Genomic DNA, 57,671 nt, shown 5'->3' with positions numbered 1-57,671 from the left:
GTAAATTCCCGGTGAGTCCTCCGCATTATCAAAAGCCCATCCCTGCTCACGAATATGCGCAAATTCCTGCATCAGATCAGACTTACAGGTGATAGTGGTATCCGTATAGCGCGGCAAGGTTTCATCCGGTAACAGCGTATCAATGGTCTCCTGCGGTAACCACGCACACAGAGCCTTACCTACCCCAGAACTGTGGAGTGGCAGTTTCTTGCCCACCCATGTCTTTATCCCTATTGGCTGGGCGCTTTCAAGCTTCAGGATATAAATGGGCGCAACTTCATCAAGGATCCCCAGGTGGCAGATAAGGTCTGTACTGTCCCTCAGCTTTTCCAGCACCGGCCTGGCCACCTTACTGATGTCGAACTGTTCCAGGGAGCGGTTTCCCCATTCATACAGCTTCAGTCCCAGAAAAAAACGGCCTCTTTCCTGGCGTAAAAAGTGATGTTCAACCAGTGCATTCAGTAAAGATGAAGTACTGCTTTTGGGCAGTCCCAGATCCTGCTGGATCTGACTGAAGGTGGCACCAGGGCATTTAAAAAGATAATTGCAAATCCTGGCCGTTTTATCGAGTGCAGGTACGGATGTTTTACTGGTTTGATTATTCATAGAGGAAAATGTTCTTCAATTCATAGCCACTTGGAGTATACCCCGGTCAGTTCCGGAGCCCAGAACCGCCTTCTTCTGGTGTTATACATCATTTCCGGTTACGGGTATCCCGCTATAAATCTGACATAACTCACAGTTATCAGCTTGCGTTGTAAAACCCTTTGACTCCCGGAACCGAATTCTGCTGTACTAAATTCAATGAGCGGAACTATAGTTCCATATATTGAACTAAATGAGGCTGGTATGTCAACGAAATTCAGGGGTATTTTCCCTCCCGTTCCTTCCATTGTCGATGAACAGGGGGAGCTGGATAAAACAGGCATGGCCCGGATGCTTGATCATGTTATTGAAAGTCGGGCTGACGGGATGCTAATCCTGGGCAGTGGAGGCGAGTTCTCACAGTTTTCGTCCCGGCAGCGAAAAGAGATAGCGGCATTTTGCCTGCGTCATGTGGACGGCAGAGTACCGGTTCTGGTGGGTATCGCCTGTGCAGGGACTGCAGAGACCATTGATCTGGGCCGCCATGCGCAGGAGCACGGTGCTGATGGCGTGCTGGTTGTAAACCCGTACTATGCAAAACTCAGCGATGACGCCCGGTTCATGCATTACAAACATATTGCTGACGCGCTCGACACGCCGGTATTTCTCTATAACTTCCCGGACCTGACCGGCCAGGATATTGGTCTCGATGTTATTACCCGGCTGGCCAGAGAAGTGCCGAACATCGTGGGTATCAAGGACACAATTGATAACATCAGCCATACCCGGGAAATCATCAACCGTGTGCATGCCTTTCGCCCGGATTTCATTGTCTTCAGCGGATATGACGAATATATGCTGGATACCCTGCTGCTGGGTGGCCACGGCGGCATTCCGGCCACATTCAACTTTGCGCCGGGTATCACCCGGGGTATTTATCAGGCTTTTCAGGATAACGATCTGGAGAAGGCCCGTTATTTTCAGCAGCAACTGGCAAAACTTTCTCCGCTGTACGCGCTGGAGCAGCCTTTCTTTGGTGTGATAAAAACCGCCATCAGGCTGAGTGGGCTGGATATATCTACCGCCGTTGTGGCACCGGCATTGCCGCTCAGCGATGAAAAAACTGCTCAGGTGAAAGCCATTCTGGCACACATTCACCAGTGATCATGAGGGTCGTAAGATGAATAACAGTCCGGTACTCAGATTAAACGCCGCAGATGATGTTGTGATTGCCCGACAGGAACTTCCGGCAGGAAGCTGGCTGGAAGCTGAAGGTCTGGAAACACGCGACCACATTCCGGCCGGCCACAAAATTGCCCTTCGGGATATTACAGCCGGCAGTGTGGTTAAGCGCTATGGACAGATTATCGGTTTTGCCACCCGTGACATCCGGCAGGGTGAACATATTCATGTGCACAATCTCGGTATGGGCAATTTTGAGCGGGACTATGCCTGGGGAGTGGACAGTCACCCTCCGGAACGCGATGCACATCAGGATACCTTTATGGGGATCCGCAGAGCGGACGGGCGGGTGGCAACCCGCAATTTTATCGGGGTACTGAGTTCAGTGAACTGCAGTGCAACCGTTGTCAGGGCTATTGAAGATCATTTCCGTTCCCGCGGCCTCAGTGATTTCCCGAATGTGGATGGCATTGTGGCCCTACCACAAAGTTTTGGCTGTGCCTTTGGGTCTGACAGTGAAATGATGACGATCATGCGGCGGACGATTGCGGGCTATGCCACCCATGTGAACTTTGCCGGGATTGTGATCGTGGGCCTGGGGTGCGAATCCTTCCAGATTAAGGACATGATGAATGCCCATAAACTGCACGAAGGCGCGATGTTCCATACCCTGACCATTCAGGAGAGCGGCGGGACACGTAATGCTATTGAGAAAGGCATTTCCCTCATTCTCGACATGCTGCCGGAAGCCAACCGGGTTAAACGTGAGCCGGTGCCGGTATCGGAAATCATTCTTGCCCTCGAATGTGGTGGCTCTGACAGCTATTCCGGCATCTCCGCTAATCCGGCTCTCGGATACGCTGTGGACCGGCTGGTTCGCCAGGGGGGAACCGCAATACTGTCAGAGACCTCTGAAATTTATGGTGCTGAACATCTCCTGACGCGCCGGGCCATCAGCCGCGAAGTAGGTGAAAAACTGATCCGCCGGATTAAGTGGTGGGAGGACTACTGTGAGCGTACAGGGAGTGAAATGAATAATAACCCGTCAGCCGGAAACAAAGCGGGCGGTCTGACCACGGTACTGGAAAAATCGCTGGGAGGTATTGCCAAAGCCGGTACGACCAGCCTGATGGAAGTGTACGAGTACGCCGAACCGGTCACCGCAAAAGGTTTTGTCTTTATGGACACCCCCGGATATGACCCGATGGCCGTCACCGGGCAAATCGCCGGCGGGGCAAATCTGGTGTGTTTTACCACCGGCCGGGGATCAGCCTTCGGCTCTAAACCGACACCCTGCCTGAAAATTGCGACCAACAATACTCTGTGGCGCCGTCAGCAGGATGATATGGATGTGAACTGCGGCACCATTGTGGAAGGCGAGGAAACAATTGAACAGGCCGGAGAGCGAATTTATCAGAGAATTATCGAGATGGCCTCGGGTGCCCGGACGCGAAGTGAAGAACTCGGTTATGGCAGCCAGGAATTTGTCCCCTGGATAATGAATGCAATTATGTAATAACCGTTGACCTGGCATGTCAGGAAACGCAACACGAAATTTTGGAAAACACAGAGGTGAATAATGGAACGTAAACCTGTTCTGGGGATATTTCTGGGTGAAGCAGCCGGAATTGGTCCTGAGCTGATTGCTAAAGTGGTGGCAGATGGCACCGTTTATAAGTACTGCCGACCGGTCCTGATTGGTGACGCCCGGGTTATGGCGCTTGGTCAAAAAATTGCCGGCGTGGATTTTCAGTGGGATGTCATCAGCGACCCGTCCGATGCGGACTGGAATACCGGGAATATTCCGCTGCTGGATTTGAAAAACTTTGATCCTGAATATCTGAAAATGGGCACCATTGATACCCGCTCCGGCCACGCGACGGGCGAGTCACTGGTGACCTGCATGTCATTACTTAAATCCGGAAAGATTGACGGTTTTGTCTTCGCCCCACTGAATAAAGAAGCGTTCAAGAAAGGCGGCTGGGATATCGAGGATGAACATTATCTCTTTGCTGAACAGCTGGGATGCCTGGACAGACCGCGTGGGTTGCTGAACGTGCTCGATGACCTCTGGGTATTTCGTGTGACCGGGCACATCCCATTTAAAGATATTGCCAGCCATATTACACCTGAAAATGTCAGCCGCTCGGTCCAGTTATGCTACGACACATTACGCATGGCGGCCATTGAAAATCCACGAATCGCGGTTGCAGCCCTGAATCCTCATGCCGGCGATGGCGGCACCTGCGGTAAGGAAGAAATTGACGTTCTTATCCCGGTCATTGAAAGCTTTCGTGAAAAAGGGATGGATATGTACGGCCCGGTACCGGGTGATACCGTTTTTATTCATGCGTTTAATCATGAATACGATGCGGTTGTAACCCTGTTCCATGACCAGGGGCAGATAGCCACCAAACTGCATGCTTTTGACGTGGGGATCACCGTGGCAGCAGGATTACCGTTTGCTATCACAACGCCGGAACACGGTACTGCATTTGATATTGCAGGCAAGGGCGTGGCAAAAACGCTGGCAACAGAACGCGCTATTGCTGTTGCGGCCAGAATGGCTTCCACTACACATAAATAAGGAATTAAAACACTCCTGTCAGGCGTGCTGGAAAAACGGGTGTCATCTGCATTGTTATAATCCTTTATAAAGATGCACCCGATAAAATAATTATATAAGTATATTAACTTTTTTATCAAAAAAACGGCATACCTCTCTCTGAGGCTATCGATAATAAATAAGGGGCGCAAAATAAGAGATTAATAAAGTTTTTAATATATTGCACTCATCATCAGAATAAACCTCATACATCCGATGATGGCTGAAATTAATAACGTACCAACATAAAATTATTGTATCAACCAGACAACAAAAATACAGACAAGGCCGGTTTATATCTGCATATATTCCGGTGTAGTCACTCACAGTTGAGGAGAACCTCCGTGCATTCAACTTCATTTGTGGTAATAAGCGGACTCATTGCGATTGTCCTTCTTATTATCTTAATCACCCGATTAAAGATTCACCCTTTTTTTTCCCTGCTCATATCATCCATCTTTTTAGGTATAGTGAATGATATTGGTGTAACAAAAAGCGTGACAACCTTTACGCATGGCTTCGGCAGTCAGTTGTCTGTCACTGGCGTAGTCATTGGCCTGGGCGCGATGCTGGGCGGACTGCTGGTACAGTCAGGCGGTGGGGACAAAATTGCTGATATCATTATAGGATCACGAAAACTCGTCTGGATGCCTTTGAGTGTCGGTCTGGTTTCGCTGATCATTGGTTTACCTAATCTGTTTGAAGTCACCTTTGTGCTGATGGTCCCCCTCGTTTTTTCTATCACCAAACGACTGAATGTGCCTGTTCTCACCGTGGCGATACCAATGTCTGCTGGATTGATGACTGCTCACGCATTGCTGCCACCGGGTCCGGCTACGATTATTGCCGCAACAGCCTACAACGCCAGTATCGGTGAAACAACACTCTACGGGGTGATCATCAGCGTGCCTGTGCTACTTTCAGGGGCCTATCTTTTCCCGAAACTTATGCGTCGCCATCTTGACGTGGGTAAACCTCTGGAGCTTAACGGTCCTGATCACGGGCATGAGGTAAACGGAAAACCGGTTCGTCAGCCATCACTGGCTGTCGCACTGACAACAGTAATGATTGCGCCGTTTCTGATGATTATTGGTACTATCGGTCTTGATTTCCTGCCGAAAACAGGCGTAGTAACAGAAATATTCCAGGCCATTGGTAACCCGGTGATTACTCTTGGTCTTGCGCTGATTTATGCCATGATTTTTCTGGGCCGTGCTGCCGGCTTCAGCAATGAAGGCATTCTGGCTATCAGCAAGAAAAGCATCGTACCGATTGTAGGTCTGTTGCTGATTATCGGTGGCGGTGGTGGTCTCAAGAATGTGCTTACTGCAATCGGTCTGAGTGACATCATCAGCAGTCTGGCTAATGACTGGTCTATCCCCCCTCTGTTATTTGCATGGCTTGTGGCTGCTGTTTTTCGTATTGCGCTGGGTTCCGGGACTGTTGCGGTATCCGCATCAGGCGGAATTGTGGCAGCCCTACTGGCAGCACATCCAGACACGAATGCAGCCCTGCTTGTGCTATCCACCACAACGGGTGCAATGATTTTTTCGCATGTAAGCGACGGAGCATTCTGGCTGTTCAAAGAGTATTTTGGGCTGACCGTTCCACAAACTATCCGTACCTGGAGCTATCTGGTCACCGTACAGTCAGTTGTTGGGCTTATCGGGGTTCTCATCCTCGGGGCCATTATTGGTTCGTAATACAGGAACAGCATCCAGTTTAAATTAAAAAAGTACATTATTAATTTGAAGGGGCCAGCCATGTCATCCAGTAATAAACTAATAAACTCTGTTTCAGAGTGCAAGATTCAAAAGCCAACCAATATAAGATGGCGGATATTTTTCGTTCTCTTCCTTCTTGTTGTTGTCAGTATGATTGACAGGGCCTCGATATCGATAGCGATGCCCACTATTGCTAAAGACCTGGGCTTAAGTGATACCATGCAGGGGCTGATCCTGAGTGGTTTTTTCTGGACTTATGCCTGCATGCAGATCCCTGGGGGATTCCTGGCGGATAAGTTTGGCGCAAGGGTTATACTGACTTTATCTGCAGTCCTCTGGGGTATTGCAGAAGCACTGCTAGGACTCTGTCCAACAGGCTTTGCTTTACTTGCTGCCAATCTGTTACTCGGTGCAAGTGAAGCACCAGTATTTCCGTCCGGAGCCAGACTCAATGCTATCTGGTTAAACAAAAATGAAAGAGCGCGAGGGGCCACACTAATGGATGCCGGTGGTCCATTTGGTGCCGCTATTGGTGGAATATTAGTCGCCGAAATGATTCTGTATTTTTCATCATGGCGGATTACTTTCATTATCTGTGGTGTTGCTGCAGTTGTTCTTGGACTGATAGCCTACTGGATTATTCGTGACAAACCAGAAGACTCACCTAAAGTAAATGACGGTGAACTGGAAATCATTAATCTTGATCGTACTGAAAATGAGGTTGTTGAAGAAAATAAGGAGCCACTGCTAAAAATTATTCCGCTGCGTTCCTTCACAGGTATGTTGCTGGGTCGTTGTTCCTGGGCCATGTGCTTCTTTGGTTTATTAACATGGGGGCCGGGATATCTGACACGAGCATTAAATCTGGATTTAAAGTCCGTTGGATTTGCCACGATGATAATTTTCTGTGCAGGGGGATGTGGCAGCCTTTGTGGTGGCTGGCTTGCGGACAAATTATCAAGCAAAGGTTTAGGTCGGGGTCGGTCGTGCAAGCTATTGCTGACAATTTCAGGCGTTTGTACACTTTTAGCATTTGCGGTATTGCCGAGCATCCCGGATGTCAAAACATCCATTATTCTTCTGTCCTGCGCTGCATTTGTATTAATGTGGGGAAGCATGTACTGGACATTTCCTCCATTGCTGGCTCCACGCTCCCGGGTTGCAACGGTGGGCGGTATGATGAATATGGCTGGAAGTGTTGGAGGGATCTGTATTCCATTAATAGTTGGACTTATTTTAGACCTGACAGGTTCATTTGATCCGGTACTCTACTTTTTCGCAGGTTGTGCTGTAATATTCATTATTATGACAAATATTATTGACTTACGTCATGTACGCTAGGAGGTAAATATGAATACTGAAAAAATGAAATTATATGATGGTCCGGTCATTGACGCTCATCATCATTTCTGGGACCCGATTAAAAATGACCATCCGTGGCTGAAGCCCGATGTGTTGATCCCTTTTCGATATGGTGACTATACCGCCATTAAGAAAAAGTATTACCCGGAAGATTATTTCCTGGATGTCGGAAATATTAATGTTGTGGAAACCTGCTATATGGAAACAGAATGGGACCCAACAGACCCGTGTGGTGAAAGTGATTTTATTACCTCGGTGGCAAAAAAGACGGGGTATCCTAATGCTGTTGTCGGCCAGGCCTGGTTACACCATGATGACACTGAGTCTGTATTGAAAATGCAGAGCGAATACGAACTCATGCGCAGTATCCGGCATAAACCGGAAGGTCCTGACAAACCTGAAGATGTAGGGCAGTACACCACTCTGATGAGTAATGAAAAATGGCGATATGGTTATTCATTACTTGCAAAATATAATCTGATGTTTGATCTACAGACTCCGTGGTGGAATTTACATGAAGCGGTTAAACTGGCCAATGATTTCCCAGATACGATGATAATCCTGAACCATACGGGACTACCCGCCCAGCGTTCTGTTGAAGGTCTTGCCGGATGGCATTCAGCAATGGCCGCTTTAGCCGAGTGCGAAAATGTTGTGGTGAAAGTATCAGGCATTGGTTTAAAGGGTATCCCCTGGTCGGTGGAAAATAATCTGTGGATTATCTCTGAAGTTTTATCAATGTTTGGCCCTGACAGAATCATGTTTGCAAGTAATTTTCCTGTGGATAGTCTTTGTGGTAGTTTCAGTGACATATTTCATGGGTTTATGACGGTGTGTGAAATGAAGGGATATTCTCATGCGGCACAACGGAAAATGTTTCATGATAACTGTAAACGTATTTACAGGACCATCCCGCCACATGAGATAAAAGAAAATAATAGTTAACTACAATATAATTGTACGACACATCAAATAAAGAGTGTTAACAATTTAAATAGATAACTCATAAATACTGAGACAGTATATCACTGGTCAGTGATGTCTTTTTCTGGATTTCGGTTATTATCAGGAACAAAGAGTACCTGAAAGCAGCTTTATGCCAGTATTTGTTGGCGACAGATCAATTACAGGGCATATGGATGTGAATAATTCTATACAGCCACAGATAAAATCTGTGGCTTTTTTATATATCTTCCTTCTGAAGGACTAAAACAGATAGAAACTTTTTGGCAATGTTTCGGGTATCTCTTTACTGATGTGATGATTGCAATCTGCTCATACGACAGGAGTCCTGATGCCCCCATTGGGGAATGATAAAAGATGCTACTGCAGGGTATCACCGCATGACCGTCATGCTGTGCCAGTCACATGGCGACCAGCTGGCACCAGGCCAGCTATGCCAGGTCATCCACAGGGCATTTGTTATAAGAAACAGTTAACCTCATCACTCCTTTGTCAACGAGTCATCAACGCTACGGCCAGCAGGACCATCAGGGTACCCGTCCAGTCAGCGGGACCAAAGGCAATATGTAGCAACAGAACCGACAGTACGGCGCTGACCAGTGGTTCAATACAGCAGATGGCGCTGGCGCGGGCGCTGCCAATTTTTCGTGCCCCGGACAGATACAGGCAGAAGGTCACGGCGGTACCCACCACAATCAGATACCCGGCGGACAGGATAGCCGGTAGCCCCCAGGAGTGGTATACCAGGGGTTCTGGTGTCAGGATGAAGAGCAGCACGCCACCAATAAACAGGCTCCAGCCCACTACCGGAATAGCCCCGTAGCGTCGGATAAGCGGTACCGGCCAGGTGACATAGAAGGCGGCAGCCAGGGAGGATATCAGTCCCCAGGTGAGGGCGGTCCGGGAAATTCGCAGTGACGTAAGGCTGCCGTGGGTCACCAGCAAAAAGGCCCCGGCGATAGCCAGACAGACGGCCAGAACCGTCCGCCATCCGGGCATCTGCCGGGTGAGCAGGCAGGAGGTCACCATTACGATGGCTGGGGAGGTGAACTGCAGGACTGTAGCGGTGGCGGCATCGGACGCGGCCACCGTCACCAGGAAGGTCAGTTGTACGGCCATGGCACCGGCCAGGGTAAAAAAAAGCAGAGAGAGAACATCACGCAGAGAGGTGAATATCCTCAGTAACTTTCTGCGTTCACGAAGGCCCCCGAAAATCAGCAACAGGCTGCCAGCCAGGCCCATACGCAGCATCGTCACCGTGGCCGGTGAACTGTGGGTCGTTTCCAGCAGGTACTGAGCACTGACGCCTGTGCTGCCCCACAAAGTAGCGGCAATGACAACGGACAGCGTCCCGACCCGCTGTAAACGGGCTTCTGACATAAAGAGTGTTTCCTGTGATTCAGCCATTGTGATTAAAACCGGAGTAAAAAAAGCGTTCCCTGGTCAGACAATTAACGCCTGTACACGTCCCCGTGTTTAACATTCTGCACGTCTGGTGTCTGAGGACCGGGTGGCAGAAACAGTGCTCAGTGAACAGCACACAGATCACTTTTTGTGTGGCGTTGTTTTTGAGGAATCTATCACATTTTATGTGGTTAATGTCGGATAATGATAAAAGAAAACCTTGAGGGGTATTTCCTTCAGGCCGACGGAGTACAGAAAAGTGAATAAGGATGACGATATCCCTCCTGGACCCCCGGTGATGGCGGTCCGCGAAGATAACATGAAGGTTCTTTCCCGACGCCAGCGGGCGCGCCGACATACCCTTTTTCGCCATCGTCTCTGCTGTGCGAATATTCTGCTGTTGATGTTGTTACTTATGGCGGCGTTGCTTGTTTTTAGCGGCTGGTTATCTCCGTTACTGTGAGACCAGGAAATGCGTCCCTGCATGACGGACACTTACGTATCGCCCAGGGGAAAAGGTTTCTGGCCCGGGCATTTCTTCTGGCTCAGACGGCGCGGGACAGCAGCTCTGCCAGAATATCCAGCGCCCGTGCGGCTTCACTTTTTCAGTGTCAGTTCGACGGTAATAGTATTGTCGGGTGAAAAAAGCGAATTAAGATCGATGAAATCTGTAATCATTTTGTCTCGTGGCATATCTGTGCTGGGTTCAACGGATAGTGACGGATTTTACCCCTTCAATGTTCAGCAAGGGCGGGGCAATCTCACTGACGGAGCGCCCGGGACGCAGCGTCAGCACCAGAAACAGCGTCCACGCGTTGTCCTCAGAGGTATTCTCTTTCAGGGAACGAAACGCAAAGCCGACAGGCATAGACTGAAGGGCGGTAAACACTCGGCAAACGCTTTCTGGCCTGAGTTTCACCTGTAATCCACAGTGCCGGCTCATCAGCCTGTTACTGAGCTGGCGGAAAACTTCCAGTACAATAAGCGTCAGAAAGGCTCCGTAGATCCCAATCTCATACAGGCCGCTACCAATGACCAGACCGATGGCGGCGGTGACCCACATTCCGGCTGCTGTTGTCAGGCCCTTGACGATTTGTTTCTGAATAATGATAGTTCCGGCGCCCAGAAATCCCATACCGCTGACCACCTGAGCGGCGATCCGGCTCGGATCCAGGGCCACATGATTTTCCCGGAGAATGTCTTCGAATCCGTATTTGGAGACGATCATGAACATGGCGCTGCCCATACCGACCAGGATGTGCGTCCTCAGGCCAGCTTCCTTGGCGCGTAACTGGCGCTCGATGCCAATCAGCCCCCCGAGAAAACCGGCGAGGGCAATTCTGATTAACAGATCCGTGATGATGGAAGAATCCATATTATGCGGCTCCTCAGGCAGACCGTGAGTGAATATGAAGAAACAGGCTAAAACTGAAGAGATATGATAAATGTGATTTAACTCGCGGAAAGCGGCAGTGTAGTTACATTTGTTGCTATTCCCCGGACTCAACTGGTCAACGAGTTATATTATTATTTGAACAGTCTCAGATATTCTTCTTCAACATGGCCACTGCATTAGCCTCCGGCATCTGGAACTGCACCCTGTATCGTGCCACCACATCGAGCGCAAACACCTTCGTGTACACTTCCGTCGAGCTGACCGACTTGTGTCCCATCAGATTCTGCACAAGAAAAGAATATCTGATAATACCGCTGAGTTTCTGTGGAAAAATTCCACTTAATATGATTTAGATCAAGTTTGTGTTCCGTAAATTAAATGGTTACAAACATTACTAATCAGCAATAGTTCTGTGCTGTCTGCTCTTTGCTGAATTAACTAATTGTTTTTCTTAGTTGCTTTAGTTTCTTTCAGAATTATTCGTTTATAACGATGAATTTTATCGATCGTTCCGATCGATAAAAAGATCTTTAATTATTGAAACTGAAAACATCAATATTTCATTCAGATTGTCCTGACTGGAAAATAAAAGGAGTGTCCAGACCAGAAAGCATCCCTATTACGATTTAACCTGAATGAGACTGAGAATCATCATTGTAGCGAAACATGACACTATTCATTCCGGTGAGTAGAGGATTTTTATTATTTGTTTTACTAATAAGTGGAGCGTCCTATGAAAGCAATAAACTTGCGGGAAATCAGAAAACGTTTTATGGCACAGCCAGAAAAATACCTTAATCTAAAAAAACAACGTGGTATGACATTGCTGGAAATTATTATCGTATTGGGGATTATCGGTACGATTGCGGCTGGTGTAGTTGTTCTTGCACAGCGTGCTTATGACAGTAAAGCAATGACGGATCTGACAACGAATATCAATACTATTCGTACAGCAATGAAAGATGCCTATGGCTCGACGGGGATTTATCCGCTTCCTGCAGGGACAGCCACAGCACAGTTAAACGATCAGACTATAAATGAGGCTGCGGGTCAGGCAACGCCTATTGGTAAACTGATTGCACTGGGTAAATTATCGCGGGATGAAGCAAAAAATAATATTTCAAATGATTTTATTAGTGCAGGTGCCGGTAATATCAGTGCCAATGGTGTTCAGAAGGGATATTTCATTGAAATTAATGGTCTGAATCAACAGCAGTGTCGAAATATATTACTCCAGGCCGGAAACAGTTTCGATTATGTTGAGGTAACTGACAATGCCCCAGCAGGGACCTACCATTATGATGTTGCCGCATTAGCACTTGATGCCGCTCTTACTGGTGTCGTTGCAGGCACGCCTGGTACTGGTAACAATCCGGGTACACCAGCCACCTTAACTGGATCTGGTGTTTTCCGCTCTCTGGTAGCTAACGGTAACACTTTGATTACCGCTGATGGCGTAATTACTGCATGTAATGACAACTCTAGTAACAGTGTGGTTTTGGGAAGCCGTTAATTTTATTTATATCTCTCTTTAGTGCTCCTCATTCAAGGGGAGCACTCTCAGTGTAAAGATAAATGAGGGACGGGTTGTGGTAAGTGAGTCCGTAATCAGAAAAAGGATGACAGAGTCCCGTGGGTTTTCATTGCTGGAAATCATTTTTGTTCTGGCCTTTCTCGGTATTATTTTATTAGCGGCGGGAAACTATGCCCGTAAATTAATTGATGAGAAAACACGCCAGGCTGCAGCTGATGCAGTGGCACAGGAGATTTATGGTGCGTTACAGTTTATTAATGCAGGAAAGATTACTGCGACCGTTAATAATGTTCCGAAAAAAATAATAAATCCGCTATACCAGCAACCGGCTGATCCAATATCAGAGGATCAGGTGGATATAAATACGTTGGGTATACAAAATAACCCCCTCTGGCTGGCTCACCCCGGGTCTTCCACGGATGCTGGCAGTCCTTCAGTATCACCTTATATTGGCAGAACCTGGTCGAAGAGTATTACCACGCCGGTTTCAAACGGGTCTCCGGTTACTGACCATCACACCGGAAAGACCTATTTCAGTCATTCCCTTCGATGGAGTCAGTCTGTATGGGGACCCGATTCGGTTCGGCGGTATTTTACGGACAGTGGATGCGCCGGAGCCTCAGGTAATATCTATTTCAACCAGCAATTTTTAAGCTGTAATGAAACTCCGGTACTGAGAGGCAGTGAAATTGCTATTTCACGTCTTGATCTTGTCAGCGATCAGGGGACCGTCAGTCGGCCAGCAGGATCTGTTGCTGCTACTCCAGTCGGGATTGACCGGGTGGATGTGTACATTAGTTTCTCACCGGTGGATAACAATCCCGCCCGGATTGAGCAGTTCATCAACCCGTTAATGACAGCGTTCAGGCTGAAGAAAATCACACCAAACACGAATGGTGTTTATCTGGTCAGGGAACTGAATCATGCCAGTAACACCTGGACGCTACTGGACAAAACCAGCGGGCAACCGGCGACGACAGCCACCCCGGATAGCAACCTGGCCCTGTTTTCTGATTTGCCGAACATGATTGACAAATTACAGCACGGGCAGGCGTACGCTATCCGGTTCAGTTTTGACGGTAAAGGGGATTATCTCAGAACAGACGGTCTGAACTCCGCAGATAAAGTCTGCTGGAATACAACCGCTGGTGCCGCGGGTCCCTGCCTGACCTCGCCTGCGCAGGACGCCCTGGTATTAAAACAGCGTCAGAATATCCGTGAGTTTGCGAATTTACAGGTGGGTGACGTGATTTCAAAAGGTGTTCATTTAGGGGCTAATGGTGCAACAGATGAATATTATACGGCACCACAAATCCACTATGCCGCTTTCAGTAACACCGGACAGATTGAACCTTACTATCGTAATCCTGCTGATGGTGCAACTGACTTATGTACTGTGAACGGCTGCGGTCAGACCGGCCCCACTCCGGACACAATCTCCAATCCTGCAAATGGTGCTATTGCGGTTCCGGTACAGACCTGTCCACAGAATGTGGTGGATGGCAATGGTGTGCATGTGGATATGCACCCCCGGCTCAGCGCGTCGGTTTCCTCTGTTGTCTCAGGCATAAGAAAAAATGCTGACGGAACGTTACTTCCTGGTAATCCAGGACATTACTTCGATAGTCAGTCCGACAACATGGTGAGGCTGAGTCAGAGTGATGTTTCTATCAACCGTCTGGGGGGAGCAATCCTGCAGATAAGACAGTCGGCTGATGGTGCTGGTGCCACGTGGCGGATAGCGGCCATGGTGGGGGCTGAGGATACAGGTATCCTCGGGCATTCCTGGCAGTTTTATAACCCCCCCTGGATGTCCGTCATGATAACGACCTGGTGCAGTTCTGTTGGTCAGGAACAGCCCTGAATAACCTTCGTGCAGGGTGTTATTTGTTGTGTATTCCTCTGAAATATCGTCGGTATTTAATTAATGGAAGAAAAAATGAAAGTAAAAATAATTACCGGGATTGCGCTGATGACATTGTCATCCCTTTCTGTGGCTGCGGGTCACTCTGGGGCCGGGGCCTCCATGAGTGACCTGTCCCGTAGCCCGTTTCAGGTTGACCGGGACAAGGTCAGGATGCAGACGGAGCATCCGGCTCCGTCAGTATCTGCGCCGGTGTCCGGGGAGAGCGGGGGAAGCAGTCCTGCTGCAACGTCGTCAGCACTGACTTCCACTGTGCAGCAGAAGCCGCCCGTCGCCGGCGCGTACAACCCCTGGCTGACGATGAACCTTCAGGAGAGCCACCTGCTGAGTCTGGATATCGGCACCTGGGCCAAAGCGCAGGGCATGCATCTGCTCTGGAACAGTAACCGGGACTATCTCGTTTACAGCACGATTAACCTGACCGGGAAAAACCGGGATGAGGTGCTGAACCAGCTGGGGCAACTGTTCCGTTCGGAGAACTACGGCCTGGTGGTCAAGCTCTATGAAAAAAACAATGTGCTCGTCATTGACGGTCAGTAATACAGGACGCAATAAAGGAACTCACCACAATGAAAGTTAACTATAAACTGTCCTGTCTTGCGGCAGTACTGCTGCTTCAGGGGTGTACCACTGAATTCAACCAGAAGTACACCGACAAGGACCTGCTCGACAGTAGTCCCGGTCTGCAGAGTCTGGATGCGCAGAAACAGCAGGCTTTCACGAAGTATGATACTGCTTTTCTCGGGAAACCCGTTGTATACAGTGCAAAGCAGCAGCACCTGCTGGCACAGCATGTGGAGTTTCACTCAGAAATCCCGGTGTCGCTGAACACGGTACTGGACACCCTGTCTGAGCAGACGAAAAGCAGCTACCGGGTGAATGATCAGGTTCCCGGTAAAGCCACAGCACAGACGGAGATGGCGTCAGTCCCCCTTATCCGCGACAACAGCGTGAACTTCTCCGGAACGTTTGAGGAATTCATTCGTTATCTGTCGGCTCTGTATGACGTCACGGTCAGCCTGACCGACGACAATATTCTGCAGGTGAACGTTTATAACACCTGGGCTCTGAAGCTGGACTTCTTTGGTAAAGACAATACCTGGGATTCCAGTCTTGACCTGTCGGGGAATGAAGCCATCAGCGGCGGCGTGAAGGGCAAGTCAGAGACCAAATTCCAGAGCACCTTCTGGGATGACGTCACCGCCATGGCGCAGAAATATGTCTCCAGCGGGGTGTACAACATCTTCAAGGATGTGGGAGTCCTGACTTTCAGTGGTCGTCCGTCTGAATATGCGGAGCTTTCCAGAATACTGAAGGATTACAAACAGGCCAACAGCAAACAGTTTGTCATCACCTACAAGGTGTTCATTCTTGACAAGAAAAAGCTGCGTAATCTCGATGGCGAGCTGGGGCTGAAATTCAAGAATGGCGGAACGTCACTTAACCTGAACTCCGGCCTTATCGGTACACCGTCCGGCGACATCTATTTCGGACGTGATTTCTACGCCGACGGACGTCTGGGGGTGGCGGCAAAGCTGGATGCGCTCTATCAGCTGACCGGCAGCAAGGTGCTGCAGAGCGGCACCATGGTTACACGTAACAATACGCCCGTACCCCTTAACCTGACCGAGTCGCAGAACTATGTGTCCGGCATCACCAGTACGCTTTCTGACACGGTTGGCGGGTCATTCAGCTCATCGGTCACCACCGACACCGTCACCACCGGAACAAGCGTTATTCTGACGCCGCGGGTGTTATCGGATGGCCGGGTGGAGCTTACGTCGGCCTACACCAAGAAAAACCTCAACGGGATTGAGGTCTTCCCGCAGGGGGCGACTGCTGACCAGAATCAGGTACAGCTACCCAATATCAGCACTACGGAGCTGTTCAACACCGTGGATGTTACCCCGGGTTCCCTGATTATCGTCGGGAAATATGAGACGAAGGTGAATGCTGACGATCAGGGACTCAAGATTCTGGGCGGGAACCTGAACCGGAATGACTCGACCTCCACCGTGGTGATGGTGGTCGGCGTGGACTACTACAACAAACCATTCCAGGAAGGATGATAATGCTGACAGAGATGATGAAGGAGCACAGTCTGTACACCGGCACCTTATGGGTACCTTTACCTTCCACCACCCATGCTCAACGAACCCGGGCGGTGAGAAACCTGCTGGAACGTCAGTGGCGCGCTGTGACCTATGAGGTGGCGTCTGCCAGTGAACCGGGGAAAACACTGAGTATCCGGGCCTCGCGTGAAACCCGGGACGCCGGAGGGCGTGAGTTCCGGGGGCTGACAGAACACCACTCATCGGCCCGGGAGCCGCTGGCACTTTATATCCGGCTGTTATACGGGGACGGGATATTTTATGCCCGTACCGATGACGGGATGGTCTGGTTGCTGATAGTCAGTGACGGCGTGATAGTGCCGGGTACAGACTGCCTGCTCAGTCCTGTGGTGTTTGACTCCCTGATGGAGGACCGGAAGTTCAGCCAGTACAAGTCCCTGCCGGTCAGGGAGCTTCGGGAAGACTGTGCAGAAGACATCCTGACACACTATCAGGCCAACCAGCTGCGACTGAAAAAACGGCGTTACCTGTTTTATGGCGCACTGGTCTGTGTGGGGCTGGTTTTGCTTGCCATTCCTGCGGCATTCATCCTGATGGGGTAGATTATGAGCCGTTCATTATATAACTGGTTGTACCGGGACACCTTGTCGTCACACGGCAGGACTGCCCTGCTGTTTGGTGGCGTAGTGGTTCTTGTTGCCGCCGTTGGGGGCGGCACCTGGTATTACTTTCACGCGAAAACGGTGGAGAAAGAGGAGCAGGAGCGTCAGGCGGCGGCGGCTCTTCAGCAGAAGCGGACGAATATTCACAATTTTTACACCTCCGCGCTGAAAGGAGCGGACGCCCGTGGTTTTCTCGCGCTGTACACGGAAATTCTGAACAGCCGTCAGCCCATCGGGCTGGCCGGGTTCAGGGAGGACAACTTCAGTTGTTCCACGGAAAACTGCAGTTTCTCCTACCAGACCGGGGAGAGCACGGTGTTCAGCGTACAGGACAAGGTGTTCAGGGACGAGTCTTATGCACCGTCTTTTTCTCAGGATTCGGTGGACTATGCCGGTATACCGTCGGGCATGAACAGTAATCCGGTGCTGGAGGCCTTTAACCGGCAGCAGAAAATCAGTGAGCCTTCCTGTAATGACATACTGAACTATGTCTACAGCTATAACTCTCTGGTGGAGGCCGGCCGGCGCTTCACCCTGAAGGAGCTACCGGCGTCCTCCGTCAGTGCGGATGAGGCGTCACTGCCGGGAAATCCGGATAACCACGGGCTGCTGGTCGGAAAGTGGCAGGTGTCACTGCCGGATAACTATGTCAGCGTCTTCTCATTCTGGCAGGACAGGCCGTATTCCTCTTCCTTTATTTTTCAGTCAGTGGCCGGGAAACAGGGCATTCTGGATATCAGCGGGACATTCTTATGCAAAAAATAAACGTTTTTCTTCCTTTATTGATTCTGACCTCTTTTTATCTGCAGGCCGCACCGCAGACGTCGGTAAACACCACTCCCGCCGCACCTCAGCCGGCAGGGGCTGTGACGCAGCCTGATACGGCCACAGCCGGACAGGAGCAGATAGTCCGGGCCCTGCAGGATGACATTACGTTTGAACGCCAGAAACGTCAGCTCAGTAATGAGCTGGCTCTGGAGAAACTGCGGGCAGAACTGCAGAAAGTCAGGGGGGAAGGGTCGCCGGCGGTGACAACGATGCCGGTGACACCGCCTCCTGTCGCTATGCCGGTACGTGACGAGCCGCCTGTTCCGGTGATGCACGCGGCAGCGCCGATGGTGGTGCTGGTGTCACAGGTGGCCGGGGTGTCCCGGGTGGGGGTATCTGTTAACGGACAAATCCGGTTTGTCGGGCGCCATGAAACATTCCCCGCCAACGGGAAAAAGTACCGGCTGGAGCCGGCGAAAAATAAACTTCTGGTCGCCAGGGAAGTGAAGTGAGTGTACTGACCACTGTTTTGATGCTGGATGAATCCGTACTGGCTTCACCCGACTGGACCTTCCGGCAGCCGGAGGAAGGGATGTTGTGCGGTGAGAAGGATGGGGGGAATTACCTGCTGGTCAGTGACCTGCGTATCGACACCCTGACGGCCGTACAGGTGGATTATGAGTACCTGACCCGGGTGAAGAAAATGCCCTGTCAGGGGGCTGCGCTGGTGTCCGGGGAGCTGTATTACCAGATACTGGAGAATCTCACGTTGTCCTCCCTGACGGACAACCAGAGTAAGTCCACGGAGATACAGCGGCAACTGGAGGATTTGTTGACGCATGCCACATCGCTGGGAGCCAGCGATGTGCATATCACCCGGCGGGAAGCTATTGCCACGGTGGAGTTGCGTATTAACGGAGTGCTTATCCCGGATGAGCAAATGCTCTCCACCCGGTGCGATGAAATGGTGTTTGTGCTCTATAACGTGCAGGCCAGCACCAAGGAGACCACGTGGAACCGCAGCGTGCCGCAGAGCGCCAACATTCTGTACACCCTTGCCGGGAGGAAATACCGCTTCCGTTACGCCCACTTTCCCATTTTTGGCGAGACGGACGGCTGTTATCACGCGGTACTGCGCATTATCCCGTCGGGTGTACGCAAAAGCAGTCTGGTTGACCTGCGGGAAATGGGAATATCGGATGCGGAGGCTCTGGACATGCGACGGATGCTGAGCAACCCGTACGGAGCCTATCTGGTTTCCGGAACCACCGGGTCGGGCAAGTCCACGACACTGAAGGTGCTGATGGAGTGGATGCAGCATTACCGTTATGACGACAAGGGCAGTTTCCTGACTATTGAGGACCCGGTGGAGTATCAGATTGCCGGCGCCAGACAGAGTTCGGTACTGGATGCAGATGACGGCGGTTTTCACATCGCCATCAAATCCGCCCTGCGGCGTGACCCGGATGTGCTGATGGTGGGGGAAATTCGTGACCCCATCTCTGCGAATGCGCTCTCAGGCGCGGTGGAGAGCGGTCACTACTGCTTCACCACCGTACATGCCGGCAACATTGTGACGCTGCTGCAGCGTCTGTCAGCGCTCGGGATGACCAGCGACAAGCTGTCCACGCCGGGCTTTATTGCCGGCCTTCAGTGCCAGAAACTGTTGCCGGTACTGTGTGACCACTGCAAAAAACCGCACCCCGGCGCGGTACTCGGAAGCCGGACATTTGATGTGTATGAACGTAACCGTGACGGGTGTGAGAAGTGCAACTACAGCGGAATATCTTCACGCCAGCTGGTAATTGAATATATGCGTCCGACTGACCCGGAGCTTGAAGCCATTTCCCGCCAGGACTGGTACGGGGTTTACAGTCAGTGGCGGAAGAAACGACACACGGTTGACACGCTGGCGGAGGGATTCGACCTTCGCGAGAAAGCGGTGGCCTGTGTACTGACCGGGCGGGTATGCGTGCTCTGGTTCGGCCTGGAATTTGGAGACGTGGAGCCGGACAATCTGGAGGTGTTACTTGGCAAAATTTACTAAGAAGCAGCGGTTTTATCTGTATCAGTTCTGCGCAGACATGATTAAAGCCGACCTGCCGCTGTATGACTCAGTCGTCAAGCTACAGACAGAAGGACGAACCCTGCTGGGCGCGGGATTTGTGAAAAAACTGCAGGCGTTTCTGGACAAGATGGCCACAACGGAATCGGTGTCCGGGGTGTTTGAGGGATTTGTTCCCCGTGAAGAGCTGGGGGTGATTTATTCCTCGGAAAAAAGCGGCTCTCTGGCTGAGGGCTTCCTCAGCATCGTAACCACCATGAAGTTTGAACAGCAGTTGCGCTCACAGCTGATTAAGGCGGTGTCGTATCCACTGATTATGCTGTGCCTCGCCCTGGTGGTGATTGGCGGGTATGCGGTCAAGGTCTTTCCGGCGTTTGAAAGAGTTATCCCGACGAACCGCTGGCCGGGGATAACGCAGGTACTGTACAGCTTCGGCACCGAACTGTACTACGGGCTGTGGATATACATTATTGTGGCATTCGTGGTGGTAGTCATCCTGATTCGGCTGGTGATGTACAACATGACGGGAAGCCTGCGGAACAACATTCTGGATCGGATATTGCCCTTCTCTGCCTACAGGCGAATGTCTGCTTCACTGTTTCTGAGCAGTCTGTCCGCCATGCTGCGTAACAACATTCCGCTGAATGAATCTCTGGATGTCATCCGGCTTAATGCCAACCGCTGGATGCGGCACCATCTGGCTCTCATGCAGAACAACATGGCGCTGGGGCAGCCCTACGGAAAGGCGATGAACACCGGGCTTTTGGGGGCCAGTGAACTGCTGAATATCAGTCTGTATTCCAGTCTGCCGTCATTTTTTGATGTGCTGCAGGCCGTTTCGGACAGGGCAAAAAAGGATATCGCGGAAAGTATTGAGCGGCTGGCTGGCCTCCTGCGGTCGCTGGCAACTCTGGTGTTGGGCGGGTGCGTGGTCTGGGTGTTTGGGGCCCTGTATGCCCTGTCCGATGCAATTTCCAAAATGAGCTCCTTTTATTAAGGGGCTTAAGGAGACGAAAAATGAAGACAATGAACCAAGTGTCACTGAGCAGAAAATGGATGTTATTTTTTCTGGTACTGCTGTCGCCAGAGATTCTGGCGGCGGATAACCTGAATTTTAATTACAAACGTGCGGGGACACTCAGCCTCGAGCCGAAACTGGGCTTGCAGGCAAGGGGGTGTCATTCAAAAGCCGATCCGATAGAAATCCGGGTGCATTTTAATAAGATAACAGCGACTACTGAGGGTACTGGTAGTCTAAATGTCACGCTGACCATCGATGGGGATGACTATATTAAAAACTATGCTCCATTTAAGTCAGCGTCCGGCAAATCCCGCGCTACAGATGCTGATTTCCGGGTGCCGTGGAGTGTACATGCCAAAGGCAATATTAGTGGAGAACATAACGGTAAAAGATATGTTGCAGGAACTCCGGAGTCATGGAACTACCCGTTCTGTTTCAGTGACAAATACCTTTATCATGACAATACACCTGATAACCAGACCGGAACTTATTTTCCTATTTATCAGCCTCCGGTTCCGAATTACCCATTTGGTACCAATTATGATGCCTATTGGTGGCATGAGGGTTGTTTTAATACTCCTATGATACCTAATGACAGGTACGTATGGGGAGGTTTTCCAGGTGCTGTACCTATGCCCCCTAATGTTAGGAAAGAATATGAGGAAAGAGGAAGCAGTGCTCTGACAGACCAGGTATTTTTTGTGTCACATACGCCTGCTACACCTGGTCACTATGAGTTTGGCACACAACCTTTCAATGAGTCCGTCGACCATACTTATCAGGATAAACATTTTGTTTACCCGCTCCTGACAGGGTCAGAGAGTAGTGTTGCAAGCAGCATTCACGGTGGTGACTTTGTACTGACACTCAGTAACCGGAATATTACCTCACTGTCCCTGAAAATAACAAACAAGGGCGCTTCAGAGACTTGGGTCTGGAAAGCCGCTAATGACGATGCTTACAAAAACAGACTGTATCTGAATCACGGGTCAAGTCTGGGCATGAAACCTTTAGCCAGTGATAACAGTGACCCGTACTTTGTTAATAATTTTTATAAAGAGAACCGTTATTTTAAGGGTTCTCTGGCGGCAGGTACATTCCTGACTAAAGCGTATACCGATTACATTAATAATATTATACCGCTGACTCTGCCTCCGACGTCAGATGGGGAGATTAACCTGGTTAATACTGACGGACTGACATTCACAATAGGGCAGAAGTCTGGTACACAAGGGTTCGGCAGTCTGACATTCAGCGCATACGGTCAGCCACTGAAATTCGCCCCTATTTATATCAATGGTAAAGAGGCAGCCAGCGCTATGCAGCTGAGAAATGCCTGTTACTGACAGCCGGGAGTAAATAAGTCATGGTGACCGGACAGGGTTATTATTTTATTTTTTTCACTCTATGCCTGATGACAGGAATGTGTGCCGGCAGCTTTATGAACGTGGTCATTTACCGTCTGCCACTGATGATTTTCGGGGCGGCGGAGGATGAGCGGTTCTCCCTTGCCTGGCCGCCTTCACACTGTCCGGTCTGCCATCACCGGATACGGTTTTATGACAATATTCCGGTACTGAGCTGGCTTATACTGCGGGGAAGATGCCGGCAATGCCGGACGCGTATTCCGGTCATCTATCCGCTGACAGAAGCCGTTACTGGCCTGTGGTTTGCCATGGTGTATCTTTATTTTGTCGGCCCAGTGAGCATGCTGCTGACATTTTCAGGGGTAGCAGACCTGTTGCCTCCCCTGACACTGTTTTGCCTGTTGTACTGTATTACCGTGACGGACTTCCGCCACTACCTTATCCCGGATGTTTTGTCTCTCGGCCTGTTGTGGTCCGGACTGGTGTTTTCTGTCTGCGGCCTTATCCGTGTGTCTCCCTTTCAGGCTGTGACGGGATGTGTGCTGGCATATGGCATTATCAGCGCTGTCCAGTACGGATACCGCGTTATCCGCGGGCACGAAGGACTCGGTGGGGGGGATGCCAAACTTTTTGCAGCCGCATCCGTCTGGGTGGGACTGGGGCAGGTGTCGTGGCTGATTCTGTTTTCTGCCGTCTGCGGTGGCGTACTGTACGGAATAAAGAAGTTTTATCAGCGTAAAATTCTTGTACAGACACCTGAATTATTGCCGGGGCAGGATGCTGACAATGGTGATAATGATATTGCCTGTACGGGAGCTTATATTCCATTTGGCCCTGCCATTGCGCTGGCAACCCTTGTTCTTTTTTTTACCAGAGTATGATGAATAACTTTACCAGGCAAAAACTGATGCGTTTTCTTGTTCCGGGGCGTCTGGGCGCCGGTTTTTTACTCGGCGTCGGTTTTATGCTGTGGCTGGCTATCGAAAGAAAACCAGTATTTGACGAATGCATTTTATTCATTATTGATTTTTTAAATCTGACGCATGTATAAAACAAAGGGTCACTGTATATGAATATACTGACACCATATAAATATTTCCGTTCCGTGCCGGTCGGATTATGTCTGCTTGTTATCAGCCATTATGCCATGGCAGCAGATTGTTTTGATATGGCCGGAAAGGATGCGGGTATTGACCCAGATTTATTACGGGCCATCGCCTGGCAGGAATCCCGACTCAATTATGACGCCATAGGTAAAAACCCCGGTACTGGCTATGGCATGGGGCTGATGCAGATTGATTCCCAGCATCTGGGAAATATGAAGAAACGGGGTATTGACCGGGAGTTACTGGTCTCGGATATCTGTATCAATATATACAGTGGCGCGCTGATTCTGGCTCAGGCTTTTAATAAGTGGGGACCCACCTGGGAGGCGGTCGGCGCTTATAATGCCGGCTTTGCAGGGACACCGAAACAGCATTTCAGGCGAATGGCCTATGCCAGAAAAATATACACCGTGTACCGGAAACTCAAACACGGGGAAAATAAGCATCAGTGGGCAGGGTGACGACAATAAAAATAGGTATGGCAGTCTTAACAGGAAAATGAAAATGAGAAAATATCTATCAGCAATTATTTTGTTCAGTAGTGGTGTTCTGATGACCGGGGCTGTGCAGGCAGGTTCCCTGGCGGAGAATAATGACGGATTTCTGGATGCGTCAGAGAAGGCCGCGCTCGCGGAGTGGTTCACGCCGGAAAAAGTCTCTGCCGGTTTATCTGTCGGAATGCTGAGCGGCAGTGCGAAGGAAAGGGTGTATGACAATGGACGCAGACTCAGCCAGCTGGACTGGAAATTTAAAAATGCGCCCATCCTGAAAGGGAATATTGACTGGGATTTATCCCCGTGGGTGAGGCTTGGCGCATCGGGATGGGTGACCGCGGGCAGTCACGGAGCAAGTGACATGGTTGACCGGGACTGGATGCTCCCGCATCAGGACGGCTATTCCCATATTTCTGAATCACCGACGAAGTTACGTTCAGCCAGTTTCTGGGATGTGAATGCCACGGTCTGGGGCGTGAATAATAATATATGGCGTCTGGGTCTGATGGCTGGCTGGCAGCAAACAGATTATAAATGGGATGCGCATGGCGGATATTACAGTTACTGGAATGGACTTGTCCAGGGTGACCTTCCTGACGGGAAAGGAATTGGCTATAAGTTGCAGTTTAAAATGCCTTATATCGGACTGACGGGCGGATACCGTTATCATAATATTGAGATGAACACTGCATTTAAATACAGTCACTGGGTCAGGGCGTCCGACACCGACGAGCATTATTTACGTAATATCACCTTCAGGGATACAAATCGTGATTCAGATTTTTATTCTGTGTCAGCGGATATCGGATATTACATCACGCCACAAGCAAAGGTCTTTATTGAAGGCGAGTGGGTGCGGGTAACCAACGGAAAAGGAAATGAAACGGCGACGTCACATGATACCGGGGAAGTGGCTTATTACCAGAATGCATCAGGCATTGAAAGTTCGTCATATAACGTGACGGCAGGACTGAAATATTACTTCTGACGGATAAGTCTGATGGCTGGCTCATCGCGCAGTTATTGTCGGATGTCCGGTCATCAGGCAGTTTCGGTCCGGCCAGAGGGGGCTGGGTATGAAGGATACAGACATTTATGCGTTCAGTAATTTTGAATTCCTTGCCATTACCTTTGCGCAGATGGCAGGACAGGGGAGGGCGGTTAACATGGCTGCCGTCACGGGAAATATGGATGACAGACAGCGGGAATGGTTTCTTGAAAGATACCGGTTCTGGCTTGCGTCATTTACCTGGGATGCCGGAGAAACAGATAACGACGATATCACCTTGTAATGGTTTTCCGGCATTCGGTACGGATACCTGTTCTTCAGATTTCGGGAGCCGTCCTGATGCCGTTTTTAATGATAAAGCAGAATAAGCCTGAGCGTTGCAGACCATACAGGACAGATAACCTGTGAACGTTTTCTGTGGAGTAAATACAGCGTATGCAGAACCAGAACGCACGACCCGAAGAACAACCTGAGTATGAATATGCGGGATTCTGGCTGAGAACAGGCGCATGTCTGGTTGACAGCCTGTTTTTTTCACTGATTTTGTTGCCGGTCACGATAACGTTTTATGGTACGGATTATTTCCTGAGTGACCGCTTATTCCGGGGGCCTGCGGATGTGGCAATAAACTGGATTGTGCCGGCTGTTCTGACGGTCATTCTGTGGCGGGGGTTCCAGGCCACGCCCGGAAAGATGGCGCTGAGATTACGGGTACTTGATGCTGAAAGCGGCTGTCCCGCCAGTACCGGGCAATATATCGGGCGTTATCTGGGGTATTTTGTGTCGACAGTTCCCCTGGGCCTCGGCTTTTTCTGGATCGCCTTCGACCGCCGTAAGCAGGGGTGGCATGACAAACTGGCCGGAACCGTTGTGGTGAGGAGTCTCCGTCTCCCGGCGGTGACATTCCGGGGCAGACCGTCGTCACGCCGGTGAGCAGAAAACGGGTCTGCTTTAGCGTCCCGTTCGGTGTCAGATACTTTCAGATAACCGGAGGAGTGATATGTGTATAAATTATCCGGTCAGGTATGAGACCGGTGATATCGTTTTTACCTGTATCGGGACCTCATTATTCAGGTCGGTATCGGATGCCTCCCGGTGCTGGTGTAATCATGTCGGTATGATCACGGGGCATAATGGAGAGGATTACCTGGTGGCAGAAAGCCGGGTGCCGTTTTCCACGGTAACCACTTTGTCACGTTTTATCCGTCGTTCCGCCGGAAAACACTATGCCGTGAAACGACTGAAGGGGGGACTGACTGAGGCGCAAAAGCATGATGTGTTGCTTCAGGTAAACCCCCGTCTGCATAAGCTTTACCATACCGGATTCAGCTATGACTCTTCCCGGCAGTTCTGCTCAAAGTTTGTGTTTGATATCTGCCATGAAGCCCTGTCTGTCCGGGTGGGGAAAATTGAGACCTTCGGCGAACTGTTGCAGAACAACCCTGAAGCACGACTGACATTCTGGAAATGCTGGTTTCTGGGATCCATTCCATGTAGCCGGCGGACGATAACGCCGGCCAGCCTGTGGCGTAACACGGATCTGGTGCTGGTTTATCACAGTCATGCGCCGGGTTGTAGTGCCCCCCTGTTGTGTTCTGATGATGTCAGTGGGTAGAGAGGCTGAGAAAATGAGATACACACTGCCATGGAACCCGGTTATCTCTGAGGACTTTTTACATTACGTTAACTTATTTTAGTTGAAAAGTGTCCCCTGCCGGGGAGAAACTTTTTTTGTTTCAGGCGAATGGCGCTGATGCCAGTTCTGAATGATAAGAAGGATTTTTTATTCCCTGCACCGGTTATTCCCGGGATAGAAATCAGGGAATGTCTGAAAGAAAAACATTCTGAAAACCGGGTTAACTGTACCTTATGCGCTCTGGTTTACAGCGACGGGCGGTAGCATATGTGGCGGTGAGTCGGGGGTTATACCCTCGTGGCCAGCGAAACCTGTGAGACGTATTTATCCGGCGGGCCTGATAACCGCATATATTACCGGAGCGACAGTATTATCGTTTTGCGGTAGTGTCATCCGGGCAGGCTGAAAAATTTATTCCCGGATCCAGGTGTGGTTGTTAACGTGTATTTAAACGGAAAATAATTATGGCAAAACTGATGACTTCTCTGGCGCAGAGCTCCCAAAGAATGACCTGGGGAGAACGACGCGTCGCCCAGCGCCTGGAAACGCATCTCGGTGATGACTGTCTGATCTGGTATGACATTCCGGTGGGGAGACAATACCAGCATCCGGATTTTGTGATCATCGATCCATCCTTAGGACTGATATTCCTTGAGGTCAAGGACTGGCGGAGAAGTACTTTCTGTCATGCTGATCCCCTGACGGTTATCCTGGACACTGGGCAGGGCTCAAAACGAGAAAAGAATCCGCTGGTTCAGGTCAGGGAATACGCCTGCGCAACAGCTGACATGTTATCTCAGGATCCCCGCCTGCAACAGACGGGCTTATATCAGGGTAAACTTAATCTGGCATGGGCATACGGAGTGGTGTTTACGAATATCACAAGGCAGCAACTGAACGCGCTTTCTGCTGACGGCGCCGTTGAAGCAGTGTTTCCGGAGGCCCTGACGATTTGCCAGGATGAAATGACGGAATCGGTTTCACCGCAGGCGTTCCGGAACAAAATCGCGGGTCTGTTTACCACCCGTTTTCGGCCAGCCATTTCTCCTTTAACACGGGATATTATTCGCAGGCACCTTTTTCCTGAAATCGCGATACCGGCCAAAAAATCAGACAATAACCTACTGAAAGTGATGGATATCCAGCAGGAACTTCTGGCGCGTAATATCGGGGAGGGCCACAGGGTCATCCATGGTGTTGCCGGTTCGGGAAAAACGCTGATTTTACTGTACCGTTGCCAGTACCTTGCAGAGAACTCGGAACGTCCCGTTCTGGTGCTTTGTTTCAATATTACGCTGGCAAACTACATCCGGGAGTGCATCGCTGATAAAGGGTTGTCGCAAAAAGTGCATGTATACCACTTTCATGACTGGTGTGGCGTTGCTGCACGTAAATTCAGTCTTACAGTCAGTCGTGAAGGCCCCTGGTTTGATAACAGTTTTGCAGCCCTGGAAAGTGCCGTTGACACAGGCGTGGTAACGGATACCGGCTATGATGCCGTTCTGATTGATGAAGGGCACGATTTTGACCGCAGATGGCTGGCCCTTATTGCCCGGCTGTTTGATAACAGTAAACGTTCTTTACTGCTGATGTATGATGATGCTCAGTCACTTTACCGCCGTGAGCGTGCGCTGAACTTCTCGCTGGCAAGCGTGGGGATTCAGGCTCAGGGGCGAACCTCGGTTCTTCGCGTTAATTATCGTAACCCTGAATGTATCCTCAGTTTTGCATACGCCTTCTCACGTGACTATTTTGAAAAACACCGTAATCAGGAGGTTCCGCTGGTATTGCCAGAGGCCTGCGGCGATAAGGGAAAAGCGCCGGACATTATGCAGTGTACCTCTGCCGAAGAAGAGGCGTTTTATGTCGCTGACTGGCTTGGACAAAAATATGCCCTTACCGGGCGCTGGGGGGATATGGCGGTGTTGTGTCCGACACGGTTTTCGGCTCAGCGTTTGACTGAAGTACTGGAAGAGCGGGGGATCCCTTTCGTTATCAGTTTCACGTCAGCAGATAAAAAGCATTATTCCCACAAGGATAATGTTGTGCATTTATTAACCTTTCAGAGCAGCAAAGGACTGGAGTTTCCTTTTGTGGCTGTCATCAATGCCTCTTTTGTGCATCAGGGAGCAGATGATGAGGGAGAAGCCATCCCTGCATTATATGTGGCTTTTACACGAACAACCCGGGAACTGCTGGTGACGTGTTACCGGGAAAACAGCATAAGCCGACATCTGGCAGAATTTGCAGAAATGGACTTACAGACACTTCAGAATAGCGGTCTGCCTTAAAATGCAGCAGGCAGGCCCCGCCCGGTAAAATGAACGCCCGGCCGGGGGACAGTGGACAGTATCCGGGCAGATGATAACCTGAACGGCAATGATACAGATAACCGGAAGATACTCTGGTGACATCAGATATTAATTATCAGACAGAAAAGTACTGTTTTATGGAAACCGGTGAACCAGCACATCTCACTCGTCAGTGGGCGGAGGTGCTTCAGGCGTGTCGGGAACAGCAGGCGGTACCGGAGGAACGTCTGCGTATTGCTCTGCTTAGCGTGGATTATGTGACCAGTTTTGAACTGCCCTTCCGGCTGTTGCTTACCCGCGCTCCCCAGTTGATTGCCGGATTGCGGGAAAATCTGCCGTTGAGTCAGAAAAATGTGCGCTTCAATGGTAAACGTTTTGGCTGTGTCTACAGTCTGCAGTCTGATATCAGCGGGGTACCGGATGAATTTCATTATCATCTGTCACACCGTATCCGGCGGATGACATCGACCGGCAGTACTGAAGCGCCTTACCGGCAGATTGCCAGAGAGGTAAAAGTCCCTCTGAAACGTCTGGAACGGGCGCTGACATCGGGTCTGGAAGTGACGGCGCTGGACGGGCTTTTCTGGTTTGGCTGCCAGCGTCTTGCGGCGGACGTACTGAGACTGAGAAAAGCGGGGATGCGGATAGCCACTGCGGGGAAAATAGTATCGGATAATATTACCGGAACGACGCGTGGTATACCGGTATATCGCTGTGAATGAAGTCAGATAATGCTGCCCCTGGCGTGAATTATTTATCGGTAGCGGAAGAGCAGAGTGGATGATAAGGAAACCGTACATCTCATTCAGGGTATATGACAGGGAGGCATGATGTGGAATATTCATCCGGAGCGGGGGGAGTTTATCCTGCTGGAGCAATATCTTTCTCCCGTTGAGGCCAGTATTGTGGCCGGACGTCTTGAATCAGAAGGGATAGCGGTCATGCTGCTGGACGAGCATGTTGTCTGGAATAACCCGTTACAGGCGCAGGCGGTGGGAGGCGTGAAGCTTCTGGTGAAACAGCAGGATCTGGACGCTGCCCGGTCTGTTCTGAACGATATCAGACAGGGGGCGTATTGTCCGGAAACGGAGAGTAAGTCCGCCAGGGAGAATAATGCTCCTTACAACAGGCGTGTGTGGACGGTACTGAGTATTGTTCTGATGATTCTTTTTTTACTGTCATCCGTGATGGCATTGCTGCAGACAATAAAAGGCTGGCTGTCCGGGTAAGAGAAATAAACCCGACGTTCATACAGGGATTTTACCGAAAGCGACAGACCTGAAACGGCTGATAAACTCCGGTGCAGGGGAATTAATGAAAAAAATAATGTTGTGTCTGTTTTTGCTCAGTGTCGGCGGGCTGCCTGTTCTGTCCCGTGGGGCGGAACGCTCAGGTGAGGCAACCCGGGAAGATGTTCAGAACAGAGATATCCGACAATATGAACTGAACCATTTTATTGCTGATTATCACTATTACGAACCGGGGGATATTGTCCCAGATATTTATCTGACGACACCCTATATTATTAAAGCATGGTGGCTCAGGAATCTGCCCCCACCAGTACCGGGAAGCCACTGGACCTGGATGGATGGCACATACGTGATGGTGACAGATGACGTGGGCGTGATTATCAGAGCCATATCCGGTGATATTTTTTACATTAACAGAAAGTGACACCTGTCAGCCCTGGAAATAAGGAAATTATTTTTCCCTGCGGGGGAGAGGTTTTTATAAATTCATCAGCATGTGAGTAACGCGTCATGAAACAACGTATAAATGCAGAGCATATCACTGAGACTTTCCTCGGATACACACTGATTAACACCACATCTGTCCCTTCCAGCCCGGACCTTCCCAGTTGTGATAATCAGTACAGACTGGCACAACTGGTTGCAGGAGAGTTTTCTGAAGTCAGCAGCATAAGGACGGATATCCGGGAGAATGCCATCACCACCATCACATTACCGGCCAACCGTTCCGGCTGTCCCGCTATCGTCTTTTTTGCTCATCTCGATACCGCGCCTGACCATACCGGTGATACCCGTGCCATTCGCATAAGCCATTACGATGGCGGAGATATCGTCCTGCCCGGAAGCGGGGAAATCCTTTCCCCGGATGAACATCAGGAACTGCTGGCGTATACCGGACAGGATATTATTACCACAGATGGTACCAGTCTGCTGGGAGCAGACGACAAAGCTGCAATTGCCGCCGGAGTTGAAGCGCTCCGCTATATGGCAGACCATCCTGAGTTTAAGCATGGCGATATCAGCCTGGTTTTATTACCTGATGAGGAAATCGGGATCCGGGGGGCAAAGGCACTGGATGTGGCCGGACTGAATGCTGATTACGGCATCTGTCTGGATTGTTGTGGCGTGGGAGAATATGTCACAGAGAACTGGTATGCCGGGAGTGCGCTGCTGACATTCATCGGGGTCACCGCGCATCCGATGAGTGCCAAAGGAAAGCTGGTTAATGCGCTGTGCATAGCGACAGAAGCGGTTGCGGCCCTGCCGGAAAAAGAACGTCCTGAGTATACAGAAGGACGTGAAGGTTATTACTGGCCCCACAAGCTTACCGGAGATACAGGCAGGGCAACGCTTGAAATTGCGATACGTGATTTTGAAATAGAGGGGTATCAGGCTCGTAAAACGATGTTGCTGAATCTCACCCGTGAACTGAAACAACGGTGGGGTGAAGACAAAGTGGATATAGAACTTACAGATATTTATGACAATGTCAGGCCTGAACTGGAGAAAAACCCTGTCATTCTGGCAAACGTTCAGCAGGCTATGCGTAACCTGGGGATTGTGCCAAAGCCTTTGGTCATGCGTGGTGGCTATGATGGCAGCGTGATAACTTCCAGGGGGCTGCCAACCGTGAATATTTTCACGGGCGCGCATAACTTTCATTCAACCCGGGAGTTTTTGCCCGTGGAGTCATTGCGGCTGGCAGGAGAAATGCTGCTGGAGATGGTTGAACTGAGCTGCCGTGAGGTCACCGCATGAGAAAGTGGATCACTGAATTTGTTCTGTATGCGGTTTATATGGTATTCGGCGCAGCCTGGGCGACAACGGGAGCCGTGATGCCGCAAATCATGACGGATTTTCATGTGGATGTGTCGCAGGCGGCACTCATGTCTAATGTAATATTGTGGGCCAAAATTGTCGGTTCCGTTTGTACGGCGGTTCTGGTGGCAAAACTGGGAACGCGTAAATCCTATTTACTGGGATGTGTGATGATTGGACTGTCAGTCTTTATTCCCTTTACCCGTGATTTTATTGTTCTGCTGGTTATCCGCTTTCTTGGCGGACTTGGTGGCGCTGTCTGTCTGGTTTCTCTTGTGCCCACTGTCGCTCGTTTTTTCGACAAAAAAATGGCAGCCACGCTGAACAGTATTAACTGTACCTCGAATATTGTCGGGACAATTGTTGCGTTAACGCTTGCGTCCTGGCTGTCCATACAATTAAATGGATGGGGTAATTTGCTGGCCGCTTATGGGGTAATCACACTGGTGCTCGGAGTTATCTGGGCAGTCTGTTTTCAGGACGAAAAAGCTACCGACAGTGAAACAGGAAATACCAACCATAAAGAAAGGTGGATGGCGTTGAAAACAGTGGTATTCAGCCGCATTGTCTGGGGAATGATAGCGCAGTATGCCGGGGCGATGATTATGATGGTATTTATGTTCACATTCCTGCCACTGTATTACGCCAAATATGCCCATCTCCCAGCAGATTCACATGCTCACCTGAGCGGTACGGTGAACCAGGTGGGTATTATGCTGGGAGCTCTGGCTGGCCCGTATTTTAAACATCGTGGCTATCACTATAAATCATGGATGTTTATTACCAGTATTTTTATGGCAGTCACCACTTTTGCGATGCTTTTTGCCGACAGCGATATTGTCATTCTAGTTTGTTCATTTTTGACGGGGGCTCTCTTTGCCACTTGGTTCGCTTTTATTTTCTCAATCCCGAAGGAGGGGCTGAAAGAGGCCACAACACAAACTGTAACCAGTGCGATGTCCACATTCTGGTTCTGTACGTTTATCATCGCGACAATTAACAGCCAGTTGATTGGCTGGTCAGTTGATATGACGGGAGGATTTTCAACAGGTTTCACTTACGTCTTTGCCCTGATGATTATTTCCCCACTGGTGGCACTGTTTGTCTTTCCTAAGCAATCCCGAAATGCAGAAGGATGTCACTGATACAGGCACAGTCAGGGAGGAATGAACGCAATGAATCAAATACTGAATACGGGAATTCTGGCTGTTGGTTTACTTTCCTGATGTGTTTACCGGCATTCAGAAGAGGATATGCAGGAGGGAATCTCCATACAGGTGTTTAACAGTGCAAAGGTCATGAATTTCCGGAGCGCCATCATTTCTTCGGATACTCTGGTCCGGTCTTTGTGGTCGGAGGCAGGTGTGGTGGCAACAGTACTTTGTTACCACCGTATATCACGGTAGCTGCTAAGTTATATAAGGCCCCCCTTTCAACACAGGTACTGCTTCAGGTGCAATATATGGTCTGTTACAGTATATTGAACCGTTGAGTAAAAACAGGGATATCCGTCTCTGATAATGAATGTTTTATAAATTCTTTCGACGAATTTTATAATTCCCTCTTAACTTGTAAAAATGAAATCATGGCAGAAAATAACGTTAAAGGCGTGGTTTATCCATATAACCCGGATAATGACACCTCTGCGGAGATACCTGTTTTTAAGGCGGATAATATTCCGTATTCTTATAGCGATGGTATTATCCCTAGAGGTTTCACTAAAGATACACTGGTATCGACATCTGAAGGCCCCCGCTTATCAGGTGAGCTGTACCTTGGAGATAAAAGACCTGAAGTTATTACCCTGAATGGGGCGATGTTACAGTCTGATGGGGTGGTAAGGGGGGGCGTCCGGGAAATTTTTGGATTACTGACGGACAGTTCTTATATAAAAGGAACAGCATCTCAACGGGTTTTACGTATTAATCCTGACTGTACATCGGAAATGACAGAGTTGACAAGTTTACGTAAAGGAGATTTTGTTGTATATCAGAAAGGTTTTTTTGGGCATGATGTCCCGAAATATAATGATGAATACCTTGATGTTTCTGATGCTCTGGAGTTAGGCAGACATATAAGTAATATGTCGAGGAATAATATTCAGGTTTCAGAGCAGTATTCTACTGATAAGTTTTATAATAAAAGTGGTTATTTCTCAATTAATATATTTAATACCCTAAATAAATTTAATAATTTTGTTTTTCGCGTACCTGAAAAATTATTATGTGCGCGAGCGGAATTTATTGCTGCATACCTGAGAGGTTATTTTGACGGAGGAACCCGTTTCCATCTGAATCGCATTACCGCCACAGTCGCCTGCCGGGAATTAGCTTCTGATATTGTTTATCTGCTTTCTTTGTTTGGAATAACGGGACAGATAACCGCAACTAACACAGGTTTTGAGGTCATTGTACGTGATGTCGGTGATATTGAACGCTTTATCAGGGATATTGGATTTTTAAATAAACATGATTTTTCCGGCAGCCGGTCAGAGCCTGTCAATACCTGTATCAATTATAAGAAACTGTGTGATGAATACAGTCTGAGGGCATCAGCATCGTTACAGAAGGTTAATGTACTTCCTGATACGATGTCTGAATTAATGGGATCCCTGGATACATATAAAGAAGGTTTTATTTTGCTGGGAATGGAAAATAAGTTTGAAACGCTAGAGCTACTTTCACGCAAAGACTGCAGGGTCACTGAAGTGACGGAGTATGCAAAATACACAGGGAAGGATGAGGTATTCGGTGTTATTTATATGGAAGAGGGCCACACCTGGTGTGCGAATGGTATTGTTGTCTCAGGCGGCGTTTGCTTCAGAAAACATGACGTTCCCGCAAAAGAAAAATGATAAGTATCTTTAGGGACAGACTCTGAGAGTCTTTTATGGTTTTATCTGTAAGATAAATAATAATTAACGGGTGAGAATATGGTCACGATTTACGTTGACGGAGAAAATAAAACACGCAATATTACCGACTGGACTTTATGGCCCGGAAATGATAACGGAGAGGTTATGCTGACCTGTTATTTTCGTAGCGGGAAAAAATATACCCGCCCGCTTTCTGTATGCCAGATAACGCCGACCATAATTCTGAAAAATGTGATTATAGAACAAAAAGGAGGTTCTGTAATATCCCGGGCTGAGCGGGTTATTATCTATGGTGATAAGTATGCATCCGTTTACTATTCTGAAAATAATAAACCCTACATTATGAAAACAGCCGGAGTTGATTTTCTGGAATGTTCTGCGCTTAAAGAACATGTTGTATTTAATTATTTTTGTGATGTGGCTGATGCACGTATTATTCGTGCATGGGGAAATGACAGGAATATTGCTGAGAATATTCTTCGGCAAATTAAAAAAATTGTTCCTCATCCAGATACGGCTCTGAATGCATACTGTTCAGGACAGAGTAAAAAACGTGATTTCCCAGGAACGGTAATTTTTCCGTTTGGTATTAATGAAAGTCAGTTGCTGGCGGTTGAACGTGCAATGTCTTCTCAGGTTTCAGTTATTGAAGGGCCTCCCGGAACAGGTAAAACGCAGACCATTCTCAATATTGTTGCTAATATCCTGATTCAGAATAAAACGGTAGCAGTTTTGTCTAATAATAATACCGCCGTCAGTAATATTTATGAAAAAATGGACAAGCAAGGTCTGGGATATCTGGTAGCGCGACTGGGGAGTACGGAGAACAGACAACAATTTTTTGCCACTCCAGTACCGCTTTCTGAAGAGAAATTATCAGATTCACCTCAGGCACGTGCAATTGATGATGTACTGCAACAAGTGAAAAAACATCTGAATGCTATCAATCAGGTTGCTTCTCTGAAAACAGAAATTAATGAACTGAGTATTGAATATAAATACCTACAGCAATGGCTGGGTGGGAGTGAACGCGTGGAGGCCAGTCGCTATCGCTTTTCTTCCCGTAAAACAACCGATCTGATGGCTTACATTCATTACCTTTCTGATCGACGGATAGGATTCAGAAACAGAATGGATTTGCTCTTGAATTTCAGGATACTGAGGGTGAAACCTCTGGACAATCAGGAGAAAAGGCGGGCACTTTTTACTTCCCTTCAGTTGTCTTATTATGAAAAGGCCATCAAGGAGAAACAGCATTCACTGACTGAATATAATAGAGCATTACAGGTTTCTGATTTTAGCGCTTTACTGGGGCAACTTACATCATTATCCATGCTTTATTTGAAGCAACATTTGCGGAAACATATCTCCGTAGCAACATCATTTGTGGCGGAAACATACAGAGAGAATTTTGATAATTTTATAAAACGTTTTCCGGTTATTGGCAGCAGTACTCATTCGATTATTAACTCCATCGGAAAAGGAGCGCTTCTGGACTACGTTATTATTGATGAAGCCTCACAACAGGATATCGTTCCTGGTATCCTGGGGCTGGGGTGCGCCCGTAATGTGATTGTTGTCGGAGATCGCAAGCAGCTCCCACATATTCCAGTAACAGACGCGAACGCACCACCGGAAGATCCCTATAATTGCATGAAATACAGCCTGCTTGATTCTTTCTGCATGTTATTCGGGAAAACTGCTCCGGTAACGCTTCTGAAGGAGCATTATCGTTGTCATCCTAAAATTATTCAGTTCTGTAATAAACAGTTTTATGACAATGCACTGATCCCGCTGACGACTGACTCCGGTGAAGCCTCATTATCTTTAGTCATCACGGCAAAAGGAAACCATACCCGTAATTTTTCCAATCTCAGGGAGCTTGAATCCATAGAAGGACATTACTGGGATGAGGAGAGTCGCAGAGGATACATAGCCCCCTATAATGCACAGGTTAACCTGGCTGAAACAGTGCTGCCTGCCGACTTCGTGAAATCAACGGTACATAAATTTCAAGGGCGTGAGTGCGATGAAATCGTGTTTTCCACTGTACTGGATAAAAAAAATAGTAGCCAATTAAGCCGGAACATCGCGTTTGTTGATGATCCTCATCTGGTTAACGTGGCGGTATCTAGAGCCCGAAACAAATTTACGCTGGTGACTGGCGATAATGTTTTTGAAAGGCATAACGGGCATATTGCTGCCCTGATTCGTTACATTAAATACTATTCCGACGACGGGCAGATTTTTGAAAGCCCGGTGATATCTGCGTTTGATTTGTTGTACAGCGAGTATGACAAATCACTGGAGCGGTTGAATAGTCGTCTGAACTCGGGGGATTCGCGTTTTAAGTCAGAGCAAATTGCAGCCCGCCTGTTGCGGGATATTCTGTCCCAGGAGAGATACCGGAGCATTATGTTCCACTCACAGATTGCGCTGAACCAACTGGTTTCTCTGGAACGGAGAGATTTTTCCCCCAGAGAACGGTCATTTATGCGTAACCGGGCCAGCTGTGATTTTGTCATTTATTATAAGGTAGGAAAGACCCCGCTGGGTGTTATCGAAGTGGATGGAAGTTATCATCTGGAAAGTCCCCAGATTGAACGCGATGGGCTTAAGAACAGCATACTGAAAAAATGCGATATACCACTGCTCAGACTACGTACAATAGACAGTGATATAGAAGGGAAACTGAGTGTATTCTTGTCAGGTTTGTTAGGCTAAAAGCGTAAGCGATGAGATGGTATTCCCTCGTGGTTCACGACAGCATCTATTTACGCTAAAAATTGAGCCGACCCGGCATACAGCGCAGTTGACAGAAATGTAGTTTGCCAGAGGGTAAAACTCGATAAGGGTAAGCGTAAACGGACTGCCGTATGTAGCCTTTAAGCCAGTATTGGTAACATAGGTGCCCACCTAATCAAGTAGTGGATACCTGTTATGAAACAAAAAATTATTTTCCGCAGAGCCTCGGAAGCACCCCATCTGAGTCGTGGGGTAAAATTAGTTTGCAGAGAGAGTGATATTCCACGGCAACAGCTCTTTCACACGGTTGGCAGGTCATGTGTTGATGACGCTGATCACGTGGTGCAGCCAGGCTTCTGGCTCAATGCCGTTGAGTTTGCAGCTACCGATCAGGCTGTACATCACCTCCGCATTTTCACCACCACCATCAGAGCCGAAGAACATGTAGTTACGGCGTCCCAGCGCCCCCTGGAGAGCGTTTTCACACAGGTTATTGTGTGTGCCTTGCAAGGTACGATCTTTCCGTCGGTGAAAGTCCGACCCGGCTAACTCTCGCTCCGGTCGGAATTACAGGGAGCGGTCCAGGAGGTAACAAATGGGCTGAAGCTCTCCCTGAAACCTGTGGCGTCGGGTCCTGGTGGCGGTTGTGCAGATGCAGCAATATCACAAACAATCGAGGTGTACTGCTCAATTGCGGCCTGTTCATAGGCGTCCAGTGATTTGCCTTTTTCATACGGTGACTGGATTTCCATCTGGAAAATCTGGCTACCGTCTTCTTTCACTGCGCATACAGCAACATGAACCTGCTCGCCTTCCGGCAAGATGTAGCTGACTTTGTACATAATTCCTCCCGATTGTCAGGCGATTTTAGTTAATAAAAAGGCCGCGCATTAGCGCAGCCCTGTTGACCTGTTCTAACTGAAATGCTTATCGTTTCTTTGTTGCACATATCCTGAAGAGTGAGCAACCTCTTATGTGATGTTAAACATTGTGTGATTCGCCCGGCGCTCTGACCGGGCTTTTTTTCGGGAGGAACCAGAATGAGCACCTTCGAAAAACTGGCCGTGGTGCTTTGCTTTGCAGCGATCGTTGCAGCGCTGATTTTCTACAGACTACATCACTTATGATGCTGGTTGCTGTTAATCGCAACTACCTCTTAACACATATCCTTGTTGACCTGTTCTAACTGAAATGCTTATCGTTCCTGTGTCTTAACCCTATGAGACAATCAAGCAAATACTCAATTAGACGCTATTTTCGTCATTCCAGCCCGGTTCTCTGACCGGGTATTTTTTGACATAAAAAGCCCATTCCGAAGAACAGGCTCTGGTGTTTCGTATCGTGCAATGTGGTTGTTGCGGTGCCGGTCGCTACCCGGTGGACTGCTCCGCGAAAAGGATTCAGTACATATTGGCATATGAATGAAATTACCCACGCCCCGCACTAACGGGATTCACCACAACACAAAAAATCTACAATCATCGATAATTTTTGACAACCACATTTTGCGCTCTGTAACGATGGGCTGCCGCGTGACCAGCGGAGCTACACAGGGGTATATGGTGACGAAATCAGTATCGCGCACCATTTCTGCAACGATATATTGTTGGCCTGTTTACGGAAAATGCCGCTGCCAAATCAGAAAGAGCAAAAAAATCAGATACAGCAGAAAGAAGATATGCGGTCTGAAATTAATCCGTGGGACATTTTATTTTCGGTTCTTGGTGTATGTGGCACAGTTATAACTGAAATTTTATCAAATCAAAAATTAATGATGACGATGTTGTATATAATTATGATACAAAACAATATGAGTTTAGATATGAATCACACATTTAAATGCAATGCTCCGTAAAAAAGAGCCCTGGGATGAGTCTAGGTTGTGTCCCTTAATTGCATAACCCTTTGTAAAACAGTCGGATGCAACCCAGTTTAACCATCACCAGATAATTCCTCGCCGTTTTGTCGTAACGTGTGGTGATGCGACGATATTCTTTCAGGCGACCAAAGCACCGTTCAACAACATTGCGATTGCGGTAGGCATCACGATTGAGCTGTGAACGATCATCCGACACCATTTTCTCATTTGATTTGCGAGGGATGACGGTTATTATACCTTTGTTTTTTCAGCTCGTTACGTAACGCATGTACGGAGTCGGCTTTATCAGCCAGTACGGCATGACCACGTCGCTTCATGCTACCGTTCTGGCGCTGAACACCAATGCTGTCCAGCAGACGTTGTGCGAACTGGCTTTCATGGGCTTGTCCGGGACTCAGCACGTTGTTTAACGGCAGACCGCTTCCGTCTGTCGCCAAATGGATTTTGGTGCCAAAACCACAGCGAGAGCGACCCAGGCTGTTATCTCTGGTGAGATCGGGATGTTTTTTTGCGCTCCGGCAGCACATCTGAACGCACGGATATTACTGCCATCCATCGCCGTCGCTGACCAGTCAACGAGGCCATGAGCGTCAAGAGATGAAAGTAACTTATTGAAAATAATGTTAATCACTCCCGACTTTGACCACCGGTTAAAACGGTTGTAAACGGTCTTCCATGGGCCATATTGCTCAGGCAACTCGCGCCATGGTGCGCCTGAACACAGCACCTGGAACATACCGTTGATTATCATACGATGTTCTGCCCATGGATGTCCGGCCCGTGGTGTTGCTGGTTCAGCGGGTAATAAGGGCTGGATGAGAGCCCATGCTTCATCGGGTAGGTCGTTGCGAGCTATAGTTCAATATGTTGTGGAAACAGACAGTTACTATAGCTCAGGCAATTAAGGGACACAGCCTAGAGTCGTACCACCTTCAGGTCTCATAAATTTTTTCGGAGCAAGACAGGTCCAGTATCAGATCAAGTCTTAAACCTATTTATTCCTGCTTTTTTCCCCCGAACACTCCTCCCCAACTGTCATCATCTTTGGAACGGACCGAACCAGCAACAATTTCACCGTCCTTTCCATAAAAACCGCCATCAATGTATCCGTGCATTGTTTGATCTGTACGGTCATTTGTGCCAACTAACACGGCCATGAAACTGCCGTCCTCATCCACTTCGTGAGGCTCTCGGGTATCAATTTTCAAGCTGAAATGTGGACGTTCTTTATCTATTATTGTTCCGCTAATCTGACGTTCTTCATAACGAAGGCTGATATCGGCTTCTTTTCCCGGAGCCTGCTCCTGATCGTAGTAAAGTTTACCGGCATAGTCAGCCGTGACATAAGGGAGCCTCTTTTCTTCTCCATTCATGGCAACAATATAATCCATTCTGCCATATTTTTCTTTACCTGACAGATTCCGGACGGTTTCACTAGTATGCGTTTCCACAATCCCGTAAAATCCGACAGCGTCACCACTCGCATCCCTCAGGATATTAAGTTTTTGGGACACCAGTTCACGATAGTCTGCTGGATCGCCGGTATATATTGGCTTGATATCCACGGCAACCTCTCCGTCTTTCATTCTGAGAGCATAAGCTTCAGGATCGTTTACTACATTGCTTTTATGAAGCATGGTGGAATCAGTATCATTTACTGTACGGGTAAGGATCGTACCTGTGTTATATTCAGCCTCTGAAATACGAGCCTCGTTAGCCGATGTTGATATTACAGGTTTGTTCTGTAGTGTGGCTTCATTAACCACAGATATCTCCGTATTGCCAGCGGGGTTACTTCCCTCTGAACCGACCGTTTCAGTTATCTTACCCGAATTATTACCAGATGAACCGGGGATTCCTGATGTGGCGATACTACCTTCCTGTGGGATTTCACTAGTGGTTGTGCTGGGTGTTTTGCTGCTATTTCCTCCCACGCCACCGCAGGCAGATAACGGACTGCATGACAGAGGGGCGCCTTCATCAGCTACAGTTATCCCCGTGTCGTCCGTAGAGTTATTTCCCACTGAACCGATGGTTGCAGTTACCTCATCTGAATTATTACCAGATGAACCGGGGGTCCCTGATGTGGTGACACTGACAACCTCTGTGGTTTCACTCGTGGTCGTGCTGTGTGTTTTACTGCTATTTCCTCCACTACCACAGGCAGTTAACAGGCTGCACGACAGGATTATGCTTGTGATAATAAAAGTAGTTTTCATTGTATCCTCTCAGAAGTATTTGCTGAAACTCAGGAAAAGACGATTCCTCTCTGTGTCGTGGAAAGGATGATTACTGTCCGTTCTCTGATAATTCCATGTTATTTTTGGTGTTACTCCAAAAAAATAAATATCGCGATGCCATATCGTTGCAGAAGTACTGTATTCATGGTTCATTTGTTTTATTCCCCAGAAGTCTCCGGCCAGGTATGTTTTATAACCATAAGAAGCTTGTAAGAGAGTTGATACACCTCCATCCCATTCGTACATCCACCCGGCCCGGAATGCTGACTTATTGAAAGAACTATCTTTTCCTTCAGTTCTGAGCATACTGTATCCCAGACCAGCAGAAATATACTGGCGTGAATTTGGAAAATAAATCAGGGTCTCATTCAGAGAGTAGCGATGTCCGTCAAGGTAATTCCTTTTTTTATATTCATTTTTACCCAGTTTAAAATCTGAGTATAAACGCCAGCGCGGTGAGAACTGGTGTTCAGTCTCAATTTTAATACCAACAGTATCTGAGTAAGACTGAAGACCACCATCTGACGTCTGTCCTCCTCCATAATAACTTTTTTCGTAAAATGGGATAAACTGGAGCATGGTATTCACGTTCCGGTACCCTATTCCTGCGCCAATGCTGCTATCCAATTCATCGTAAGAAGAATTATTCCAGTATATTTTTCCTGCAGCAGCCAGCCGGGTGATAACAAAAAGATTATCTGGAAGCGAAAATCTTTTTTCCGCCTCCCCCCAGTACATCATGCCCTTACCCGATTGCGGTTTTCCGGATTTCCATCCTCCGATGGAGCGCCTGGACGTCGGCACATTATTAATATTCTTTTCGTTCAGATACGTAAAACCACCACGGAATGACCAGTGATCTGCTTTTTGTACCCTGGCAATAAATCTGTCAATGAGGCTGGCCGCCTCTTCTGACAGGTTTTCACTGCGTAATTTTCTTAGCTGTTCTTCTGCTGAAAGGATATCTTTGTTCAGGTATAACGCTGTGGCCAGTTGTAACCTTACACTGTACCAGTCAGGTCTGGCTGAGATAATCTTCCTGTAATATCGTATTGATTCAGGATAGTTTTTCTTTTGAAATTCAAGAACAGCATTAGCCCAGTCAAGAAAAAGTGGATCAATACTCTGAAGGCATTTATCACATTGTTGCAACGTACTCTTCACACCCTCGGGGTTATTATTTATTAAATGGCCAATGAAATTACTGACTGTATATTCTGGTTGTCCTTTATGTTCCGGGAATGCCGGATAAGGAAAAATCGAGAATAAAAGGGCTATCATGACCGGTAATTTCTTTGGCATGGACCATATGTATGCAATGATTTTCATGAGTGAACTGAATTATGATGCTGGTTACGGGTTTCTTTATGTGAATGATTATTATTCTCATATTTAATATGAAGTTACAAATAAATACTATTCGAATAATTCAGAGTGATCATTCGGTTTTCTCGAGCTTGATGAGCTCAAGAGAGTAGAGTCTCAGAACGTGATGTAAATTAGGAAGGATGATGAGAGCCATCGGCTTATCCGGTAATGTAATGGTTAATAAGATAATTATCTTAAAAAGAGCAAACCGATGGCTGACAACAGCATGACATTCAGAAACACTCTGATGCAACCCGGCGGCAAAGACCTTCTGTGTGAGCTCACCGAATTTATGCTCAACCATATCTGGAAACCGATGTCACTCAGCATATCAACGCAGAGCCTCATGAGCGCAGTGATGAGCGTGAGACCTACCGCAACGGCTTTCGTGATCGCCAGTACAACACCCGGCTCGGCACGCTGGAGTTGCGTATCCCGAAGTTGCGTGAAGGCTCGTACTTCCCGTCATTCCTTGAGGCTCGCAGGCTGTCAGAGAGGGCGCTGAATACGGTTATCCAGGAAGCATGGATAAACGGCGTCTCCACCCGTAAGGTGGATGCCTTGATCCAGTCGATGGTGATGACCGGTATCTCCCGCAGCCAGGTGTTGTCCATTTGCCGTGGTGTTGATGATCGAGATCGGGCGTTCCTGTAGCGACCGCTGGAGGGAGAATGGTCCTATCTGTGACTGGATGCGACTTACGTGAAGGTGCGCAAGAATAGCTGGGTGGTCTGCGTAACAGTTATAATCGCCTGCGCGGTTCACCTGGACGGATGCCGGGAAATTATCGGGGTGGGCATCGGCGAGTCAGAAGCCAAAGCGTTCTGGCTGTTGCAGAACCGTTACTTGCCACAACACGCTATGGCGGAGATAGACCTGGCCGCTGAAACTGAAGTAATTGAGGCGCTGCTACTCAGTGTATAACAGGCGCATTACTGGACAACCGGAAAGCTGGCACTAAATTTACAAAACCTTAACGGACTCGACCATGCGTATTCAAACTGGGTCATATTTAGTCATATCGGTTATCTTCATGGCCGTGTTACGGTCGATGCCATATTGACAGGAACTGTCTTTGTTCCCTTACAGGAGTCTGGGCTTACAGAGATAAATCTTCTGTGTTCGTCTCCTGTGACTTGCTAAAAATCACCTTGACAAACCAGCGAATTACTCTTTTCCCGCATCAGTAAATTTATCCCTGCACAGATTTCCTGACGTGATAATTTACATTATTTACTTTTTTAGGATTTATCTGTTCATTTCCACAATAAAAGACATGTAAATTGTGTGCCATTGCATAGATAATAATCAGTCTGAAAGTAACTTTGCTGGTTTCAGCTAATGAATAAACGCTCCTCAATAAACGTCTGTGTGACCAAGGAGATGATGTTGAACCTCCTTAACATTTAGTCATTACTGCCCGCTTTATTCCCCGTGTGCGGGACTTTTTTACCAACCGACATCCCTGGTATCACGGAGGTAGCCATGCCAAAATATTACAGAGCCAACCCCATATGGGAAAACAGAAGAAGAAGAGCGGATGACGATGTGCTTCTGGAGGCCACAGTGATTGCAGATAAAACAATAGAGGCAGAAAATACGTTTATCCGGTGGCTGATTAAGAGGGAAAAGGGAACCGTTTCTCTGGATAATAAAAGGATCACCTGTTGGTACTGTGGCGGTGTATGGCTTCATTACACTGCCAATCTCAATGTGATGTCTTTATACATGCACTCGGGTGGTGAGGATGCCTTTGAGTCACTTGCTTACTGTGCAAACGAAATCGCCCGGTTTTTATATCAAAATCACCCTGAAGTCAGTATCAGATGGACGGAGCATCCACACCGGCGTAAATACCTTAAAGACACGACAGGCTCCTGACCGGTAAGTCTTTTTTATACAGTAACGTTGCCATTCTGATTACAAACCCTGGGAGTATAAATCTGGTAAACGGATCCGGACAAAGTCCTTTTTCCGCAGCCTTTACTGCAAAATGGTATCTGAATCGATCAATGTTTGGCCGAATCGCTGCTCGAGCTTCGATGCCAATCTGCTTGTATAGACATTCTGGTTCGTTTTACCACAGTTGTTCCCTGCCATTCGACAACCTGTTCCATGATTGCTTCGATGATTTTTGAGTCCGGCGAACTGCACGCCAGCGCACAAAAACCGTGACCGCAGAATTCTTTTGAGTGTCATAAATGTTTATATGATGGTTTGTTATCTCAACTTTTTTGCCGGAATATGTACCCAGGAGTTTTGATACAGTGAATCGGTGAGTTGAGGGTATAATTTATTTATCGCGGTGGTTACTTGTTGCCAGAAAATGTACTGGGCAACTGACTGCCTGCGCTGCGACTTTCGTTCGTTTTTTAGTCCTCTTCTATCTGAATCAACAATTCGTCAATGCACTTAATCACCTGCATACTTGCCAGTTCCATTGTCACAAGATTTTTTTCAGGATTTCCTCATTGCCTTCCCGAAAAGCCACCTGCGCCTCCCTGACCAGCGCTATGTACTTCTGCATGTGCTGCTTCCAGTAGGATGAAGCCATTTAAATTTAGAAAACGGCGGCCAGCCTCGCCGTAATACCACTTTCAATACAGCAATGCAGACCGCACTGAACCAGGCATTAAATCATCTGGGAGCCAGTCCTGAGAACATTACCCGACATGATGGATGGACCTTGGTGTATCGCATTGACTCAGCATTTTTGTTACCCAACGCGCACTGTTGCCTATGGATACCCGTCGCCAGCTACTACGGGCGCTGAAAACACGTTATCGGGCAGCCAGTAAAGCAGAGAAAACCCGGATCCTCGCAGAGTTCATTCTGATTAGCGGGTACCATCGTAAATCAGCAATCCGTTTGCTGAACGGTGCTGTGACCAACGGTAGTCAACAGCGTCGCTCCGCCCCGGCCATTCGGTTTATGGGGCAGCTGTCCAGCAGGCTCTGATTGTCCTCTGGGAAGCTTCAGACCGGCTGTGTGGCAAACGTCTCAGGGCGTTACTGCCCCAGCTCATTCCGGCGATGGAGAAACACGGGCACCTCAGTCTGAATCCGGTACTCCGCGATCAGCTTATGAAAATCAGTGCGTCCTCCATCGATCGCCTGCGGAAAGAAGCACATACCGCCGCCGGTAAAAAACGCAACCGGGCGGTTAACTGCGTCAGCAAAAGTATCCCGGTCAGAATGTTCACCGAGCATGAGCGGCATTCACCAGGATTTATGGAGATGGAGCTCGTGGCACACTGTGGCCGGCATATCGATAACAGACGCTCTCTGGGACCCTGGGAGGGGGATTTGGTCTCGGGAACAAAGAACTCTCATATTGCCACACTTGTAGATCGAAAATCCTGCTACACACTTATCCTCAAAATAAAGGGAAAAGATGCTTTATCTGTGAATCAGGCGCTTAATGAAAAATTTATGAGTTTGCCACCTAGTAGACGTCAACGAGTTTTGCCGACGTGTTGCTGGGATGATTTATCTGGCTGCAGACTCCACCATTTCATGTTTGCCGGAAAAGATTCACCAGTGTTCGCTTCCCCGGGTTGTTATATCGCAATCGCTGCTTGATGATAGCGGGGATCTGGTAATTCGTGATAACCGTCAGGCGGCAAGTCTTGCCGTGCATTATCTGCTTGAGAAAGGACACCGTAACATTGCCTATATTGGTGGTGGGACTAAGGATTGGATTCGTCAGCAGAGACTGTCTGGATTTCAACGTGTACTGAAGCAGTACGGAATGGCCTGGCGTGAAGAGTTACCGCCTTTCTGTAACGATTACACCAGTTCAGCTGCAGTTATTACTCGTCAGTTGCTGGAGAAAAATAACACCATCACAGCTCTTCTTTGCCATTCACCGGATGTAATGATTGGTTGTACTCCAGGTATTCAACAGGTAGGACGAACAGTGGGGGCCGTCAGGCGGCAACACTGATAATTCGTAAACTGAAGGAACCGGATATGCAACCGCAAAAAATCACATTGTCGGGGGAGTCTGTTAGTACGGGAATCTGCGTAGTTTCCCGTCCCTGATTTTATCAGACGTGTTTTTTATTTCTGAAGGTGACAACGACACAGTGAATTCTGGTATCGCTGACAGAATGTATCGGTACAGAATGAAGTGGGCCGGACTATAAGAATGGACTTAGTCACCGCTGTGAGGAAAAACAGACGCTTCCCGATACCGTTATGGTGGCACGTTTTATGTGGCGAATGGCGGTCATGATCATTTCCGGCATACGGGGAGCGGGAGGGCAAAGAGCCCCGGTCTCCTCCCGGAGCCGGGGACCTTTTTAACGGGGGAGAGTCATGTGAACCCACTGGTTTCTGTATTTGCCTGGTTAATGGCATCCGTTTTGGGCGGAATATGGTTTGCTTGGGTGCTGGAACTGAATGGCCTGCTATCTTCTGACATTGCCGTGTAACAAAGGCATCCCTCCATTACGTCTGAAGAATGCCTTTGTACAGTTTTACTTCGTCTTCTCTTTCAGCGTGATGCTGAATTCCGCTCCGCGGGAATCGACCAGTCTGAGCGTCAGCGGCATTTCATCCTTCAGCGGCTCTGACGTGGCAGGTAGTGTCATCGTCGCTTTGGCCCCTACTTCGCCTTCAATGCCATACAGTGCAGGCTTAAATTTATTGTAGTCATAGTCGTTGTTGAAATTTGCAGCCGGAACGGCAGACAGCGTCGCGGTATCCCAGTGGGCGATTTTTTCACCCTGACTGTTGATGATCCATGCGTCCATAATGTTCACTGGTGCTTCAGGTGTACCGGCATCCAGATAGGCATGGAATGAGACGGAGCCATCCGGGTTAAGCTCGCCGCTGTCCAGTGAGATATGGTGTTTCGTCGGACTGACGGGACCGGAATGGAACCAGGTGACTACAGAACCGCGATAGTGATGGTAGGTACCAATATTAAAGACGACCACGAAGAGTAGCGTCCACAATGACAGTTTTTTATAGCCACCGTCACCCAGTGGCGCTGGCAGGGAGCCGCCACACCAGCGGAACAGCCAGCTTTTTTCCCATGAAGGATTCTTTCTCAGAAGGATATTATCGACGGCATAGTGCGGAGAGCCACAGAGGAATATGGTTGCCCCCATGGCCAGATTGCAGGCAGCCATGGTCCATTCATCAATACAGGTCGCCCCCTGCCAGCCAAACATCAGCATAAGCAGGACGGAGAATATCATTGAGATGAAGGCCGAAATGCGGGTGAAAAGGCCAATCATCAGAAACGCGCCAACAAACAGTTCGGCGGCACTGAAAATAATGATACCGGCATACAGCAGCCAGAAGTGCTGAAGCATGAAGGAAATCACATGCTCCAGCCCCAGCAGGGCGCCGGGCATGGCCGTCTGGAATTTGTTTGCCATCCAGTGTGCGGAATGTGGGTCAATCTTCTGTGTTCCATAGATAAAGCGTCTTGACCCGCCTCCCCAGTAGATAAAGCCCTGTATAACCCTGACGGAGAGCAGGCCCAGGGACATGACCATGAACCGGTCTGCAGGCTCCCTGAGTTTAGCCATAATGGATGCTGACATTTTTACCTCTTTATCTGAGTGACATGCTTAGTGCGCCCGGGTCTGAATGTGCGGGCAGGGGCGACGGAGGCCGGAAACAGAAACCGGTATCAGACGTCATACCGTCAGTTATGCTGTTTACATAAACTGACAATGTAAAAAAGCTATAAGATGCAGGTTACCGATGTCAACAAATGTACTGTGGGCATTAATGTGATGTTACATTGTTGTGCCGGGGCTGGTGTATGATTTGTACGATACAATCAGCAACCTGTAGCAGAGGAGAGAGCGTGTGAAGAAAATACTGTGTGTTCTGGCGGGTATGCTGTCCGTAACGGCACTGTGCAGTCACACCTAATAGCCGGTGTGACCATAATAAGGGAATAATGACGCCAGCCCCCGCTTACTGAGCCGGGCTGGTTTTTTGTTTAATAGCGGCCACGATTTCCCGATGACAGAGTGTGACGGCCTGAAGTTCTCCGCGCAGTGAAGCCATCTGTTCCCGTAGTTCTGTCGTTTCCCGTTGCGCTTCATTTCGCTCATGCGCCACCGCTGCAGCCAGTTTTTCCTGCAGTGAACTGATGAGGCTGCGGGACTCCTCCAGTTCACTGGCGAGCTGGTCGGCGAGGGCCGCAGCCTCAGTGCGGGCCGTTTCTGTTTCACGGCGGGATTTTTCCAGAGCCTCCCGCTCGCCGGCAAAACCGGCATCAGCGATTTCCAGCGCCAGAGCCCAGATATCATCCCCAAAAACAGCCAGTCTGTCGGTGACGGTCTGCGGGGGCGGCTCCTGCGCCTGAACGGAACGGGCCTTCTGTGCCCGCCACTTAATCATGACTTCGCTGATGGTGGTGAAGCTGCCGCCGCCCAGTTTTTTTCGCACCCGGGACAGGGTGGGATTCTGCCCCTCCTGGTTGAGCTCGTCGGCGGCCCGCATAATCTGTTCTTCTGTGATTGCCATAGTGTGATCCATCTCTTTTTGTACGTTGTAGTATCAATAATACTATTACAACATACTGCATTAAAAACTTAGCGACGGGTTTGTTCCCCGTAAACCCCGCCTGATACGCCGTCATACCGGAACCCGGAGCAAAAAAAGCCCGGTACACACGAACCGGGCGATAATGAATATCGGTAAAATGAATAAAATAATGGACTATAACCAGCCTTATTCGGACAACCAGACTCATCAGTAAGAGTGTGGGGAATGCAGCTGGGAAAATGCAAGTATGTTTTTCACATTCATCAGTCAGTCACAATACAGGCTGTGCAGTAACGTTCATTTTCGCGACGAATGTTTTTTAACTGTTCTGAAGGCATCCCCGTCAGGCTGCCAGAGTCCCATTTTTTTCTGCAGCGCGGTGGCGGCTTGGCGGATATCCCCGAAGGTCTCGGTGACGGGGCGCGGAACCTCAGCCTGCTGAAGACACCACAGACGTCGGCGGACAACCCATTCGCGGGAAGACGCATCACGATAACCGTCCAGAACGGTGAGCCAGCGTGCGGCTGCGCGACGATATAATCCGGCCTGCTCCAGTTTTTGTGCTTTTTCGTCGTGAATCATTGCCATCGCCCCGGGAAGTGGTCACACCGGTGGTTCAGTCTGGGTGAGAACCAGTAATAAGAAAAGTTGTTGAGGTACCGGTATACCGGAAACAGCAACCGGTATCTCTGTCAACGTCAGGTGTTATACAGGATAAAGCCCTCAGCACCGCAACAGCAGAACGATAGCTCCTTCAGAAGGACGGTTGCAAGTCCCGTCTTGATTATTCCTGGCTGCATATGAAAGAACATTCATAAAGATAGCTGGGGGATCATTTTGGCGTTAAACCAGGCTGAGGAGGAAATTTTGGAAAGGAAAACAGCCCGCTGGGTGTATGAACAGGGCAGGGGAGTAACGGCGAAAGAAGTGGCGAAACGCTTCAGACTGCATATTCACATGGCGCGTCTTGTTATTCACAGAATAATGAGACGGACAGACGGAATACGCTGCGAACTACTCGGAACCTATGAGAAAACCCGGGGAGGCAGCCGGCTTGTGAAATATTTTTCGGTGATTTATCTTCCTAAAGAATATCAGCCGAAGGGCAGTAAAACGGAGAGATACCCGGATAACGAGCGTTAAGGTAATTAGATGCGGTTTTTCGGCACTGAAATAACAATATACGGTAAAGATGTCAGAGGTGGCAGTGAGCAGAAGAGTGGTTCGCGGATTGTCTGAACTGGTTTATCAGGTGCGCCGTAAAACCCCGTCCTTCAGGGCGGGGATATAAGGCGTGGTTTTCCGACTAACTTGGTGTTTGCTGCTGCTCAATGTATTGCCGGATGATCGAAATCGGCGCACTTCCGCAGCTACTTGCAAAATAACTCGGTGTCCACAGAACGCCTTTGAATATGCTAATTCCTGAGTCTGATTTAAGTGATGTGATATCCTGCCTGAAACTACATCGTGGCGTGTTTATTAAACGCGGGTATGGATATTTCAGAGATGAAGAAACGTTTAGTGAATATAGTTTCGGGCTAATGCCGGGAAAGGAAGTGAGAAAAAAGTGGAGGCAGGTTGGGGATTAGAATAAATAATACTTTGAGATATGTTATGTCGCTTTTTAACCAGTTACATTATCAATGGCTGAGCTCTGTTTTATTCTGTTTAATGAGTTTGGGTGAAAAATGAAAGACAGAAATGAAATTTTAGAATTATTTTCATGGAGTGCGCTGATTGCCATAAAAATGGCCTGGCGAGACGGAAGAATAACGTCTGAGCTATCAGAGCATCTTTTTATTATGAACTGGCTGGCTACAGCGAAGAAAAAGAAAATTTTCCCCCGGACCGTTTCATCAGAAATGGACTGGCTGATAAATGACGGAAGACTGAAAGGACATAATGCAGGTCTGAGGGTAAAACTGGAGTATATTTATTCCTCCTGCCAGAAAGATATCAGCGGACAGGCTGGTTATTTTCGTTTTACCCGAGTGATGGAAATACTGAAGAATGCGGGCTGGAAGGGGTATCTGCTGACACCGGCGAAATGGAATATACTGAAGCGTGAAAATTTCGGTGATGAAGAGAATTTAATCTTTATGAATGAGAGTGCAGTAAAAATCAGTTTTGATCTTACTGGAAGGCTGATTTGTGCGCTGAAACTGCGGGTTTGCGGTGATATAAAAATGGCGGAGAAGATATTTGAGGGTAATTATCTTCCGGTCAGAACAGAATGTCAGGATAAGGGGCGATATTATTTTTAGCTGCAGCCGGAGCCGGTTACCGGGGCGGAAGCGCGATAAAGTTTTTTGATGATCGGAGTTGATCTGAACGAAAGAGTTGATCTACTATCAGACCGTTTATTCGTTGTCCACAGGACAACTGCAAATACCTCCGGTACAGGAAACTGTACCCGGTGACCTGGAAGAGGAGCCTTCGGGCGGTCACATGCAAAAGTCAGTGGGAGCTGAAACTGACACCTTCGGGTGCTCCATTGCAAATGCTGTCGTAGCCTGGAAGGCAGCGTCTTCGGACGGTACACCCGTTTAACCTCTGGAAACGGGAGTTGTGCTCGGATGAGTACGATGGAGGTTGATACACTAACTATTGCGTCTGTTTTTCGGATGCTGATCTCTCAGACAGATCTTATGCAGTACTGGCGATTTATCCCTGCTTATAACGGGGAATGAGGGCTGAGTCCCGGATCGCAGTGAGTCATACAGAACGGTTTTTCTGCCGTTTCTTCGTATATCTACTTTTTGAGCTGCCTGCTCAGACAATCTCATGCATGTACGGGTATGCCACATTTGGCGTGCGCTGACGTTCAACGTCTTAAAACGTTGACGAGCGTCACAACATTTGGGGTATCTTCCGGACCATGCACTGACGGTCTGAGTACGCGCGCGTCACTTTGTTCAAGTGAAACGATGACAAAGTGACGCGCGAAGCGCCGGACGTTTTGAATCCGTTTTACGGGCTTTGCCGGAAGGTTTGACAATCCGACCAACACGTAGTGCATTCGTAAACAGCGATTCAGGATGCTATTAACCCCACGCGTTACAGTACGGAAAATCGTAATGAAAACGCCTTACTTATTGAAAAAAAGGAGAGAATTAACGCGATATCGATGGCGACGTCATGAGGATGACGTCGGGGGAAACCTGGAAACAGGTACAGTAAATGCTGCGATCAGTTGACTCTGATTTGATACCCCTCAATACCTCAACATCTTTGCATACCCTGATGCACAGATATCCGTTAAGCCGCAGGAAGCGCAGAAACAACCGTGTCGTCGGGGGAGATGTACTGGTGTTTTTATACGGGAGAACGGCTCCCGTTGCTGTACGTTTTGTTAAGGAGAAAACGGGATGTCCAGAAGTGAAAAACTGTTTAAACGGGATATGGTGACGCTGGCAAAAAGAGCGGGCGGCGCATTTAAAACGGTTTCGAACCGGATGAAAATATCAGAACGTGTTGCCGTCCGTCTGGCGGGATTAAATATTCAGATACGTTCAGCCGGTCAGCTGAAAGTCCGTCATATTGAACAGTATATTGTAAGCCGTAAGAATGAAGGTATTTCGTACCGAACATTACAGAATGAAATGGCCGGGATTCGTCAGGTATTAAATCAGGCCGGAAGGACTAAAATGGCAGATCCGAATCATGAACGGTTGAGTAATAAGGCGCTCGGCATTGACGGGGCCAGTCGTGCGGGAACAAAGACGGCCATTACGGACGAGCGCTATCATGAGGCGCTCGCCCGTATAAGAATTAAAGACGAAGGTGTGGCGGCAGTCATGCAACTTTCCCGTTATCTGGGGCTGAGAAATGAAGAAGCGGTCCAGTCGGTAAAATCACTGAAAACCTGGAAACAGGCTGTGCTGGATAATAAGGAGTGCGTGCGTGTTATTTTCGGAACCAAAGGTGGACGAACCCGTGACACCCGTATTGTGGATCGTGAAAAAGTGCTTTCGGCAATTAATAATGCGCTGATACAGGCAGAAAGGAATAACGGAAAACTGATCGACCGTCCCTCCCTGAAACAGGCAATGGATCGTTATATTAACGTCATGCGACGTGATGGTGGTCTGAAATATGAAAACTCAAATCACGCATTACGTTATGCCTACGCACAGGATGCAGAGAAATATTATATATCGAAAGGTTTTACTTCTAAGGAAGCCTGCGCGCTGACGTCCGTTGATTTAGGGCATGGTGACGGACGTGGTGATTATATTAAACGTGTTTACAGCCAGAAAGGAGAGGTGGAGGAATGACAAAGCGATATGATTTTCATAACTGTTTCCCGGAAGGACATAAATCTGAAAGACTGGCACGACAACTGAACGCTGCATTAAATTGAATATCAGGAAACGAAAGAGCGCATAATTCCCGAAAGAATACCATGATTTATTTTTGTTGTTACATCTGGGAGTCAGAAACAGGTCTGAAGAATTTTTGTTATGTGACGGAGGATATGATGGAGAAAAAACGTTATCTGGTGGTGGTTATAATGAAACTGTGCTGGGCGCTGGGTTGACGTACGGATGAAGCCATTCAGGGTATGGCTTCGCTGAACACCTGGCTTAAAAGAGTGAACGCGGGTATGCCGATAGTTCATATTGTTTTTGGTAACAGGGTAAACAGCTACCGGCAGGTACACATTATAAACTTGGAACGGATCCGGAAAGCGCTGATATTTGCGATAAAAGTATAGCGGGATGAGACAGACAGTAAAATGTGATATGACGGATTGATGCCGGTTTACCCTGCAGCGTCGTATGCCACCGGGTTATAAAATAACGATATATCAGGAAACGGGTATACGACGCTGCAGCGATTTTTGGGGTTGTTAGTCTGGCTCCGGCAGGCTGGGGCGAGGTTGTTTTATTTCCGTCCGCCCCCGCAGCCCCATATCCGGTAAAGCTGAATACGGTGACGACAGTCTAGTGTAATGATACGGGGCTGTCGCGATTTCCGAATCGAACAAAAAAACATCATCGCACGTCTTGAATTTTTCCCTGCTGTCTGATTAAGATAAACACGCTAATTCGTTGTCCCTGAGACAACTGCAAATACCTTCGGTACAGGAAACTGTACCCGGTGACCTGAAAGAGGAGCCTTCGGGCGGTCACATGCAAAAGTCAGCGGAGCTGGAACTGACGCCTTTGGGTGCTCCATTGCAAATGCTGCCGTGGCCTGGAAGGCAGCGTCTTCGGACGGTACACCCGTTTAACCTCTGGAAACGGGTGTTGTGCTCGGTTGAGTACAATGGAGGTTGATGTATCTTACTTTACCGCCTTTATTAAGGGCTGGTTGTTTCACGACATTCACACCCTTGCGGGGAAAACTTCCCCCCGCAACTGGTGAAGGTTTTCTCCGTTTTTTGGGAGAAAACCATGCGACTCATCACTGTACTGAGCAGGGCCTTATACCGGCTGCTGCCTCATGATACCTGCACATCGGGTGACTGGATTGCCAATCATACGGGTTACCTCAGCTTTCGGGCTGAAGTACGCGAGGATGAAAATGGAAGATTCCATACACTCGTCTGTAAGCGTACCGGTTATACCGTTCTGACCTTTTCTTATGGAAAGGTGATGGACTGTGGTACGTACAACACCTTCCGTCACGCCATGAGCGTGGCGCACCATCAGGCCTGCCAGCTGGCGCATCTGCGTTATGCCTGGGATATAGCCTGACTGTTCACATCACTACTGTCCCTGCGGGAGAAAATGCTTCCGTCACGGGAGGAGTTTTCTCCGTTTGATTTCAGATGAAGGAGAACTCCATGATTTTTTTACTCAACGTGCTTTTTCGTTTTTTACATGTACTGATGGTACTTCTGCCGTCACAACGAGTGATCACTCCGTGGCTGCGCCAGATGGCATCGGAAGTATGGTCACAGTTGACCGCTGAGCATCAGGTAATTTTCATTACCACCGTTGTCAACGTACGTTCTCTGGTATCCGCCAAGAGACAGACGCTGTTTGCGCTGGCCCGCCAGTCGCTGGCTGAGCGCAGACTTATTTACCATGATATCCCGCGATGACGTCGGTTTCACACGTGTGTGTATCGCACGTTTTCATTTTACAACCTGTGACGGGAGAAACCTCCCTCACAGGGGGTTATCTCCTTCTTTATACTTTTCAGGAGAGGATCCCTCGTATGACCACAAGCTCATTTAACGGCATCACACTTGTCCACCCGGACTGTAATGAATGGCATCTGATGTGGAGTGCGCTCGGGGAACATAAAGCGAACCAGGCATTATCACAGCCAGCCGTCGCTGAGCATTTTGGCGAGGTATGGCAGTACATGGAGACACGCGAAGTCCGTATGTTCGGGCTCCGGAAAGGGTATTTCCATTTCTTCAGGCATCGCATGCATCCGACCGGGGGCGTTAACTACAGCATCAGACTCCCTGCCAGCCTGCAGTTTGATTCAACAACGCTGATAGCGGGTTTTACCTGTTACGTATAAAGCTCAGCGTGACGGTGACCGGTGAAAAGCTGGCATCACGTTACTGTGACATGTTCTTTCACTCATCGGAGCCGCTGAGACGCCATTCTCCGGCATCCGCTATGAGCTGAAGGATCTGTTTACTGAAGCCCATCATTTTCTGGATGAGCGCAGACAGGGATAACTCCCGGTCAGGGCATTCCGGTTGAACCATACGGAGAGACTGAGATGAGTGAACAGAATACAAAACTGATTATTGTGCATCAGATTGTACGGGTGGAATTTTCAGAAGTGGTGGAAGTTCCCGCCGACTTCAGTCATGACGAGACTACCCGTCTGGTCAGTGATTTCTGGAATATCACCGACCGGAACAAAGTGTTGACCGCCGCAGAGCTTATGGAGCCTGGTGGTCAGTATATTGAACGGGTCGCGCCGGAAGGTAGCACGCCCGGCACGTATAAACCGGACCTGTCGGTGACGAGAAGCCCTGAGGGTGAGCTGATTTACCGTCGTCTCAGTGATGATGCGCCGGTAACGGCAGACTGACCCTGATTCCGGTAAGTGATTGCCGGTGAGTTTTAACCTTATATTCCGGACGGTCGCCTGGCGGCGGTACCGGAACCATCGTGACGTGGCGTTACCCTGCCGCGTCACGGTCGGGGTGCGCCTTTATTATGAGGAGTTCCCCGTGAAAAAACATAAAAAAGGTTCATCCGGAAAGACGACGCATGCTGATGTTTATCAGATGGTGACTGACCGTATTGTTGCCGCGCTTGAACAGGGTACTGCACCCTGGCGCAGGCCGTGGCAGAGTGCGGGGCAGGTCTGTACGGGTGGTTTACCGTCGAATGCCCTGACGGGACGTTGCTACAGCGGAGTGAATGTGCTGCTGTTGTGGATGGCCGCCGTTGACGGCGGTTATGCCAGCAACCTCTGGCTGACGTACCGACAGGCGCAGGAAGCCGGAGGTCAGGTCCGTAAGGGTGAAACCGGTAGTCTCGCGGTTATCTATAAGGACTGGACAAAACCGGCAGAGGATGAACACGGTAACAGGCTGTACGATACCGATGGTAATCCGCTGAAGGAGACCGTCCCCATGCTGCGCCAGCTTAACCTTTTTAACGTGGCGCAGTGTGACGGTCTGCCTGCACACATGCAGCCGGATGACGGTACCGGCCGACCGGGTGAAGATTACGCCGTGGTTTCCCCCGAACGTCTGGCGGATGTTAAGACGATGCTGGAGGCAACCGGTGTACAGCTGGAGCCCCGTTTCCAGGACCGGGCGTACTACACCCCGGTGGCAGACCGGATAGTCATGCCCCTGACGT

The 57,671-nt window shown here is 48.8% G+C and carries 52 protein-coding genes and 8 pseudogenes (1 of these 60 running past the window's edge); 46 read left to right on the top strand and 14 right to left on the bottom strand.

The window, feature by feature from the left end:
• Positions 1-606, bottom strand: partial view of an IclR family transcriptional regulator gene (locus BZK42_RS22080; protein WP_080860210.1) — the 5' portion only. It extends 159 nt beyond the left edge of the window; only the first 606 of its 765 coding nucleotides appear in the window; the start codon lies at positions 604-606; its stop codon lies off the left edge, out of view.
• A 243-nt stretch (positions 607-849) separates the two neighbouring features.
• Here BZK42_RS22080 and BZK42_RS22075 point away from each other — a divergent pair, with 243 nt between their 5' ends.
• The 6 genes from BZK42_RS22075 to BZK42_RS22050 all read left to right on the top strand — a co-directional run bounded on the left by BZK42_RS22075 (position 850) and on the right by BZK42_RS22050 (position 8,403).
• Complete coding sequence (locus BZK42_RS22075; protein ID WP_080860208.1) at positions 850-1,749, top strand: dihydrodipicolinate synthase family protein; 900 nt, start codon at positions 850-852, stop codon at positions 1,747-1,749.
• Positions 1,750-1,765: 16 nt separating this feature from the next.
• Entirely contained in the window at positions 1,766-3,283 is a 1,518-nt protein-coding gene (locus BZK42_RS22070; protein ID WP_080860206.1) for a UxaA family hydrolase, read from the top strand.
• Positions 3,284-3,346: 63 nt separating this feature from the next.
• A complete protein-coding gene (locus BZK42_RS22065; protein ID WP_080860205.1) occupies positions 3,347-4,354 on the top strand; it encodes a PdxA family dehydrogenase in 1,008 nt (335 codons plus the stop codon).
• Between the two features lie 362 nt (positions 4,355-4,716).
• Positions 4,717-6,075 (top strand): GntT/GntP/DsdX family permease, encoded by a 1,359-nt coding sequence (locus tag BZK42_RS22060; RefSeq protein WP_346190202.1) that lies wholly within the window; start codon positions 4,717-4,719, stop codon positions 6,073-6,075.
• Between the two features lie 60 nt (positions 6,076-6,135).
• The gene (locus BZK42_RS22055) at positions 6,136-7,437 is read left to right on the top strand and encodes an MFS transporter (RefSeq protein WP_080860204.1); all 1,302 of its coding nucleotides are present in this window, start codon (positions 6,136-6,138) and stop codon (positions 7,435-7,437) included.
• A gap of 9 nt (positions 7,438-7,446) precedes the next feature.
• Positions 7,447-8,403, top strand: coding sequence for an amidohydrolase family protein (locus BZK42_RS22050; protein ID WP_080860203.1), 957 nt, complete (start codon positions 7,447-7,449; stop codon positions 8,401-8,403).
• 510 nt (positions 8,404-8,913) lie between these two features.
• Here BZK42_RS22050 and BZK42_RS22045 read toward each other — a convergent pair.
• Positions 8,914-9,801, bottom strand: a complete 888-nt coding sequence (locus tag BZK42_RS22045) for a DMT family transporter (protein WP_158083375.1) — start codon at positions 9,799-9,801, stop codon at positions 8,914-8,916.
• Positions 9,802-10,084: 283 nt separating this feature from the next.
• Between BZK42_RS22045 and BZK42_RS28465 the strand changes: the two genes are divergently transcribed.
• The gene (locus BZK42_RS28465) at positions 10,085-10,288 is read left to right on the top strand and encodes a hypothetical protein (protein WP_143329722.1); all 204 of its coding nucleotides are present in this window, start codon (positions 10,085-10,087) and stop codon (positions 10,286-10,288) included.
• Positions 10,289-10,531: 243 nt separating this feature from the next.
• Here BZK42_RS28465 and BZK42_RS22040 read toward each other — a convergent pair whose 3' ends face one another.
• Both BZK42_RS22040 and BZK42_RS28965 read right to left on the bottom strand, forming a co-directional pair.
• On the bottom strand, positions 10,532-11,188 hold the full coding sequence (locus BZK42_RS22040; protein WP_080860266.1) for an MgtC/SapB family protein: 657 nt from the start codon (positions 11,186-11,188) through the stop codon (positions 10,532-10,534).
• 178 nt (positions 11,189-11,366) lie between these two features.
• Positions 11,367-11,513, bottom strand: a pseudogene (locus BZK42_RS28965) (phage integrase family protein); the annotation flags it as partial.
• Positions 11,514-11,954: 441 nt separating this feature from the next.
• Here BZK42_RS28965 and BZK42_RS22030 point away from each other — a divergent pair.
• The 25 genes from BZK42_RS22030 (at position 11,955) to BZK42_RS21915 (ending at position 37,858) form a co-directional block, all read left to right on the top strand.
• Entirely contained in the window at positions 11,955-12,734 is a 780-nt protein-coding gene (locus tag BZK42_RS22030; protein WP_282958081.1) for a type IV pilus major pilin, read from the top strand.
• A gap of 130 nt (positions 12,735-12,864) precedes the next feature.
• Positions 12,865-14,619 (top strand): hypothetical protein, encoded by a 1,755-nt coding sequence (locus BZK42_RS22025; RefSeq protein ID WP_143329721.1) that lies wholly within the window; start codon positions 12,865-12,867, stop codon positions 14,617-14,619.
• Between the two features lie 75 nt (positions 14,620-14,694).
• The gene (locus BZK42_RS29340) at positions 14,695-15,219 is read left to right on the top strand and encodes a TcpQ domain-containing protein (protein WP_249025151.1); all 525 of its coding nucleotides are present in this window, start codon (positions 14,695-14,697) and stop codon (positions 15,217-15,219) included.
• Between the two features lie 29 nt (positions 15,220-15,248).
• Positions 15,249-16,748, top strand: a complete 1,500-nt coding sequence (locus BZK42_RS22015; RefSeq protein WP_080860197.1) for a type IV pilus secretin PilQ — start codon at positions 15,249-15,251, stop codon at positions 16,746-16,748.
• A gap of 2 nt (positions 16,749-16,750) precedes the next feature.
• Positions 16,751-17,353, top strand: a complete 603-nt coding sequence (locus tag BZK42_RS22010; protein ID WP_080860194.1) for a hypothetical protein — start codon at positions 16,751-16,753, stop codon at positions 17,351-17,353.
• A 3-nt stretch (positions 17,354-17,356) separates the two neighbouring features.
• Positions 17,357-18,178 (top strand): hypothetical protein, encoded by an 822-nt coding sequence (locus tag BZK42_RS22005; protein ID WP_080860190.1) that lies wholly within the window; start codon positions 17,357-17,359, stop codon positions 18,176-18,178.
• Positions 18,166-18,693, top strand: coding sequence for a hypothetical protein (locus BZK42_RS22000; RefSeq protein WP_080860188.1), 528 nt, complete (start codon positions 18,166-18,168; stop codon positions 18,691-18,693). Before BZK42_RS22005 ends, BZK42_RS22000 begins: the two co-directional genes overlap by 13 nt.
• Positions 18,694-18,713: 20 nt before the next feature.
• The gene (locus BZK42_RS21995; protein ID WP_080860260.1) at positions 18,714-20,228 is read left to right on the top strand and encodes an ATPase, T2SS/T4P/T4SS family; all 1,515 of its coding nucleotides are present in this window, start codon (positions 18,714-18,716) and stop codon (positions 20,226-20,228) included.
• Positions 20,212-21,243, top strand: a complete 1,032-nt coding sequence (locus BZK42_RS21990; protein WP_080860186.1) for a type II secretion system F family protein — start codon at positions 20,212-20,214, stop codon at positions 21,241-21,243. Before BZK42_RS21995 ends, BZK42_RS21990 begins: the two co-directional genes overlap by 17 nt.
• Before the next feature lie 20 nt (positions 21,244-21,263).
• Positions 21,264-22,613 (top strand): hypothetical protein, encoded by a 1,350-nt coding sequence (locus tag BZK42_RS21985; RefSeq protein WP_080860184.1) that lies wholly within the window; start codon positions 21,264-21,266, stop codon positions 22,611-22,613.
• A 20-nt stretch (positions 22,614-22,633) separates the two neighbouring features.
• Complete coding sequence (locus BZK42_RS21980) at positions 22,634-23,515, top strand: prepilin peptidase (RefSeq protein WP_080860183.1); 882 nt, start codon at positions 22,634-22,636, stop codon at positions 23,513-23,515.
• Between the two features lie 26 nt (positions 23,516-23,541).
• Positions 23,542-23,685, top strand: coding sequence for a hypothetical protein (locus BZK42_RS28760; protein WP_158083373.1), 144 nt, complete (start codon positions 23,542-23,544; stop codon positions 23,683-23,685).
• A gap of 18 nt (positions 23,686-23,703) precedes the next feature.
• Complete coding sequence (locus BZK42_RS21975; RefSeq protein WP_080860181.1) at positions 23,704-24,201, top strand: transglycosylase SLT domain-containing protein; 498 nt, start codon at positions 23,704-23,706, stop codon at positions 24,199-24,201.
• Between the two features lie 43 nt (positions 24,202-24,244).
• Positions 24,245-25,222 carry an omptin family outer membrane protease gene (locus BZK42_RS21970; protein ID WP_080860180.1) on the top strand — a complete coding sequence of 326 codons (978 nt, stop codon included), beginning with the start codon at positions 24,245-24,247 and terminating at the stop codon, positions 25,220-25,222.
• Positions 25,223-25,310: 88 nt separating this feature from the next.
• Positions 25,311-25,526, top strand: coding sequence for a hypothetical protein (locus BZK42_RS21965; protein WP_080860178.1), 216 nt, complete (start codon positions 25,311-25,313; stop codon positions 25,524-25,526).
• Between the two features lie 152 nt (positions 25,527-25,678).
• Positions 25,679-26,176: an RDD family protein gene (locus BZK42_RS21960; RefSeq protein ID WP_080860176.1), complete on the top strand. Its 498-nt coding sequence runs from the start codon at positions 25,679-25,681 to the stop codon at positions 26,174-26,176.
• Between the two features lie 67 nt (positions 26,177-26,243).
• Positions 26,244-26,858 (top strand): YebB family permuted papain-like enzyme, encoded by a 615-nt coding sequence (locus BZK42_RS21955; RefSeq protein WP_080860174.1) that lies wholly within the window; start codon positions 26,244-26,246, stop codon positions 26,856-26,858.
• Between the two features lie 485 nt (positions 26,859-27,343).
• Positions 27,344-29,170 (top strand): DEAD/DEAH box helicase, encoded by a 1,827-nt coding sequence (locus tag BZK42_RS21950; RefSeq protein WP_080860172.1) that lies wholly within the window; start codon positions 27,344-27,346, stop codon positions 29,168-29,170.
• A 116-nt stretch (positions 29,171-29,286) separates the two neighbouring features.
• Entirely contained in the window at positions 29,287-29,913 is a 627-nt protein-coding gene (locus tag BZK42_RS21945; RefSeq protein WP_080860170.1) for an ECs1377 family protein, read from the top strand.
• A gap of 105 nt (positions 29,914-30,018) precedes the next feature.
• Positions 30,019-30,420, top strand: coding sequence for a putative signal transducing protein (locus BZK42_RS21940; RefSeq protein ID WP_249025150.1), 402 nt, complete (start codon positions 30,019-30,021; stop codon positions 30,418-30,420).
• A gap of 85 nt (positions 30,421-30,505) precedes the next feature.
• Positions 30,506-30,865, top strand: coding sequence for an RcnB family protein (locus BZK42_RS21935; RefSeq protein WP_080860166.1), 360 nt, complete (start codon positions 30,506-30,508; stop codon positions 30,863-30,865).
• 86 nt (positions 30,866-30,951) lie between these two features.
• Entirely contained in the window at positions 30,952-32,199 is a 1,248-nt protein-coding gene (gene pepT, locus BZK42_RS21930; protein ID WP_080860164.1) for a peptidase T, read from the top strand.
• Complete coding sequence (locus tag BZK42_RS21925; protein ID WP_080860162.1) at positions 32,196-33,404, top strand: MFS transporter; 1,209 nt, start codon at positions 32,196-32,198, stop codon at positions 33,402-33,404. Before pepT ends, BZK42_RS21925 begins: the two co-directional genes overlap by 4 nt.
• A gap of 440 nt (positions 33,405-33,844) precedes the next feature.
• Positions 33,845-35,113: an LAGLIDADG family homing endonuclease gene (locus BZK42_RS21920; protein ID WP_080860160.1), complete on the top strand. Its 1,269-nt coding sequence runs from the start codon at positions 33,845-33,847 to the stop codon at positions 35,111-35,113.
• Between the two features lie 78 nt (positions 35,114-35,191).
• Positions 35,192-37,858, top strand: a complete 2,667-nt coding sequence (locus BZK42_RS21915) for an AAA domain-containing protein (RefSeq protein WP_080860159.1) — start codon at positions 35,192-35,194, stop codon at positions 37,856-37,858.
• Positions 37,859-38,194: 336 nt separating this feature from the next.
• Here the strand turns inward: BZK42_RS21915 and BZK42_RS21910 are convergent.
• From BZK42_RS21910 to BZK42_RS21885, 5 genes and pseudogenes are all read right to left on the bottom strand, one after another.
• Positions 38,195-38,374 (bottom strand): annotated as a pseudogene (locus BZK42_RS21910) (transposase domain-containing protein); the annotation flags it as partial.
• Positions 38,375-38,424: 50 nt separating this feature from the next.
• On the bottom strand, positions 38,425-38,721 hold the full coding sequence (locus tag BZK42_RS28455; protein WP_143329718.1) for a hypothetical protein: 297 nt from the start codon (positions 38,719-38,721) through the stop codon (positions 38,425-38,427).
• A gap of 1,047 nt (positions 38,722-39,768) precedes the next feature.
• Positions 39,769-40,614 (bottom strand): annotated as a pseudogene (locus tag BZK42_RS21895) (IS5 family transposase).
• A gap of 139 nt (positions 40,615-40,753) precedes the next feature.
• The gene (locus BZK42_RS28450) at positions 40,754-41,977 is read right to left on the bottom strand and encodes a transferrin-binding protein-like solute binding protein (RefSeq protein ID WP_143329717.1); all 1,224 of its coding nucleotides are present in this window, start codon (positions 41,975-41,977) and stop codon (positions 40,754-40,756) included.
• Positions 41,978-41,986: 9 nt separating this feature from the next.
• Positions 41,987-43,327 (bottom strand): surface lipoprotein assembly modifier, encoded by a 1,341-nt coding sequence (locus tag BZK42_RS21885; protein ID WP_080860152.1) that lies wholly within the window; start codon positions 43,325-43,327, stop codon positions 41,987-41,989.
• A 250-nt stretch (positions 43,328-43,577) separates the two neighbouring features.
• On the opposite strand from BZK42_RS21885, the pseudogene BZK42_RS21880 reads away from it, so the two are divergent.
• The 3 genes and pseudogenes from BZK42_RS21880 to BZK42_RS21870 form a co-directional block, all read left to right on the top strand.
• Positions 43,578-44,197: pseudogene (locus BZK42_RS21880) on the top strand (transposase); the annotation flags it as partial.
• A 654-nt stretch (positions 44,198-44,851) separates the two neighbouring features.
• Entirely contained in the window at positions 44,852-45,247 is a 396-nt protein-coding gene (locus BZK42_RS21875; protein WP_080860151.1) for a hypothetical protein, read from the top strand.
• Between the two features lie 858 nt (positions 45,248-46,105).
• A complete protein-coding gene (locus BZK42_RS21870; protein WP_080860150.1) occupies positions 46,106-46,324 on the top strand; it encodes a hypothetical protein in 219 nt (72 codons plus the stop codon).
• 50 nt (positions 46,325-46,374) lie between these two features.
• On the opposite strand, the gene BZK42_RS28960 is transcribed toward BZK42_RS21870, so the two are convergent.
• Positions 46,375-46,575, bottom strand: coding sequence for a hypothetical protein (locus tag BZK42_RS28960; RefSeq protein WP_169922384.1), 201 nt, complete (start codon positions 46,573-46,575; stop codon positions 46,375-46,377).
• Between the two features lie 51 nt (positions 46,576-46,626).
• Here BZK42_RS28960 and BZK42_RS21865 point away from each other — a divergent pair.
• Together BZK42_RS21865 and BZK42_RS21860 are read left to right on the top strand one after the other, a co-directional pair.
• Positions 46,627-46,851, top strand: a pseudogene (locus tag BZK42_RS21865) (IS30-like element IS30H family transposase); the annotation flags it as partial.
• Positions 46,841-47,395, top strand: a pseudogene (locus BZK42_RS21860) (substrate-binding domain-containing protein); the annotation flags it as partial. The pseudogenes BZK42_RS21865 and BZK42_RS21860, both read left to right, overlap by 11 nt.
• A 451-nt stretch (positions 47,396-47,846) precedes the next feature.
• On the opposite strand, the gene BZK42_RS21855 reads toward BZK42_RS21860, so the two are convergent.
• The 3 genes from BZK42_RS21855 to BZK42_RS21845 all read right to left on the bottom strand — a co-directional run bounded on the left by BZK42_RS21855 (position 47,847) and on the right by BZK42_RS21845 (position 50,463).
• A complete protein-coding gene (locus BZK42_RS21855) occupies positions 47,847-48,923 on the bottom strand; it encodes a TQO small subunit DoxD (protein ID WP_169922385.1) in 1,077 nt (358 codons plus the stop codon).
• A gap of 382 nt (positions 48,924-49,305) precedes the next feature.
• Entirely contained in the window at positions 49,306-49,860 is a 555-nt protein-coding gene (locus BZK42_RS21850; protein ID WP_158083372.1) for a DNA-binding protein, read from the bottom strand.
• A gap of 318 nt (positions 49,861-50,178) precedes the next feature.
• Entirely contained in the window at positions 50,179-50,463 is a 285-nt protein-coding gene (locus BZK42_RS21845; protein ID WP_158083371.1) for a PerC family transcriptional regulator, read from the bottom strand.
• Positions 50,464-50,718: 255 nt separating this feature from the next.
• On the opposite strand from BZK42_RS21845, the gene BZK42_RS21840 reads away from it, so the two are divergent.
• Positions 50,719-51,024: a hypothetical protein gene (locus tag BZK42_RS21840; protein ID WP_080860142.1), complete on the top strand. Its 306-nt coding sequence runs from the start codon at positions 50,719-50,721 to the stop codon at positions 51,022-51,024.
• A 163-nt stretch (positions 51,025-51,187) separates the two neighbouring features.
• Here BZK42_RS21840 and BZK42_RS29740 read toward each other — a convergent pair.
• Positions 51,188-51,292: pseudogene (locus BZK42_RS29740) on the bottom strand (transposase); the annotation flags it as partial.
• Between the two features lie 277 nt (positions 51,293-51,569).
• Between BZK42_RS29740 and BZK42_RS21830 the strand changes: the two are divergent.
• The 8 genes and pseudogenes from BZK42_RS21830 to BZK42_RS21795 form a co-directional block, all read left to right on the top strand.
• A complete protein-coding gene (locus BZK42_RS21830; protein WP_080860140.1) occupies positions 51,570-52,145 on the top strand; it encodes a DUF2913 family protein in 576 nt (191 codons plus the stop codon).
• Positions 52,146-53,249: 1,104 nt separating this feature from the next.
• A complete protein-coding gene (locus BZK42_RS21825; protein WP_080860138.1) occupies positions 53,250-54,158 on the top strand; it encodes an integrase domain-containing protein in 909 nt (302 codons plus the stop codon).
• A gap of 275 nt (positions 54,159-54,433) precedes the next feature.
• Positions 54,434-54,598, top strand: a pseudogene (locus BZK42_RS29735) (integrase domain-containing protein); the annotation flags it as partial.
• Between the two features lie 682 nt (positions 54,599-55,280).
• Entirely contained in the window at positions 55,281-55,583 is a 303-nt protein-coding gene (locus BZK42_RS21815; RefSeq protein ID WP_080860134.1) for a hypothetical protein, read from the top strand.
• An 89-nt stretch (positions 55,584-55,672) separates the two neighbouring features.
• Positions 55,673-55,933 carry a hypothetical protein gene (locus BZK42_RS21810; protein WP_080860132.1) on the top strand — a complete coding sequence of 87 codons (261 nt, stop codon included), beginning with the start codon at positions 55,673-55,675 and terminating at the stop codon, positions 55,931-55,933.
• 116 nt (positions 55,934-56,049) lie between these two features.
• The gene (locus tag BZK42_RS21805) at positions 56,050-56,364 is read left to right on the top strand and encodes a hypothetical protein (RefSeq protein ID WP_080860130.1); all 315 of its coding nucleotides are present in this window, start codon (positions 56,050-56,052) and stop codon (positions 56,362-56,364) included.
• 207 nt (positions 56,365-56,571) lie between these two features.
• The gene (locus BZK42_RS21800) at positions 56,572-56,889 is read left to right on the top strand and encodes a hypothetical protein (RefSeq protein ID WP_080860128.1); all 318 of its coding nucleotides are present in this window, start codon (positions 56,572-56,574) and stop codon (positions 56,887-56,889) included.
• A gap of 142 nt (positions 56,890-57,031) precedes the next feature.
• On the top strand, positions 57,032-57,671 hold a 640-nt coding region (locus tag BZK42_RS21795), incomplete at its 3' end, for an ArdC family protein (RefSeq protein ID WP_080860126.1).

Source organism: Citrobacter braakii (assembly GCF_002075345.1).
Classification (GTDB): Bacteria; Pseudomonadota; Gammaproteobacteria; order Enterobacterales; family Enterobacteriaceae; genus Citrobacter; species Citrobacter braakii.
This window is presented reverse-complemented; position numbering and strand designations above follow the sequence as displayed.

Bases quoted from the DNA above. Each gene is read 5' to 3' on its own strand.
- BZK42_RS22075 (WP_080860208.1), top strand. From the start codon at position 850: ATGTCAACGAAATTCAGGGGTATTTTCCCTCCCGTTCCTTCCATTGTC.
- BZK42_RS22070 (WP_080860206.1), top strand. From the start codon at position 1,766: ATGAATAACAGTCCGGTACTCAGATTAAACGCCGCAGATGATGTTGTG.
- BZK42_RS22065 (WP_080860205.1), top strand. From the start codon at position 3,347: ATGGAACGTAAACCTGTTCTGGGGATATTTCTGGGTGAAGCAGCCGGA.
- BZK42_RS22055 (WP_080860204.1), top strand. From the start codon at position 6,136: ATGTCATCCAGTAATAAACTAATAAACTCTGTTTCAGAGTGCAAGATT.
- BZK42_RS22050 (WP_080860203.1), top strand. From the start codon at position 7,447: ATGAATACTGAAAAAATGAAATTATATGATGGTCCGGTCATTGACGCT.
- BZK42_RS22045 (WP_158083375.1), bottom strand. From the start codon at position 9,801: ATGTCAGAAGCCCGTTTACAGCGGGTCGGGACGCTGTCCGTTGTCATT.
- BZK42_RS22030 (WP_282958081.1), top strand. From the start codon at position 11,955: ATGAAAGCAATAAACTTGCGGGAAATCAGAAAACGTTTTATGGCACAG.
- BZK42_RS29340 (WP_249025151.1), top strand. From the start codon at position 14,695: ATGAAAGTAAAAATAATTACCGGGATTGCGCTGATGACATTGTCATCC.
- BZK42_RS22015 (WP_080860197.1), top strand. From the start codon at position 15,249: ATGAAAGTTAACTATAAACTGTCCTGTCTTGCGGCAGTACTGCTGCTT.
- BZK42_RS22010 (WP_080860194.1), top strand. From the start codon at position 16,751: ATGCTGACAGAGATGATGAAGGAGCACAGTCTGTACACCGGCACCTTA.
- BZK42_RS22005 (WP_080860190.1), top strand. From the start codon at position 17,357: ATGAGCCGTTCATTATATAACTGGTTGTACCGGGACACCTTGTCGTCA.
- BZK42_RS22000 (WP_080860188.1), top strand. From the start codon at position 18,166: ATGCAAAAAATAAACGTTTTTCTTCCTTTATTGATTCTGACCTCTTTT.
- BZK42_RS21995 (WP_080860260.1), top strand. From the start codon at position 18,714: ATGCTGGATGAATCCGTACTGGCTTCACCCGACTGGACCTTCCGGCAG.
- BZK42_RS21985 (WP_080860184.1), top strand. From the start codon at position 21,264: ATGAAGACAATGAACCAAGTGTCACTGAGCAGAAAATGGATGTTATTT.
- BZK42_RS21980 (WP_080860183.1), top strand. From the start codon at position 22,634: ATGGTGACCGGACAGGGTTATTATTTTATTTTTTTCACTCTATGCCTG.
- BZK42_RS28760 (WP_158083373.1), top strand. From the start codon at position 23,542: ATGCGTTTTCTTGTTCCGGGGCGTCTGGGCGCCGGTTTTTTACTCGGC.
- BZK42_RS21975 (WP_080860181.1), top strand. From the start codon at position 23,704: ATGAATATACTGACACCATATAAATATTTCCGTTCCGTGCCGGTCGGA.
- BZK42_RS21970 (WP_080860180.1), top strand. From the start codon at position 24,245: ATGAGAAAATATCTATCAGCAATTATTTTGTTCAGTAGTGGTGTTCTG.
- BZK42_RS21965 (WP_080860178.1), top strand. From the start codon at position 25,311: ATGAAGGATACAGACATTTATGCGTTCAGTAATTTTGAATTCCTTGCC.
- BZK42_RS21960 (WP_080860176.1), top strand. From the start codon at position 25,679: ATGCAGAACCAGAACGCACGACCCGAAGAACAACCTGAGTATGAATAT.
- BZK42_RS21955 (WP_080860174.1), top strand. From the start codon at position 26,244: ATGTGTATAAATTATCCGGTCAGGTATGAGACCGGTGATATCGTTTTT.
- BZK42_RS21950 (WP_080860172.1), top strand. From the start codon at position 27,344: ATGGCAAAACTGATGACTTCTCTGGCGCAGAGCTCCCAAAGAATGACC.
- BZK42_RS21940 (WP_249025150.1), top strand. From the start codon at position 30,019: ATGATGTGGAATATTCATCCGGAGCGGGGGGAGTTTATCCTGCTGGAG.
- BZK42_RS21935 (WP_080860166.1), top strand. From the start codon at position 30,506: ATGAAAAAAATAATGTTGTGTCTGTTTTTGCTCAGTGTCGGCGGGCTG.
- pepT (WP_080860164.1), top strand. From the start codon at position 30,952: ATGAAACAACGTATAAATGCAGAGCATATCACTGAGACTTTCCTCGGA.
- BZK42_RS21925 (WP_080860162.1), top strand. From the start codon at position 32,196: ATGAGAAAGTGGATCACTGAATTTGTTCTGTATGCGGTTTATATGGTA.
- BZK42_RS21920 (WP_080860160.1), top strand. From the start codon at position 33,845: ATGGCAGAAAATAACGTTAAAGGCGTGGTTTATCCATATAACCCGGAT.
- BZK42_RS21915 (WP_080860159.1), top strand. From the start codon at position 35,192: ATGGTCACGATTTACGTTGACGGAGAAAATAAAACACGCAATATTACC.
- BZK42_RS28455 (WP_143329718.1), bottom strand. From the start codon at position 38,721: ATGTACAAAGTCAGCTACATCTTGCCGGAAGGCGAGCAGGTTCATGTT.
- BZK42_RS28450 (WP_143329717.1), bottom strand. From the start codon at position 41,977: ATGAAAACTACTTTTATTATCACAAGCATAATCCTGTCGTGCAGCCTG.
- BZK42_RS21885 (WP_080860152.1), bottom strand. From the start codon at position 43,327: ATGAAAATCATTGCATACATATGGTCCATGCCAAAGAAATTACCGGTC.
- BZK42_RS21875 (WP_080860151.1), top strand. From the start codon at position 44,852: ATGCCAAAATATTACAGAGCCAACCCCATATGGGAAAACAGAAGAAGA.
- BZK42_RS21870 (WP_080860150.1), top strand. From the start codon at position 46,106: ATGGATACCCGTCGCCAGCTACTACGGGCGCTGAAAACACGTTATCGG.
- BZK42_RS28960 (WP_169922384.1), bottom strand. From the start codon at position 46,575: ATGCTCGGTGAACATTCTGACCGGGATACTTTTGCTGACGCAGTTAAC.
- BZK42_RS21855 (WP_169922385.1), bottom strand. From the start codon at position 48,923: ATGTCAGCATCCATTATGGCTAAACTCAGGGAGCCTGCAGACCGGTTC.
- BZK42_RS21850 (WP_158083372.1), bottom strand. From the start codon at position 49,860: ATGGCAATCACAGAAGAACAGATTATGCGGGCCGCCGACGAGCTCAAC.
- BZK42_RS21845 (WP_158083371.1), bottom strand. From the start codon at position 50,463: ATGATTCACGACGAAAAAGCACAAAAACTGGAGCAGGCCGGATTATAT.
- BZK42_RS21830 (WP_080860140.1), top strand. From the start codon at position 51,570: ATGAAAGACAGAAATGAAATTTTAGAATTATTTTCATGGAGTGCGCTG.
- BZK42_RS21825 (WP_080860138.1), top strand. From the start codon at position 53,250: ATGTCCAGAAGTGAAAAACTGTTTAAACGGGATATGGTGACGCTGGCA.
- BZK42_RS21815 (WP_080860134.1), top strand. From the start codon at position 55,281: ATGCGACTCATCACTGTACTGAGCAGGGCCTTATACCGGCTGCTGCCT.
- BZK42_RS21810 (WP_080860132.1), top strand. From the start codon at position 55,673: ATGATTTTTTTACTCAACGTGCTTTTTCGTTTTTTACATGTACTGATG.
- BZK42_RS21805 (WP_080860130.1), top strand. From the start codon at position 56,050: ATGACCACAAGCTCATTTAACGGCATCACACTTGTCCACCCGGACTGT.
- BZK42_RS21800 (WP_080860128.1), top strand. From the start codon at position 56,572: ATGAGTGAACAGAATACAAAACTGATTATTGTGCATCAGATTGTACGG.